The 57,671-nt window shown below is 72.1% G+C and carries 48 protein-coding genes, 1 pseudogene and 1 riboswitch (1 of these 50 cut by a window edge); of the genes and pseudogenes, 32 read left to right on the top strand and 17 right to left on the bottom strand.

Translation table 11 applies throughout. From position 1 onward, the window contains the following. The 13 genes from AB0C26_RS28495 to AB0C26_RS28435 all read left to right on the top strand — a co-directional run. On the top strand, positions 1–1,321 hold the 3' portion of the coding sequence (locus AB0C26_RS28495; RefSeq protein WP_360253692.1) for a carbamoyltransferase C-terminal domain-containing protein. Its footprint begins 308 nt before the window's first position; only the last 1,321 of its 1,629 coding nucleotides appear in the window; its start codon lies beyond the left edge, outside the window; the stop codon is at positions 1,319–1,321. Beyond that, positions 1,318–2,337 (top strand): glycosyltransferase family 2 protein, encoded by a 1,020-nt coding sequence (locus AB0C26_RS28490; RefSeq protein ID WP_360253690.1) that lies wholly within the window; start codon positions 1,318–1,320, stop codon positions 2,335–2,337. Before AB0C26_RS28495 ends, AB0C26_RS28490 begins: the two co-directional genes overlap by 4 nt. Further along, a complete protein-coding gene (locus AB0C26_RS28485; RefSeq protein WP_360253688.1) occupies positions 2,334–3,905 on the top strand; it encodes an HAD-IIIA family hydrolase in 1,572 nt (523 codons plus the stop codon). Before AB0C26_RS28490 ends, AB0C26_RS28485 begins: the two co-directional genes overlap by 4 nt. Next, entirely contained in the window at positions 3,902–4,828 is a 927-nt protein-coding gene (locus AB0C26_RS28480; protein WP_360253686.1) for a glycosyltransferase family 1 protein, read from the top strand. The genes AB0C26_RS28485 and AB0C26_RS28480 overlap by 4 nt, the downstream gene beginning before the upstream one ends. Next, complete coding sequence (locus tag AB0C26_RS28475) at positions 4,813–6,030, top strand: glycosyltransferase (RefSeq protein ID WP_360253684.1); 1,218 nt, start codon at positions 4,813–4,815, stop codon at positions 6,028–6,030. Before AB0C26_RS28480 ends, AB0C26_RS28475 begins: the two co-directional genes overlap by 16 nt. Then, entirely contained in the window at positions 6,030–6,665 is a 636-nt protein-coding gene (locus AB0C26_RS28470; protein WP_360253682.1) for an SIS domain-containing protein, read from the top strand. The genes AB0C26_RS28475 and AB0C26_RS28470 overlap by 1 nt, the downstream gene beginning before the upstream one ends. After that, a complete protein-coding gene (locus AB0C26_RS28465) occupies positions 6,662–8,068 on the top strand; it encodes a PfkB family carbohydrate kinase (protein ID WP_360253680.1) in 1,407 nt (468 codons plus the stop codon). Before AB0C26_RS28470 ends, AB0C26_RS28465 begins: the two co-directional genes overlap by 4 nt. Before the next feature lie 8 nt (positions 8,069–8,076). Continuing rightward, positions 8,077–8,757, top strand: a complete 681-nt coding sequence (locus AB0C26_RS28460; RefSeq protein ID WP_360253678.1) for an SDR family oxidoreductase — start codon at positions 8,077–8,079, stop codon at positions 8,755–8,757. Continuing rightward, positions 8,754–9,662: a glycosyltransferase family 9 protein gene (locus AB0C26_RS28455; protein WP_360253676.1), complete on the top strand. Its 909-nt coding sequence runs from the start codon at positions 8,754–8,756 to the stop codon at positions 9,660–9,662. The genes AB0C26_RS28460 and AB0C26_RS28455 overlap by 4 nt, the downstream gene beginning before the upstream one ends. Continuing rightward, the gene (locus AB0C26_RS28450) at positions 9,643–10,605 is read left to right on the top strand and encodes a DNA topoisomerase IB (protein WP_360253674.1); all 963 of its coding nucleotides are present in this window, start codon (positions 9,643–9,645) and stop codon (positions 10,603–10,605) included. Before AB0C26_RS28455 ends, AB0C26_RS28450 begins: the two co-directional genes overlap by 20 nt. 127 nt (positions 10,606–10,732) lie before the next feature. Continuing rightward, positions 10,733–11,029, top strand: a complete 297-nt coding sequence (locus AB0C26_RS28445; protein WP_360253672.1) for a hypothetical protein — start codon at positions 10,733–10,735, stop codon at positions 11,027–11,029. A 74-nt stretch (positions 11,030–11,103) separates the two neighbouring features. Beyond that, complete coding sequence (locus tag AB0C26_RS28440) at positions 11,104–12,771, top strand: bifunctional diguanylate cyclase/phosphodiesterase (protein ID WP_360253670.1); 1,668 nt, start codon at positions 11,104–11,106, stop codon at positions 12,769–12,771. 28 nt (positions 12,772–12,799) lie between these two features. Continuing rightward, positions 12,800–13,615 carry a 5'/3'-nucleotidase SurE gene (locus AB0C26_RS28435; protein ID WP_360253668.1) on the top strand — a complete coding sequence of 272 codons (816 nt, stop codon included), beginning with the start codon at positions 12,800–12,802 and terminating at the stop codon, positions 13,613–13,615. Here AB0C26_RS28435 and AB0C26_RS28430 read toward each other — a convergent pair. Then, positions 13,572–14,150 carry a TetR/AcrR family transcriptional regulator gene (locus AB0C26_RS28430; RefSeq protein ID WP_360253666.1) on the bottom strand — a complete coding sequence of 193 codons (579 nt, stop codon included), beginning with the start codon at positions 14,148–14,150 and terminating at the stop codon, positions 13,572–13,574. The two genes, AB0C26_RS28435 and AB0C26_RS28430, sit on opposite strands and share 44 nt — an antisense overlap. 123 nt (positions 14,151–14,273) lie before the next feature. Here AB0C26_RS28430 and AB0C26_RS28425 point away from each other — a divergent pair. Both AB0C26_RS28425 and AB0C26_RS28420 read left to right on the top strand, forming a co-directional pair. Continuing rightward, positions 14,274–14,474: pseudogene (locus AB0C26_RS28425) on the top strand (steroid 3-ketoacyl-CoA thiolase); the annotation flags it as partial. Positions 14,475–14,662: 188 nt separating this feature from the next. After that, entirely contained in the window at positions 14,663–16,687 is a 2,025-nt protein-coding gene (locus AB0C26_RS28420) for a prolyl oligopeptidase family serine peptidase (RefSeq protein ID WP_360253664.1), read from the top strand. Here AB0C26_RS28420 and AB0C26_RS28415 read toward each other — a convergent pair. Continuing rightward, positions 16,644–17,801, bottom strand: coding sequence for an MFS transporter (locus tag AB0C26_RS28415; RefSeq protein WP_360253662.1), 1,158 nt, complete (start codon positions 17,799–17,801; stop codon positions 16,644–16,646). The genes AB0C26_RS28420 and AB0C26_RS28415 overlap by 44 nt on opposite strands. Before the next feature lie 74 nt (positions 17,802–17,875). Between AB0C26_RS28415 and AB0C26_RS28410 the strand changes: the two genes are divergently transcribed. Further along, a complete protein-coding gene (locus AB0C26_RS28410) occupies positions 17,876–18,379 on the top strand; it encodes a hypothetical protein (RefSeq protein ID WP_360253660.1) in 504 nt (167 codons plus the stop codon). Here AB0C26_RS28410 and cydC read toward each other — a convergent pair. Genes cydC through AB0C26_RS28395 form a run of 3 tightly spaced genes read right to left on the bottom strand, consistent with a single transcriptional unit; the run spans position 18,316 to position 24,194 of the window. Next, positions 18,316–21,843, bottom strand: a complete 3,528-nt coding sequence (gene cydC / locus AB0C26_RS28405) for a thiol reductant ABC exporter subunit CydC (RefSeq protein WP_360253658.1) — start codon at positions 21,841–21,843, stop codon at positions 18,316–18,318. The genes AB0C26_RS28410 and cydC overlap by 64 nt on opposite strands. Further along, the gene (gene cydB, locus AB0C26_RS28400) at positions 21,840–22,820 is read right to left on the bottom strand and encodes a cytochrome d ubiquinol oxidase subunit II (RefSeq protein ID WP_360253656.1); all 981 of its coding nucleotides are present in this window, start codon (positions 22,818–22,820) and stop codon (positions 21,840–21,842) included. The genes cydC and cydB overlap by 4 nt, the downstream gene beginning before the upstream one ends. Before the next feature lie 9 nt (positions 22,821–22,829). After that, positions 22,830–24,194 (bottom strand): cytochrome ubiquinol oxidase subunit I, encoded by a 1,365-nt coding sequence (locus AB0C26_RS28395; RefSeq protein ID WP_360253654.1) that lies wholly within the window; start codon positions 24,192–24,194, stop codon positions 22,830–22,832. Positions 24,195–24,280: 86 nt separating this feature from the next. On the opposite strand from AB0C26_RS28395, the gene AB0C26_RS28390 reads away from it, so the two are divergent. The 5 genes from AB0C26_RS28390 to AB0C26_RS28370 all read left to right on the top strand — a co-directional run bounded on the left by AB0C26_RS28390 (position 24,281) and on the right by AB0C26_RS28370 (position 29,562). Beyond that, positions 24,281–24,628 (top strand): BlaI/MecI/CopY family transcriptional regulator, encoded by a 348-nt coding sequence (locus AB0C26_RS28390; protein ID WP_360253652.1) that lies wholly within the window; start codon positions 24,281–24,283, stop codon positions 24,626–24,628. A gap of 4 nt (positions 24,629–24,632) precedes the next feature. After that, positions 24,633–25,583 (top strand): M56 family metallopeptidase, encoded by a 951-nt coding sequence (locus AB0C26_RS28385; protein ID WP_360253651.1) that lies wholly within the window; start codon positions 24,633–24,635, stop codon positions 25,581–25,583. A 122-nt stretch (positions 25,584–25,705) separates the two neighbouring features. Next, a riboswitch (cyclic di-AMP (ydaO/yuaA leader) is annotated at positions 25,706–25,843 on the top strand. A 15-nt stretch (positions 25,844–25,858) separates the two neighbouring features. After that, complete coding sequence (locus AB0C26_RS28380) at positions 25,859–26,854, top strand: NlpC/P60 family protein (RefSeq protein ID WP_360253649.1); 996 nt, start codon at positions 25,859–25,861, stop codon at positions 26,852–26,854. Between the two features lie 109 nt (positions 26,855–26,963). Continuing rightward, the gene (locus AB0C26_RS28375; protein WP_360253647.1) at positions 26,964–28,169 is read left to right on the top strand and encodes an AAA family ATPase; all 1,206 of its coding nucleotides are present in this window, start codon (positions 26,964–26,966) and stop codon (positions 28,167–28,169) included. A gap of 25 nt (positions 28,170–28,194) precedes the next feature. After that, positions 28,195–29,562: a tetratricopeptide repeat protein gene (locus AB0C26_RS28370; protein ID WP_360253645.1), complete on the top strand. Its 1,368-nt coding sequence runs from the start codon at positions 28,195–28,197 to the stop codon at positions 29,560–29,562. Positions 29,563–29,566: 4 nt separating this feature from the next. Here AB0C26_RS28370 and AB0C26_RS28365 read toward each other — a convergent pair whose 3' ends face one another. The 4 genes from AB0C26_RS28365 to AB0C26_RS28350 form a co-directional block, all read right to left on the bottom strand. Next, on the bottom strand, positions 29,567–30,247 hold the full coding sequence (locus tag AB0C26_RS28365; RefSeq protein ID WP_360253643.1) for a Pr6Pr family membrane protein: 681 nt from the start codon (positions 30,245–30,247) through the stop codon (positions 29,567–29,569). A 79-nt stretch (positions 30,248–30,326) separates the two neighbouring features. After that, positions 30,327–31,067: a YcnI family protein gene (locus AB0C26_RS28360; RefSeq protein WP_360253641.1), complete on the bottom strand. Its 741-nt coding sequence runs from the start codon at positions 31,065–31,067 to the stop codon at positions 30,327–30,329. Between the two features lie 100 nt (positions 31,068–31,167). Next, on the bottom strand, positions 31,168–32,523 hold the full coding sequence (locus AB0C26_RS28355) for an ATP-binding protein (protein WP_360253639.1): 1,356 nt from the start codon (positions 32,521–32,523) through the stop codon (positions 31,168–31,170). Continuing rightward, on the bottom strand, positions 32,523–33,191 hold the full coding sequence (locus tag AB0C26_RS28350) for a response regulator transcription factor (protein ID WP_360253637.1): 669 nt from the start codon (positions 33,189–33,191) through the stop codon (positions 32,523–32,525). Before AB0C26_RS28350 ends, AB0C26_RS28355 begins: the two co-directional genes overlap by 1 nt. A 103-nt stretch (positions 33,192–33,294) precedes the next feature. On the opposite strand from AB0C26_RS28350, the gene AB0C26_RS28345 reads away from it, so the two are divergent. From AB0C26_RS28345 to AB0C26_RS28325, 5 genes are all read left to right on the top strand, one after another. Next, positions 33,295–34,419, top strand: coding sequence for a sigma-E factor regulatory protein RseB domain-containing protein (locus AB0C26_RS28345; RefSeq protein ID WP_360253635.1), 1,125 nt, complete (start codon positions 33,295–33,297; stop codon positions 34,417–34,419). A gap of 93 nt (positions 34,420–34,512) precedes the next feature. After that, a complete protein-coding gene (gene trpB / locus AB0C26_RS28340; RefSeq protein WP_360253633.1) occupies positions 34,513–35,655 on the top strand; it encodes a tryptophan synthase subunit beta in 1,143 nt (380 codons plus the stop codon). After that, positions 35,652–36,428 carry a tryptophan synthase subunit alpha gene (gene trpA / locus AB0C26_RS28335; protein ID WP_360253631.1) on the top strand — a complete coding sequence of 259 codons (777 nt, stop codon included), beginning with the start codon at positions 35,652–35,654 and terminating at the stop codon, positions 36,426–36,428. Before trpB ends, trpA begins: the two co-directional genes overlap by 4 nt. Then, complete coding sequence (locus AB0C26_RS28330; protein WP_360253629.1) at positions 36,400–37,122, top strand: GntR family transcriptional regulator; 723 nt, start codon at positions 36,400–36,402, stop codon at positions 37,120–37,122. The genes trpA and AB0C26_RS28330 overlap by 29 nt, the downstream gene beginning before the upstream one ends. Positions 37,123–37,145: 23 nt before the next feature. Then, positions 37,146–38,015 (top strand): class I SAM-dependent methyltransferase, encoded by an 870-nt coding sequence (locus AB0C26_RS28325; RefSeq protein ID WP_360253627.1) that lies wholly within the window; start codon positions 37,146–37,148, stop codon positions 38,013–38,015. Positions 38,016–38,323: 308 nt separating this feature from the next. Here AB0C26_RS28325 and AB0C26_RS28320 read toward each other — a convergent pair whose 3' ends face one another. After that, positions 38,324–38,593: a DUF2277 domain-containing protein gene (locus AB0C26_RS28320; protein ID WP_360253624.1), complete on the bottom strand. Its 270-nt coding sequence runs from the start codon at positions 38,591–38,593 to the stop codon at positions 38,324–38,326. Positions 38,594–38,888: 295 nt separating this feature from the next. Between AB0C26_RS28320 and AB0C26_RS28315 the strand changes: the two genes are divergently transcribed. Continuing rightward, on the top strand, positions 38,889–39,623 hold the full coding sequence (locus AB0C26_RS28315) for an isocitrate lyase/phosphoenolpyruvate mutase family protein (RefSeq protein WP_360253622.1): 735 nt from the start codon (positions 38,889–38,891) through the stop codon (positions 39,621–39,623). Between the two features lie 17 nt (positions 39,624–39,640). Continuing rightward, a complete protein-coding gene (locus tag AB0C26_RS28310) occupies positions 39,641–40,033 on the top strand; it encodes a DUF1992 domain-containing protein (RefSeq protein WP_360253620.1) in 393 nt (130 codons plus the stop codon). Here the strand turns inward: AB0C26_RS28310 and AB0C26_RS28305 are convergent. Next, positions 40,030–41,685 (bottom strand): DUF6114 domain-containing protein, encoded by a 1,656-nt coding sequence (locus AB0C26_RS28305; protein ID WP_360253618.1) that lies wholly within the window; start codon positions 41,683–41,685, stop codon positions 40,030–40,032. The genes AB0C26_RS28310 and AB0C26_RS28305 overlap by 4 nt on opposite strands. Positions 41,686–41,773: 88 nt before the next feature. Continuing rightward, a complete protein-coding gene (locus AB0C26_RS28300; protein ID WP_360253613.1) occupies positions 41,774–42,418 on the bottom strand; it encodes a DUF6230 family protein in 645 nt (214 codons plus the stop codon). Between the two features lie 357 nt (positions 42,419–42,775). Here AB0C26_RS28300 and AB0C26_RS28295 point away from each other — a divergent pair, with 357 nt between their 5' ends. The 3 genes from AB0C26_RS28295 to AB0C26_RS28285 are packed head-to-tail and all read left to right on the top strand — an operon-like array spanning position 42,776 to position 48,109. After that, positions 42,776–44,845, top strand: coding sequence for a transglycosylase domain-containing protein (locus tag AB0C26_RS28295; protein WP_360253611.1), 2,070 nt, complete (start codon positions 42,776–42,778; stop codon positions 44,843–44,845). 58 nt (positions 44,846–44,903) lie between these two features. Further along, entirely contained in the window at positions 44,904–46,145 is a 1,242-nt protein-coding gene (locus AB0C26_RS28290; RefSeq protein WP_360253609.1) for a HAMP domain-containing sensor histidine kinase, read from the top strand. Then, entirely contained in the window at positions 46,142–48,109 is a 1,968-nt protein-coding gene (locus AB0C26_RS28285; RefSeq protein ID WP_360253607.1) for an ATP-binding protein, read from the top strand. The genes AB0C26_RS28290 and AB0C26_RS28285 overlap by 4 nt, the downstream gene beginning before the upstream one ends. Here the strand turns inward: AB0C26_RS28285 and AB0C26_RS28280 are convergent. Genes AB0C26_RS28280 through AB0C26_RS28270 form a run of 3 tightly spaced genes read right to left on the bottom strand, consistent with a single transcriptional unit; the run spans position 48,051 to position 53,675 of the window. Next, a complete protein-coding gene (locus AB0C26_RS28280; protein ID WP_360253605.1) occupies positions 48,051–51,353 on the bottom strand; it encodes a molybdopterin cofactor-binding domain-containing protein in 3,303 nt (1,100 codons plus the stop codon). The two genes, AB0C26_RS28285 and AB0C26_RS28280, sit on opposite strands and share 59 nt — an antisense overlap. After that, positions 51,350–52,132 carry an FAD binding domain-containing protein gene (locus AB0C26_RS28275; RefSeq protein ID WP_360253603.1) on the bottom strand — a complete coding sequence of 261 codons (783 nt, stop codon included), beginning with the start codon at positions 52,130–52,132 and terminating at the stop codon, positions 51,350–51,352. Before AB0C26_RS28275 ends, AB0C26_RS28280 begins: the two co-directional genes overlap by 4 nt. Before the next feature lie 40 nt (positions 52,133–52,172). Then, complete coding sequence (locus AB0C26_RS28270) at positions 52,173–53,675, bottom strand: hypothetical protein (protein ID WP_360253601.1); 1,503 nt, start codon at positions 53,673–53,675, stop codon at positions 52,173–52,175. Between the two features lie 98 nt (positions 53,676–53,773). Here AB0C26_RS28270 and AB0C26_RS28265 point away from each other — a divergent pair, with 98 nt between their 5' ends. Beyond that, positions 53,774–54,262 carry a DinB family protein gene (locus tag AB0C26_RS28265; protein WP_360253599.1) on the top strand — a complete coding sequence of 163 codons (489 nt, stop codon included), beginning with the start codon at positions 53,774–53,776 and terminating at the stop codon, positions 54,260–54,262. A gap of 6 nt (positions 54,263–54,268) precedes the next feature. Here AB0C26_RS28265 and AB0C26_RS28260 read toward each other — a convergent pair whose 3' ends face one another. Beyond that, positions 54,269–56,431: an RICIN domain-containing protein gene (locus AB0C26_RS28260; protein ID WP_360253597.1), complete on the bottom strand. Its 2,163-nt coding sequence runs from the start codon at positions 56,429–56,431 to the stop codon at positions 54,269–54,271. A 9-nt stretch (positions 56,432–56,440) separates the two neighbouring features. After that, positions 56,441–57,616, bottom strand: a complete 1,176-nt coding sequence (locus tag AB0C26_RS28255; protein WP_360253595.1) for an alginate lyase family protein — start codon at positions 57,614–57,616, stop codon at positions 56,441–56,443. Between the last annotated feature and the right edge of the window lie 55 nt (positions 57,617–57,671).

The following is a 57,671-nucleotide window of genomic DNA, read 5'->3' as shown; positions in this document are numbered from 1 at the left end:
GCCGCAGTTCCTCGCCACCGCGCTGCCCGGCCTCGACCCCTCGCAGGTGACCTTCGTCGCGCACCACGTGGCCCACGCCGCCTCGGCCGGGCTGTCCGTGCCCGAGGACAGCGCGGTGCTCGTGCTCGACGGCCGCGGCGAGGTCGCCAGCCACCTGGCCGGCGCCTATCGCGGCGGCGAGCTGGAAATCCTCAAGAGCCAGGAGTTGCCCCACTCGCTCGGCCTGCTCTATGAGGACCTGACCCGCCACCTCGGGTTCCTGCACTCCAGCGACGAGTACAAGGTGATGGCGCTCGCCTCGTACGGGCGCCCCAAGTTCCTCGGTCTGCTCCGCGACCTCGTGCACGCCAACGACGACGGGGGCTTCACCGTCGAGCGCATCGACTGGGACGCGCTGGCCAAGGCGCGCACCGCCGACGGCGAGATGACCGAGGCCCACGCCGACCTGGCCTCCAGCGTCCAGACCAGGCTCGAGGAGGTCATGCTCGACCTGGCCAGATGGACGTACGAGGCGGCGGGCGGCCCGAAAACCCTGACCATGGCCGGCGGCACGGCGCTGAACTGCGTCGCGAACGCCCGGATCGCCGCCGAGGGCCCGTACGAGCGGGTGTGGGTGCAGCCGGCCGCCGGCGACTCCGGCACGGCGCTGGGCGCGGCTCTCGCCGTCGGCAAGAAGAACATCCCGTTCGGCTCGGCCGCGCTGGGCCGGGGCTGGAGCGACGAGGAGCTGGAGGCGGAGCTCAAGCGGGCCGCCCTGCCGTACACCCGGCCCGACTCGATCGCCGCCGAGGCCGCCCGCGTGCTGGCCGGCAACGGCATCGTCGCCTGGTACCAGGGTCGCAGCGAGTACGGCCCGCGCGCGCTCGGCCACCGCTCGCTGATCGCCCACCCCGGCGACAAGGACACCCAGACCCGGATGAACGACGTCAAGGGCCGCGAGCAGTTCCGGCCGATCGCGCCGATGGTCCGGGCCGAACGCTTCGCCGAGATCTTCGAGGGCGTCTACCCGAGCCCGTACATGCTCTTCGTCCACAAGGTGAAGCCGGAGTGGAAGGACCGCATCCCCGCGGTCACCCACGTCGACGGCACGGCCCGCGTGCAGACCGTCCACACCGACACCGAGCCGCTGGTGGCGTCGCTGCTGGCGGAGTTCGAAGAGCTCACGGGCCTGCCCGTGGTGGTGAACACGTCGCTCAACACGGCCGGCCGCCCGATGGTCGACACGCCGCGCGAGGCGATGGAGCTGTTCGGCTCGGCCCCGGTCGACCTGCTCGCGCTGGGCCCGTTCGCCGTGCACCGGGCGAAGGCGTTCGGCGCGTGATCTCCATAGTCGTGCCCACACTGGGCCGCCCCAGCCTGGCCGCCCTGCTCGCGGCCCTCGGGCCACTGCCGCCGGAGGTGGAGCTGGTCGTCGTCGACGACCGGCCCGCACCGCATCCGCCGCTGGCCGTGGACTTCCTGGACGCGAAGGTGGTGGCCGGACCCGCGCGCGGCCCGGCGGCCGCCCGCAACGCGGGTGTCCGCGCCGCCCACGGCGACTGGATCGCCTTCCTCGATGACGACGTATTGCCCGATTCGGACTGGATTATTCGCCTGCGTGAGGATCTGGAGGCGGCCGGCTCGGAGGTCGGGGGAGTGCAGGGCACGCTGCGCGTGCCGCTGCCGCCCGACCGCCGCCCGACGGACTGGGAGCGGGTCACGGCGGGCCTGGCCGACGGCGCCTGGATCACGGCCGACATGGCTTACCGGCGCGCCGCGCTGGCCGGGGCCGGCGGATTCGACGAGCGTCTGCCGCGAGCTTTCCGGGAGGACGCGGACCTCGCTTTCCGCGTACGCCGTGACGGCTGGACCCTGACCCGCGGCAACCGCCGGGTGACCCATCCGGTACGCCCGGAGAGCCCCTGGGTGAGCATCCGCACCCAGCGCGGTAACGCCGACGACGCCCTGCTTCGCCGCCTCTACGGCCCGGAGTGGCGCTCGCTGCTGGAGATCCCGCCGGGCCGCCGCTCCCGCCACGCCGCGGTGACCCTCGCGGGCACGGTCGCCCTGTCCGCCGCCGCGGCGGCCCTGCTCGGTTCCGGCCGCCCGTCGTGGGGGCGGGGAGTCTGGACCGCTGCCGCGATCGGGGCGGGGCTGGGCTGGGCGGCGGGGACCGCGGAGTTCGCCGCCGCGCGGATCGCGCCGGGGCCGCGGACGCCGCGTGAGGTGGGGACGATGCTGGTGACCAGCGTGGTCATCCCGCCGGTGGCCGTCGTGCACTGGCTGCGCGGGGCGTGGCGGTGGCGGAAGGCGGAGCCACTTGTGCCGGCCGCGGCGCCTGTGGGGGCGAGCCGGTGACCGAGCTGTTCGACGCTGTGCTGTTCGACCGGGACGGCACGCTCGTCGTGGACGTGCCCTACAACGGCGATCCGTCACTGGTGGAGCCCATGCCGGGCGCCCGGGAGGCGGTCGACCGGCTGCGCGCGGCGGGCCTGCGCCTGGGCGTGGTCACCAACCAGTCGGGCCTGGCCCGGGGCCGGTTCACCGCCGGCCAGCTGGCCGCCGTGAACCGGCGGATCGACGAGCTCTTCGGTGGCTTCGACACCTGGCAGATCTGCCCGCACGACGACACCGCCGGCTGCGACTGCCGCAAGCCCGCTCCCGGCCTGGTCGTCGCGGCCGCCGAGGCGCTGGGCACGACCCCGGCCCGCTGCGTGGTCGTCGGCGACATCGGCCGGGACATGGGCGCCGCCCTGGCCGCCGGCGCCGCCGGCGTCCTGGTGCCGACCCCGGTCACCCTGCCGCCCGAGGTGGCCGCCGCTCCCATGGTCGCCTCGACCCTTGGGGAAGCGGCCGAGCTGATCCTGAGCCGCGAAGCTCTGGTCACCCCGGCTCCGCGTTCCACGCCGGCCGGGACCGTGCTGGTCGTTCGCTCCGACTCCGCTGGGGATGTGCTGGTCACCGGGCCCGCGGTTCGGGCCGTGGCGCACGGGGCGCGGCGGGTCGTGATGCTCTGTGGGCCGCGGGGGCGGGCGGCCGCTGAACTGCTCCCGGGCGTGGATGAGATCGTCGAGTGGCGGCTGCCGTGGATCGACGCCGAGCCGCCGGCGGTCGAGGCCGAACAGATGGCCGCGCTCACCGCGCGGCTGCGGGACATCGGTGCGGACGAGGCGGTCGTCTTCACGTCGTTCCATCAGTCGGCGCTGCCGCTCGCGCTGTTGTTGCGGGTCGCCGGGGTCGGGCGGATCACGGCGATCAGCGACGACTACCCGGGATCCCTGCTCGACGTCCGGCACCGCGTGCCGCCGGGGATCCCCGAGGCCGAGCGGGCCCGCAGCGTCGCCGCGGCGGCCGGCTTCGGGCTGCCGCCGGGCGACGACGGCCGTCTGCGGGTGACCGGGGCCCGTCACCAGGACGGCGGCGAGTACGTCGTGGTCCACCCGGGAGCGAGCTGCGAGGCCCGGTCCGGCCCGCCCGAGACCCTGCGGCGGATCGTGGCCGCGCTGGCCGCCGACGGGCACCGCGTGCTGGTGACCGGTGGCTCCGGCGAGCGCGTGCTGGCCTCGTACGTCAGTGGGGGTGTGGGGGTCGAGGTAGGGCGGACCACCTTCCGGGAGATGGCCGATCTGCTGGCCCGGGCGAGCTGCCTGGTCGTCGGCAACACCGGGCCGGCGCATCTCGCGGCCGCGGTCGGTACGCCGGTGGTCAGCCTCTACGCGCCGACCGTCCCCTACGGACAGTGGGGGCCCTACCGGGTTCCGAACGTGCGGCTCGGCGACGCCGGTGCGCCCTGCCGCGACTCCCGGGCCACCGTCTGCCCGGTCGCCGGCCATCCCTGCCTGTCCGACATCGAGCCTCAGCAGGTGGTGGCGGCCGTCCGGCTGCTCGCCTCCGGGGCTCACGAGCGCACCGAGGTAGCAGCGTGAACATTCTGCTCTGGCACGTGCACGGATCCTGGACGACCTCGTTCGTCCACGGCAAACACCGCTACCTGATCCCGGTCAACGAGGCCCGCGACGCGATGGGCCGTGGCCGGGCACAGACCTTCGACTGGCCGGCCACCGTTCAGGAGCTGCCGCTGGAGGAGATCCGCGACGTCGACGTGGCGATCGTGCAGCGGCCCGAGGAACTCCAGTTCGTTCCGCGCGGGGTGCCGGTGATCTACGTGGAGCACAACACGCCCAAGGGCGACGTGCCGAACAGCCGGCATCCGATGGCCGACCGGGACGACCTCGTCGTCGCCCACGTCACCGACTTCAACGAGCTGTTCTGGGACACCGGGGGTACCCGGACCACGGTGATCGAGCACGGCATCGTCGAGCCGTCACCACGCTGGTCGGGCGAGGTCGAGCACCTGGCGATCGTGACCAACGAGCCGATCCGGCGGAACCGGGTCACCGGCACCGACCTGTTCCCGCGGTTCGCCGCGGTGGCGCCGCTGGACGTGTTCGGGATGGGCGTCGAGGGCCTGCGCGGGCCCCGGATCACCCCCTACGACGATCCGCCGCAGCACGTCATGCACGCGGAAGTCGCCCGACGGCGGATTTATCTGCATCTCACTCGCTGGACGTCGCTGGGGCTCAGCCTCATCGAGGCAATGCAGATGGGCATGCCGGTCGTCGGGCTGGCCACCACCGAGGCGGTCGCCGCGGTGCCACCCGACGCCGGGGTGCTCGACACCCGCGTCAGCACGCTCGTCGAGGCCACGCACTGGCTGCTCGAGGACGCCGAGGCCGCCCGAAGCCTCGGAGCCCGGGCCCGCCAGGTCGCGCTGGCCCGCTACGGCCTGGACCGGTTCCTCGCGGACTGGGACCGGCTGCTGGAGGAGGAAACATGCGCATCGCGATGATCTCGGAGCACGCCAGTCCGCTCGCCGCCCTCGGCGGCATCGACGCCGGCGGGCAGAACGCGCACGTGGCCGAGCTCGCCGGCGCGCTCGCGGCCGACGGGCACGAGGTACGCGTCTACACCCGGCGCGACAGTCCCGACCTGCCCGCCGTGGTGCCGGTGGGCTCGCTGTTCGAGGTCGTGCACGTGCCGGCCGGCCCGGCCACCGCGCTGCCCAAGGACGAGCTGCTGCCGTACATGGGACAGTTCGCCGAACGGCTCGCCGCCGACTGGCGCGACGAGTGGCGGCCCGACGTGGCCCACGCGCACTTCTGGATGAGCGGGCTGGCCGCCGTCACCGCAGGGCGGGCCACCGATGTGCCGGTCGTGCAGACGTACCACGCGCTCGGCTCGGTCAAGCGGCGCCACCAGGGCGCGGCCGACACCAGCCCGCCCCGGCGGATCGCCTACGAGCGGGAGCTCGGCCGCGCGGTCGACCGGGTGATCGTGCAGTGCCAGGACGAGGTGCGGGAACTGATCAGGCTCGGCGTGCCGCGGGCACGGATGTCGCTCGTGCCCTCGGGCGTCAACACCGACCGGTTCCGCCCGAACGGGCCGGCGATGCCGCGCGGCAAACGGCCGCGCATCCTCACCGTGGCCCGGCTGGTCGAGCGCAAGGGCGTCGAGGACCTGATCCGCGCGCTGCCCGGCGTGCCGCGGGCCGAACTCGTCGTGGTGGGCGGGCCCGCGCTGGACGAGCTCGACGCCGACCCGTACGCCCAAAAGCTGTTGACCCTGGCCGAGGACTGCCGGGTCGGTGACCGCGTGCGGCTGGCCGGCGCGGTCGCCGCCCACGAGATGCCGGCCTGGTACCGCTCGGCCGACGTGGTCGCGGCGACGCCCTGGTACGAGCCGTTCGGGCTGACCGTGCTGGAGGCGATGGCCTGCGGCGTGCCGGTGGTCGGCTCGGCCGTCGGCGGGCTCACCGACACCGTGGTCGACGGCGTCACCGGCGACCTGGTGCCGCCCCGCGACCCGGCCGGCCTCGCGGTCGCGCTGCGCAAACTGCTCGCCGACGACGTCCGGCGCATCTCCTACGCGGCGGCCTCGGTCGACCGCGCCGTGCACTCCTACGCCTGGCCCCGGATCGCCGGACGGCTCGCCGCCGTCTACGCGGACGCGGCCGGTGTCACCCCCGAAACCACCCGTGAGGCGGTTGCCTGATGACCCACGATCTCTCCCCGATCGACGCTCACCTGACCGCGCTGGCCACCTCGATCGTGCCCTTCCGGGCGGTCGCGGGCCGCCTGGCGCGGTGGGGCGGCCAGCTCGCCTGGCACCTCGGCCAGGGCGGCCGCCTGCTGGTCGCCGGCAACGGCGGCAGCGCGGCCGAGGCCCAGCACCTCGCGGCCGAACTGGTCGGCCGGCTCCGCGACGAGCGGATGCCGCTGTCGGCGATCGCCCTGACCCCGGACTCGTCGGCGGTCACCGCGATCGGCAACGACTACGGCTTCGAGGAGGTCTTCGCCCGGCAGGTCCGCGCCCACGGCCGCCCCGGCGACGTGCTGATCGCGATGTCGACCAGCGGCCGCAGCCCGAATCTGATCGCGGCGGTGCGGGCGGCCAAGGAATGCGGCATGCGGACCTGGGCGATGACCGGCGAGGGCCCGAACCCGCTCGCCGACGCCAGCGACGAGGCGCTGCGCTGCCCGTCGCCGGACAGCCAGGTGGTCCAGGAGCTGCACCTGCTCTCGGTCCACCTGATGTGCGAGTACATCGACGCGACTCTGCCGGCGGTGGTACGCCCTTTCGCCGACACCCCGGAGATCATCGGCGAGCAGATGCGGGTGGGCGTATGAGCCCGCTGCTGGTCATCATCGGCGACACCCTGCTCGACAAGGACGTCGAGGGCAGCGTGAACCGGATCGCGCCGGACGCGCCGGCTCCCGTCCTGGACGAGCGCGAGGTCAGCGACCGCCCGGGCGGGGCGGGCCTGGCGGCTCTGCTGGCGGCCCGGCAGGGGCACGAGGTCGCGCTGGTCACGGCCCTCGCGGACGACGAGGGCGGCGCGCGGTTGAGCCGCCTTCTGACCGAGGCCGGGGTACGGGTGTACGCGCTGCCACTGCCCGGCGCGACACCGGAGAAGGTACGGCTGAGGGCCGACGGGCAGGTGCTGCTGCGCCTCGACCGGGGCGGCTCGCCGCAGGAGCCGGGGGACGCGCCGGCGGCGGCGCTGGAGGTGCTCGGCTCGGCGGCGGCGATCCTGGTCAGCGACTACGGCCGCGGCATGGCCCGGCACCCGGCGATCCGGCGCGCCCTCGGCGAGGTGAAGGCGCCGATCGTGTGGGATCCGCATCCGAACGGCCCGGCCCCGGTGCCCAACGTCCGCCTGGTCACCCCCAATGCTTCCGAGGTACGCCGGATGAGCGGCGACGCCGGAGGCGGTTCCACCCTGACCGTCGCCCAGCGCGGCGGCCACCACCTGCGGCAGCTCTGGCGGGCCGGCGCGGTAGTGGTCACCTGCGGCGGCGACGGCGCCGTCCTCTGCCACTCGGGTCCGACACCGCTGGTCGTCCCGGCCCCGGAGGTGTCCGACGGCGACACGTGCGGCGCCGGCGACCGCTTCGCCGCCACCGCCGCCCTGGCCCTGGCCTCGGGCGCCCTGGTATCGGAGGCGGTACAGGAGGCGGTGGCCGCTGCTTCCTCGTATGTAGCCGGTGGAGGGGTCACCGCAGCGCTCGCGCCTACCCCCGAGTTGGTCGACAAGTCGGAAATGCCGGATAGGGTGGGCGCGGCGGAAGCGGGAAAGCTCATCGCCGCGGTGCGCGAACGAGGGGGCACGGTCGTGGCGACCGGGGGCTGCTTCGATCTGCTGCACATCGGTCACCTGGCCACGCTTCAGGCCGCGCGCAAGCTCGGTGACTGCCTGATCGTCTGCCTGAACAGCGACGACTCGGTACGGCGGCTCAAGGGGCCGGAGCGTCCGCTGACCAACGAGCGCGACCGCGGCCGGCTGCTCGCCGCCCTGGACTGTGTGGACGCCGTCGTCGTGTTCGACGAGCCGACGCCCGAGTCCGTGCTGTCGTGGCTGCGGCCCGACGTCTGGGTCAAGGGCGGCGACTACGCCGACGGCGGACCCGAGCTTCCCGAGGCCGAACTGGTCAAGCGGTGGGGCGGCCAGACCGTCATCGTCCCCTATCTGGACGGTCGTTCCACCACCCGAACCATCGCCGCGGCCCGGTCCGCGACGTCACAGAGATGAGGAGACACATGGACGCCGTAATCGTCACGGGTGGATCGAGTGGGCTCGGCGCGGCGGTGGTCGACGCCGTGCTGAAGGCGGGCGGCCGCCCGTACGTCATCGACCGGCAGAAGCCCGCGGTGGACGTGCCGTGGATCGACTGCGACCTGGCCGACACCCGCGCCGCCGAGGCCGCCACCCGGCAGGCGATCGCCGAGGCCGGCGGGTCGCTCGACGGCGTGGTGACAGCGGCCGGGATGGACGTGCCGGGCGCCCTGGCCGACATCCCGGGCGAGGTGTGGGACCGGATCGTCACCATCGACCTGCTGTCCACGGCCGCCGTGATCCGGGCCGCGATCCCGGCGCTGAAGCAGTCGCACGGCGGCGTCGTCACCGTCTCGTCCACGCTGGGCGTCAAGGCGGTGAGCGACGCGACCGCGTACTGTGCCGCGAAGTTCGGCGTCGTCGGCTTCACCCGTGCCCTCTCGGCCGAACTGGCCGGGCAGGTGAACGTCACCCTGGTCATTCCGGGCGGCATGCGGACCAAGTTCTTCGACGAGCGCGACGAGCAGTACAAGCCCGGCCCGGACGCGATCCTGAACGACCCGGCCAACGTCGCCAACGCGATCTTGTTCGCCCTGTCGCAGCCGGCCGGGTGCGCGGTGCGGGAACTGGTCATCGCCGCCGAGCAGGAGAGCTCGTACCCGTGATCCTCGCCCTGCGCGCCCTCGGCGTCGGCGACCTGGCGACCGCGGTGCCCGCCCTGCGCGGGCTCCGCGGCGCCTTCGGCGGGCGTCCGCTGGCGCTCGCCGCCCCCACCTGGCTGACCCCGTTGATCGAGCTGACCGGGGTGGTGGACGAGGTGATCCCGGCCGACGGCCTGGCCCCGTGGCGGTGGGAGCGCGACGCGCCCGAGGTCGCGGTCAACCTGCACGGCAGCGGCCCGGAATCGCACCGGCTGCTGCACATGACACAACCGGCCAAGCTGTGGGCGTTTGCCAGCGCCCCGGCCGGGCATCTCGACGGTCCCACCTGGAACGAGGAGGACCACGAGGTGCATCGCTGGTGCCGGCTGCTGCGCCACTACGGCGTGCCCGCCGACGAGTCCGACCTGTCGCTCCGCGTGCCCGGCGCCGGCGTGGCCGGCGGCGCGACGATCATCCATCCGGGCGCGAAGTCGCCGTCCCGGCGCTGGCCGGCCGAGCGGTTCGCGGCGGTCGCGTCGGCGCTGACCGCGGCCGGTCACCGGGTGGTCGTCACCGGCTCCGAGTCCGAGCGTCCCCTGTGCGAACAGGTGGCGGAACGGGCCGGGCTCGGCGCGGCGGCGGTGCCGCGGACCGGGCTGGCCGAGCTGGCCGGGCTCGTGGCCAAAGCCCGGCTGCTGATCAGCGGCGACACCGGGATCGCGCATCTGGCGTCGGCCTACCGGACGCCGTCGGTGGTGCTGTTCGGGCCGATGTCGCCGAAACGCTGGGGGCCGCCCGACCGCCCGTACCACCGAAGCATCTGGCACGGTACGAGGAGCGAACCGGGCGACAGCATGAAACCGGGCGTGCATCCCGCCCTGCTCGCGGTGACACCGGCCGAGGTGCTCGATGCGGCTGCGGCGTTCTGACCTGAGCCGGCCCGGCTACGGGCGGCGGCGTGCGGGCAAGGGCTTCACGTACCTCGACACCGAGGGCGCGGTCCTGAAGGACGAGGACGAGATCGCGCGGATCAAGGCGCTGGTCATCCCGCCGGCCTGGAAGGACGTGTGGATCTCGCCGGACGCGCGCGGGCACATCCAGGCGACCGGGGTCGACGCGGCCGGGCGCAAGCAGTACCGGTACCACGACGACTGGCGCACGGCCCGGGACGAGAAGAAGTTCGACCACGCGCTCGAGGTCGCGGCCCGGCTCCCGAAGATCAGGGACCGGCTGCGGTCCGACCTGACCGCGGGGCGCGGGCTGTGCCGGTCGCGGGTGCTGGCGACGATCGTGCGGCTGCTCGACATGAACATGTTCCGGATCGGGAGCGACCAGTACGCCGTACGGGAAGAGGATCCGTCCTTCGGGTTGTCCACCCTGAGGCCGGAGCACATCCGGACGAGCGGTGGCTGTGTGCTGATGGAGTTCACCGGCAAGTCGGGGGTCGAACACTCGGGCTCGGTGGACGACGGTGAAGTCTGCACGGTGCTGAAGGACCTCAAGCGCCGCCGCCGCGGTTCCGATCGCCTTTTCGCCTATTGGGAGGGCCGCAAGTGGCACGAGGTGCACGCTGACGAGATCAACGAGTACCTCCGCGAGATCAGTGGCGACCAGATGTCGGCGAAGGATTTCCGTACGTGGCACGGCACGGTCAAGGCGGCGGCCGAGCTGGCCGAGGTGGGGCCGCAGCCGACCGAGGCCAAGCGCAAGAAGGCCGTCTCGCACGCCATGAAGGAGGTGGCCGAGCTGCTGGGCAACACCCCCGCCGTGGCCCGCGCCTCCTACGTCGACCCGCGCGTGATCGAGGCCTACGAGGAGGGCGAGGTCGTCGACGCCCCCACCGAGGGCGAGGTCCGCAAGCTGCTCAGCTGAGCTTCGCCGTTTCCTCGGCGCCGGCCTCGGCCGTCCGGCGCAGGAAATCGGCGACGACTTCGAGCTGCTCCGGGCTGTAGGACCGGCAGATCTGCGGGGAAGCGCCTTCGGTGGGAGCATCGACGCTATGACCGTTATCGCCACGTTGACTGTGGAGCGGCCCGCCGGGGCGTGGCTCGACCGGGCCCGGGCCTTTCAGATCGTCGTCGACGGGGAGGTCAAGGGGGCCGTGCGCTGCGGGCGGGAGATCTCCCTGGCCCTGCCGCCGGGGACGCACACCGTGCGGGCACAGCTCGACTGGACCGGCAGTCCGGACTTTCCGGTCCATCTCGGACCGGGTGCGACCGTGCGGCTGCGGGTCGAGCCCCGTGGTGCTCGTCACGCCGTGGGGCGGAACTACCTGCGTCTGACCCGGGTGGCTTGATGAACTTTCGATGACCGTGTCGGAGTTCGGGCGCCGCCCGGCGTACGCTCGCCGTCGGGTTGGGGAGGGTGCCGATGACGGACGCGCCGGTGGTCGGCGATCTTGCCACGCCGGTGACGGTTGTCGACGCGGACGCCGAGGTCGGGGTGATCGAGGCGCTGCTGCGCGCCGACCCGGACTCCCTCGGTGTCGTCGCCTCCGACGCGGGGCGGCTGTACGTCCTCGAGCGGGCCTATCTCGAGACCGTCCTGGCCGGGCGGCTCGGCTACGGCCGTGCCCTGCTGTTCCGCCGCCGGGTGCGCCGGCTGCTCAAGGAGCCCGCCCTCGTCGTTCCCGCCGCCACCGCTCTGGACGACGCCGCCCGCGCCTGCCTGGCCCGGCCCGGCGCCGAGAAGGCCGGGCCGGTCGTCGTCGGCCTCCCGGACGGCGGCGTCGGCCTCGCCCCGGCCGGGCCGCTCATCGAGCATCTGAGCCGGCGCTACGAGACGCTGGCCCTGTACGACGCGCTCACCGGGCTCGGCAACCGCCGCCTGCTGGGCGAGGTCGCCGGCGCGCTGCTGGCCGCGCGGAAACCGATCGCGCTGCTGCTGATCGACCTCGACCGGTTCAAGGAGATCAACGACTCCCTCGGACACGCCCGCGGCGACCAGCTGCTGCGTCAGGTGGCCGACGAGCTGAGCGCCTTCCCGGGGCACGCCGGCGCGTTCCGGCTCGGCGGCGACGAGTTCGTCCTGCTCCTCGACGATCTGGGGGACGGCTCCGGCACGTACCTGGAAGAAGTCGGCCGTCGTCTCCTGCGCGACATCCAGGGTCCCTTCCCGGTGGCCGGGGTGCCGATCACCGCCGAGGCGTCGCTGGGCATCGCGGCCGGCTGCCTCGACCTCGGTGACCTGCTGGCCGGCGCCGACTCCGCCATGTACGCGGCCAAGCGTCACCGCACGACCGTGGAGCACTGGCGTCCCGAGCTGGCCGCCGAGAGCGTCACCGACCTGCGGCTGCTGTCCGAGCTGCGCACGGCGATCGACCAGGGTCAGCTCGAGCTGCACTACCAGCCGCTGGTCGACGCCCGTACCGGCGCCGTCCGCTCGCTCGAGGCCCTGGTCCGCTGGCGTCATCCGCGGCAGGGGCTGCTGCTGCCGGGCCGGTTCGTGCCGGCCGCCGAACGTTCCGACGTCATCACCCCGCTGACCGACCGGATCCTCAGCGACGCGATCCGGCAGGCCGCCGGCTGGCACCGGGCCGGCTGGCGGGTGCCGGTGGCGGTGAACCTGCCCGCGCCCGTGCTCGCCCAGGACCGGATCGTCGAGGTGATCGCGGGCCTGCTCGCCCAGCACGGCCTGCCCTCGCACGCGCTGATCGTCGAGGTCACCGAGAGCGCGGTGATGACCCGGCCCGAGCGCGGCGCCGAGCGGCTGCGCCTGATCCGCGAGCTCGGCGTCCGGGTCGCCATGGACGATTTCGGTACGGGATACACGTCGCTGGCGCTGCTGACCCGGTTGCCGCTCGACGAGCTGAAACTGGACCAGTCGTTCGTGCACCGGATCCACGACCCGCGCGACCGGGCCATCGTGGACGCGGTGGCCCGGATGGCCCGCGGCCTCGACCTGACGCTGGTGGCCGAGGGCGTCGAGGACCAGCCGACCGCCGACATCCTCGCCGAGGCCGGCTTCGACCTCTTGCAGGGCTACCACTTCGGCCGCCCGGTACCCCCGGAGAGGCTGGCCCCGGCCGCCGCCGCTTGACCCGCTCGCGGCTGGGTAGAAAACGGCCATGACGCCCCGGATCCTGGTCACCAACGACGACGGCGTCGAGGCGCCCGGCCTGCGCGCGCTGGCCCTGGCCGCCCGCGACGCCGGCTACGAGGTGGTGGTGGCCGCCCCGCGCGAGGAGGCCAGCGGGATGAGCGCGGCGCTGACCGCTGTCACCTCCGGCGGCCGGATCGTCCTGGAGAGACACGACTTCCAAGGGCTTGCGGTGTACGGGGTGACGGCCTCACCGGCGTACATCGTGGTGCTCGCCGATCTGGGGGTTTTCGGCGAACCGCCGGACCTGGTCCTGTCCGGCCCGAACCGGGGCGCGAACGCGGGCCGCGCCGTGCTGCACTCGGGCACGGTCGGCGCGGCCCTGACCGCGGCCAACGACCGGGTCCGCGCCATGGCGGTCTCGCTGGACGTGCTGAACCCGTCCGCCGTCGACGCCACGGCCAGCGGCGGCGCGGCCGTGGTGGTGCCGGACGACTCGGTGCTGCACTGGGACACCGCCGCCCGCGTGGCGGCCGGCCTGCTCGCCTGGCTGTCCGCCGCGCCACCCGGCACGGTCCTCAACCTGAACGTGCCCGACCGCCCGTTCGACGAGGTCCGCGGCCTGCGGGAGGCGACGCTGGCGCCGTTCGGGCAGGCACAGATGGCGCTGGCGGAGAACGGCGAGGGCTTCGTCCGTACGGCCGTCGAGAAGACCGGCGAGCCGCTGGTTCCCGGCTCGGACCTCGCGCTGCTGGCCGAGGGCTACGCGACGGTGACCGCGATCCGTCCCCCCAGCGAGGTCACCGGTGTCCGTCTGCCGGCGCAACGGCCGGCGTCGCGCTGAGTTCGCGAGCCCATGCGACGGCGACCGAGGGGTCGGGGCCGGTGCCGCTGTAGAGGCTGTCGATCAGCAGCCACAGGCGGTCGCCCAGCAGCGGTGCGGCCCCGGCGGCGGCGACCAGGTCGTCGACCTGCGCTCGGGTGTCGCGCAGGTAGCTGCGGGCGATCGCGGTCGCCTCGTCGCCGGCCTCGTCGTCCCGGGCGGGGAACTCGGCGAGATATCTGCGGAAGGCGCAGCCGCGGTACGCGTTCCCGCGTACCCAATCAGCCACCTCGCTCACCAGCGCGACCAGCCGCTCCCGAGGCTCGCCCGTCAGGGCGGCCGAGGTCGCCGCCTCGCGCTCCTTACGCGCCCGCACGAGGTAGGCCGCCACCAGCGCCGATTTGCCGGGGAAGTGGCGGTAGAGCATGTTTTTCCCGCAACCGGCCGCCTGAATCACCTCGGCCAGGCCGACCGCGCGCACCCCGCGCACATAGAAGAGCTCGGCCGCCACCGCCAAGATCCGTTGACGCCCCGAGGGGTCTTCCGTCCGTGCCATCAGTGACGAGCTTATCCACACCGATGTGCTCCGGGCGCTGCTCGAACGCGCCGACGGCCTCGACCCGGCCGGCCTCGACGACGTCATCGGCGGGAGCAGCGGTTCGGCACCATCGACTGGAAGGTCACCGCCGGCAACTCCAGCCCCGTCAACGACGGCGCCGCCGCCCTCCTGCTGACCGGCATCATCCCCGCCACCGCGAAGGTCCTGGCCCGGGCCGGCCTGACGATGAAGGACATCGACGCGTACGAGGTGAACGAGGCCTTCGCCCCGGTCGTGCTGGCCGGGCAGGCCGAAACCGGCGCCGACCCGGCAAAGGTCAATGTGGACGGATTGCCTGGATTGGCGCATTCGCGCACTCGCTGTTGCCCGTTCCGCTTCGCGGCCCGGACTGCGCTAAATGGACTCGGCGCGACGAAAGGGTCAACCGGGCCGACGCGATGATGGCGGCCGATCGGTAGTGGTCGTGTCGGGGCGCGCGCCCACGGGTGTGGTGCGGTAAGACTGGCGGCATGCTTGTCTCTTTTCCGCGGCTGGTGGGGCGGACGCAAGGGTTCGGCCTCGGGCGGCCGCGGCGGTTCACCATCGGGCCCGACGGGAAGCGGGTGCTCTTTCTGCGCAGCCTCGGCGGGGAGGATCCGGTGCTGCGGCTGTGGAGCCTCGAGCTCGACGGCGAGCGGGAGCTGCTTCTCGCCGATCCGGTCGCGCCGGCCGGGCAGGCTCCGTCGGCGCGGGAGCGGGCGCGGCGGGAGCGGGCCCGGGACCGGTCGGCGGGGATCTCGGACTACAGCGCCGATCGGGCCGTACGGCGGGTGGCGTTCACCGCGGATCAGAAACTGTTCGTGGTGGACGTGGAAACCGGCGCGGTCACGGCGTTGCCGGCGCGGGCGCCGGTGGAGGACGCGACGATCAGCCCGGACGGTACGGCGGTGGCGTACGTGCACGAGGGCGAGCTGCGGCTCGTCGGCACCGACGGTGCCGGGGACCACGCGGTGGCGACGCCGGAGAAGGCCGAGGTGACGTACGGGCTGGCCGAACACGTGGCCGGCGAGTCGATGGAGCGGACGCGCGGCTTCTGGTGGGCGCCGGACAGCGGCCGGCTCGCCGTGGCGCGGGTCGACAACGAGCCGGTCGAGGTCTGGTATCTGAGCGACCCCAGCCATCCGCGGGAACCGCCGACCGCGCACCGCTATCCGCGCGCCGGCACCGACAACGCCGTGGTGACGCTGCACGTCTACGACACGTCGGGCGGCCGTACCAACGTCACCGCCGAGTACGAATACCTCGTCGACGTCGTCTGGGACGAGCACGGGCTGCTCGCGGTCACCCAGAACAGGCCGCAGACCGTCATGCGCGTGCTCGAGGTCGACCCGGCGACCGGCGCCACCAGCACGATCGCCGAGGAGCAGGACGACGCCTGGACGCAGATCGTGCCGGGGGTGCCCCGGCGCACGGCCGCCGGGGAACTGGTCTGGACCTCCGACCGCGACGACACCCGGCACCTGACCGTCGCCGGTGAACCGGTCACGCCGCCGGGGCTGCAGGTGGCCGAGCTGCTGTCCGTCGACGGGGACACGCTGCTGTTCGCCGCGACCGAGGAGCCCACCGAGCAACACCTCTGGACCTGGTCCCGGGCCGGCGGTCTCGACCAGATCACCGCGGGCAAGGGCGTGCACACCGGCTGCCGGTCCGGCGGCAGCACGGTGATCCGGTCGTACCGGCTCGACGGGGAGGACACCCGCTTCGGCCCCCGGACCATCACCGATCTGGCGGCGAGCTCACCCGTCGTACCCAAAGTGTCTCTGCTCCGCTGCGGAAAGCGTGAGTTGCGGACGGCCGTCCTGTTTCCCGCCGTGTGGCAGCGCGGTGAGCGGCTGCCGGTCCTGATGGACCCGTACGGCGGCACGGCCATGCAGCGCGCCGTCGCCCACCGGGGCAGCTTCTACGTCTCGCAGTGGTTCGCCGACCAGGGGTTCGCGGTGATCGTCGCCGACGGCCGGGGCACGCCGGGGCGCGGGCCGCGCTGGGAGAAGGAGGCCCACGGCGACAACTCCGGCAAGCTGGTCGAGGACCAGGTCGACGCGCTGCACACGGTGGCCGCGCTCTACCCGGAACTCGACCTCGGGCGGGTCGGCATCCGCGGCTGGTCGGCCGGCGGCACCCTGGCCGCGCTGGCCGTGCTGCGCCGGCCGGACGTCTTCCACGCGGCGGTCGCGGGGGCGCCGGTCACCGACGAGTTCCTGTACGACACCCACTGGCAGGAGCGGTACCTGGGCGACCCGCGGGTCGACCCCGGCCCGTACACAAGCGCCTCGGTCCTGACCGACGCGGCGAAACTCGAACGGCCGCTGATGCTGATCCACGGCCTGGCCGACGACAACGTCTACCCGGTGCACACGATGCGCTTCTCCGCGGCGCTGCTGGCCGCCGGGAAGCCGCACACCGTGCTTCCGCTTCCCGGCGCCGGCCACATGGCGTCCGGCGCCGACCTGCTCACACCACAACTGCGCTTCTTGCAGGAGGCACTGCGACGCTGACCAGCACGCCGGTGGCCAGCGCCACGACCGCGTTGACGGTGATCGCCCACGTGGTGCCGCCCTGGGCGAGCACCGCGGCCATGACGGGCGTGCCGACGGTGATGCCGATCTGCTGGCTCATCGTGGCCAGCCCCGTCGCCAGCCCCTGATCGGCGGCGGGCAGCGCGTTCGTCACGGTCACCAGGAACGCGACGATCGCGACCAGGTTCGCGACGCCGCCGGCGAAGGTGAGCGCCAGCAGCCACGACCGGCCGGGGCCGAGCAGCACCAGAGGCAGGGTGGCGGCCGCCTGCACGAGAAGGCCGCCGGTGAGCGCGCCGCGCGCCCCGAACCGGGCGATGAGGCGCGGGGCGACGACGCCGCCCAGGACGGTGCCCGCGCCGAGCACGGCGAACGTCAGCCCGGCCCGCAACGGCGAATACCCGAGCACATCCTGCAGGTAGAGCGTCAGCACGAAGACCAGGGACGTCTCGGTCGCGAAGGCCAGCAGGCCGGCCAGGTTCCCCCAGCCGGCACCCCGCGACCGCAGCACCCGCACGGGCACGAGCGGTTCCGCCACGCGCCTTTCGATCAACCAGAAAACGCCGAGGAGGAGTACGCCGACGAGCACCCACCCGTACACGAGCGCGAGCAGCCCGCCGGTGACGGCGACGGCGCCCGGCACGTCGACGCGGCGGCGCCGCTCACGGCGTACATCCGCATCAAGCAGGACCGGCGCGGTCGCCAGGACCACCGCGGCGACCGCGACGTTCAGGAAGAAAGCCCACCGCCAGCTCAGCAGCCCGGTGAGAACGCCGCCCAGCACGGCGCCGGTGGTGAAACCGGCGGCCATCAGCGCGCCGTTGAGGCCGAGCGCCTTGTCCCGCGCCGGGCCGGCCGGGAAGAGCGTGGTCAGCAGCGCGAGCGCGGCCGGGGTGACGGCGGCGGTGGCCAGACCCTGCACGGCCCGGGCGGCGAGCAGCACCTCGGCCGACTGGGCGAGCCCGCCGGCGAGCGACGAGACGCCGAGGGCGGCCATGCCGATCAGGAACATCCGCCGCCGCCCGACCAGATCGGCGACCCGGCCGAACAGCAGGGTGAACCCGGCCGCGCCGAGCGCGAACGCCGTCGTCACCCACTGAAGGTCACCGGCAACGCGCCCGCCTCACCCCGTCCGAGGCCGGGCTGATCTCGTACGGGGCCAGACGGGTGCCCGGGCTCAGACGGGAGGAACTGGCCCAGCTGGCCGGCGTGCCGGCCGTCCTGCTCGACCGCCGCACATCCGTCCTGGCCTGGAACCCGCTGGGCCGTGCCCTGCTGGCCTTCCATGAGCCGGCGCCCGCGGTGAACCTGGCGCGGCTGCTCTTTCTCGACCCGCGCTCCCGTGACCTGTACCGCGACTGGCACACCGAGGCGTGCCGGGCCGTCGCCGCCCTCCGCCTGGTCGCCGGCCGCAACTCCGGCGACCGCGCCCTGGCCGAGCTGATCGGCGACCTCTGCATCCGCAGCGCCGACTTCGCCGGCATCTGGGCCCACCACCCGATCGCCGAGTGCGTGACCGGCCGCAAGTTCCTGCACCACCCCCTGGTCGGCGACCTGGACCTGGACTTCGAGGTCCTGCAGTCGGCCGACGGCCAGCGCCTGATCACCTACATGGCCGCCCCCGAAAGCTCCACCGCCGCCGCACTGCGCCGCCTGGCCGCGGCCGCCTGATCCGCCAGCCGGCCGTTCTCCAGCGTCATCACCCGGTCGACCCGGTCGAGCCCTTCGGTGCGGTGGGTGAGCACCAGCACGGTCCGCCCCCGCCCGGCGTCGAGCAGGTCGGCCATCACGGCCTCGGCCACGTCGACATCCAGCCCTTCGGTGGGCTCGTCCAGGATCAGCAGCCCCGGCTCGGCCAGCAGCGCCCGCGCCGTGGCGAACCGCCGCACCTGCCCACCCGACATGGTGCTGCCCCCACTGCCGAGCCAGGTGTCGAGCCCGTCGGCCAGCCCGTCGAGCCACGCCCCGAGCCGAACCCGCTCGAGAACGGCCCGCAGCTCCTCATCAGTGGCGCCGGGCTTGGCCAGCCGCAGATTCTCCCGAACGCTGGACGCGAACACATGGTCGGTCTCATCCCCGACGAGCACGATCCGCCCCCGCACGTCCGCTTCCGCCAGCTCCCGCAGATCACCGCCGCCCTCAAGAGCGATCACCCCCGCCCGCGGATCGAGAAGCCGCCCCACAACCGCCGCCAGCGTCGACTTCCCCGACCCGGACCGCCCGAGCACGGCAACCTTCGCCCCGGCCGCCAGTTCGAGATCGAGCCCATCGAGCACAGCTTCCCGCTCCGGATCCCACCCGGCCACAATCCCTTGCAGCCGTACGCCGAACGCCCCGCCCCCCAGCGACCCAGTCTCGGCACCCCGGGCGTCGCGCCCGGGGAACGTGGCCGCGGGCGGTTCAGCCACCAGCGCGGCAAGCCGTCCCTCAGCGCCGGCAGCGCGACGGCGCGCCACGGCGGCGTCGGGCAGGGTCATGACCTGTTCGCCAAGGACGACCATGCCCAGCAACAGGACTGCGGCCCACTCGTGGCTGAGACCCCCGAGCGCGAACGCGGTGCCCACCACCGCGACACCCCACCCGAGATGCCCAAGCGCGGCCGCCCACCCAGCGGCACGCGCCGCCTGCTCCTCAAGCCGCGCAAGCTCCCGGCTGCGCCGCTCAGGAACGCCGTACGATCCGGTCAGTTCCTCGACTCCCTCCACGGTCTCCACCACCGCGTCGCGAAGCCGGGCCCGGGCCTCCCCGGTGGCCGCTTCGCTGCGGGCCGCCTGCCGGGCCGCCACCATCGGCGCCACGACACCGGCGATCACCAGCCCGGCCGCGAGCGGCACCGCGACGCCCGGCGACAGAAGCAGCGCCGCCAGCGACGCGACAGCGATCGTCACCGCGGCCGCCCAGGCCGGCAGGCGCCCCCGGAGCAGCCCGTCGACTCGAGCGTCCACGTCGTCGACAACCTTGGTGAGCAGATCGCCACGCCGCCGAAGCCGCGCCCCGGGAACCCGCGGAACCAACGCCGCGTACACCCGAGACCGCCACACCCCCAGCCGAGCGAACGCGACATCATGCGCGACAAGCCGCTCAAGATACCGAAGAAGCGGCCGGGCAACCGCACTCCCGCGCACCAGCACCACAGCCGTCGAAAGCGACAACACCGGCGGCAACGACGAGGCCCGCACCAGCAGCCAGGCCGCCGCCCCGGTAAGCACGATCCCGGCCAGCGAAGACCCACTCCCGAGCACAACGGCCACCCACGACCGCCGCCAAACCGCCCAGCCCTCCCGTGGCGCGCCGTCGACCCCAACTCGCGGCGCGCCGTCGACCCCAACTCGCGGCGCGCCGTCGACCCCAACTCGCGGCGCGCCGTCGGCCCCGGCCCCGGGCGAGCCACTGAGCGGGGACCGTGGCGAGTCGCCGGCGCCTGACTGTGGCGCGCCGTCGGCCCCGGGCTCCGGCGAGCCATTTGCTCCGGACTGCGGCGGTCTGCTGCTCTCGGTGAGAGCCGGGGAGTCTGTGACTGGGGGCGTCACGGTGGTGATGCGGTCGGCGGCGGCTAGCAGGGCCGGGCGGTGGGCTACCACGAGGACGGCGCTGCCTCGGTGGGCGGCGGTGCGGAGCTGTTCGATGACCAGTTGTTCGGTGGTGGTGTCGAGGTGGGCGGTGGGCTCGTCGAGGAGCAGCGTGACCGGCTCCGCGCCGGCGCGGTGCAGCAGGGCGGCCAGTGCCAGCCGGTGCCGCTGGCCGGCCGAGACGCCCGCGCCCCGCTCGCCCAGGGCGGTGGCCGGGGACAGGTCCAGGCCCACCGTCCGGAGGGCGCCGGTGATGTCGGCGGCGGGGGTGCCGGCCGGGAACAGGTCGGCCACCGTGCGGGCGTGCGGCAGCGTCACGCGTTGCGGAAGGTAGAGCGCGTTGTCCGCGACCGCCACCCCCGCGTGGGGTGTCTGCAGGCCGGCGAGCACTCGCAGGGCCGTCGTCTTGCCCGCGCCCGACGGGCCCCGCAGCGCGACGATCTCGCCCGCGCGGACGGTCAGCTCGTCGAGTGTCAGCGCGTCCCGGGTCGCGCCGGGGTAGCGGACCCGCAAGCCGAAAGCGCCCACGCCGGGGGAGTGCGGTTTCGGCGCGTGTGGCGGCGTGGGGCTGTCCGTGGTGGACGTCAGGATCTCGTCGACGTCGGTGATGACGGCTGTGGCGTCGGTGGCGGCGTGGTACTTGGCGGCCATCTCGCGCAGCGGGCGGTACGCCTCGGGGGCCAGCAGGATGACCAGCAGGGCCGGGCCCAGGGGCAGGTTGCCGGCGGCGACGCGGAGGCCGGCCTCGACGGCGATCAGGCCGACCGAGAGGGTGCCGACCAGGTCGAGGGCCGTCGAGGAGAGGAAGGCGACTCGGAGGACGCGCAGGGTGGCCGAGCGGTGTTTGTCGGTGAGGTCGGCGACCACCGCGGTCTGGCGTTCGGCGCGGCCGAAGACGCGCAGGGCCGGTAGGCCGCGCACCACGTCGAGGAAGTGGCCGGCCAGGCGGGCGTCGGCCTGCCAGCGCTGGCGGGCGCGGGCCTGGGTGGCCCAGCCGATCAGGGCGCCCAGGACGGGGATCAGCGGGAGGGTGACCAGGGCGACGATCGCCGACGCGGGGTCGACCAGGGCCATGGTGACGATGACCAGCGGGGGCAGCGCGACGCCGAGAACCAGGGACGGCAGGTAGCCGCCGAACCACGGGCGCAGCGCGTCGAGGCCGGTGCTCAGCACCGCGGTGAGCCGGCCCGCGCCGAACGACGCCACCCAGGCCGGGCCGCGGCGCAGGACCGCGGTGAGCATCGAGCGGCGCAGTTCGTCGGTGACCCGGGCGGCGGTTCGCTGGGCCACCACCTGCTCGCCCCAGGAGAAGGCGGCCCGGGCGGCGAACGCGCCGGCCAGCAGCCCGGTGGCCCACCGGTGGTCGCCCGCCACCAGCAGGGTGAGCGCCACGGCGACGGCCAGCGTCGCCGCGGCCTGGCCGGCGCCGAGCAGCGCGAGCAGGGCGATGCCGGCCCGGCTGGTGCGGGCGTGGCGCACCAGCCGGGGGTCCAGCGGGCCGCGGGCTGACGCGGACCGCTTCGGCGCGGCGGGAACAAGAACCGGAGGCTGTGGGGCGGTGGTCATGAGGGAACCCGTTCGCTGGCGACGCGGCGGCGGAAGACCACATAGGAGAAGGCCTGGTACGCGAGGACGCCCGGCAGGATGAGCACACCGGCCCAGGTGATCAGCTCCAGGGCCTGCGGGGTGGCGGCGGCCGCGTCCCGGGTCAGGGACCACTGCGGGTCGAGGGTGCTGCGCAGCACGACGTCGCCGTGGGTGGTGAAGACGGCGACCACGGCGCCGGCCACCGACAGCGCGGTGGTGGTGAAGGCCAGGGCCTCGCGGCCGGAGCGGGCCAGCATGCCGGCGAGCAGGCTGAGGGCCGCGGCGGCCAGGGCCAGGCGGGACCCCGTACCGAAACCGGCGACGAGAAGCGCGACCGCGCCGCCCGTGCCCAGCCACCGGGCCAGCGTGCGCGCCCGATGGCGCACCGGGCCGCTGGTGCGCAGGCCGAGGAAGGTGGCGCCCAGCATCAGCGCCGCGAACAGGGCGGCCAGCGCGCCGAGCCCGGCCTCGGGCGACCAGATCGGGCCGAGGGTGCGGGAGAGGCCGCCGCCCGTGACCGAGCCGTCGGCGCCGACGGCCAGGCCCCTGACGAACGTGGCCAGCAGCGCTCCCCACACCAGCACGATGCCGAGCGAGCTGAGCGCCAGCGCGATGTCGGCCCGAAGGCGGTACGCCGGTCCGTCGCCCTTGCCGCGGAACTCGAGGGCGACGCCGCGGACCGCGAGCAGGAGCAACAGGACGACCATCGGCAGGTAGAGGCCGGAGAGCAGGGCCGAGTACCAGGCGGGGAACGCGGCGAACGTGACACCGATCGCCGCGACCAGCCAGACCTCGTTGCCGTCCCAGAACGGGCCGATCGTGCGGACCGCGGCGCCGCGCTCGTGGTCGTCGCGGCCGAGCAGCGGGCCGAGCAGGCCCACGCCGAAGTCGAAGCCCTCCAGCACGAAGAAGAGCACCCAGGCGAGCACGACGACGGCGAACCAGAAGGTGATCATGTCAGTCCCTCAGTAGACGGGTGCGGGTTCGGCGGTCTCGGCGACGGCGGCCGGTCCGGCGGCGAGGGGCTGCCGCGCGAGGTGGCGTACCAGGCGGAACCAGACGACCGCGAGGATCCCGTAGACGACGGTGAACCCGGCCAGCGAGGCGATCACCTCCGAGCTGGTCAGCCCGGGGGAGATGCCGTCGGCGACCTTCGAGATGCCGAAGGCGATCCACGGCTGCCGCGCGGTCTCGGTGAAGATCCAGCCGAAGGTGTTGGCGACGGCGGGCAGAATCGGGATCAACGGCAGCCATCGGGTCAGCCAGCGTGGGGCGTCGCGGTGCTTGCGGGTACGCCACAGGTAGAACGCGGCCACGGCCGCGGCCAGCATGCCGGCGCCGATCATCACGCGGAACGACCAGAACGCCACCGGGATCATGGGCACGTACGAGCCGGGGCCGTACTGGGCCGCGTACTGGGCCTGAAGGTCGTTGATGCCCTGCACCGTCGCGTTCGGGTTGCCCTTGGCCAGGATGGAGAGCAGCCAGGGGATGTCGAGCGAGAAGTTCGGGAACGGCGAGCCCAGCGTGAAGATCGAGAACGGCGCGCCCTTGGTGGTCTCGTACAGCGCCTCGGCCGCGGCCATCTTCATCGGCTGCACCTCGGTCATGACCTTGCCGAGGTGGTCGCCGGTCAGCGCGGTCAGCGCCCCGCCGGCCAGCGTCATCCAGGCGCCGAGGCGAGCCATGATCCGGAATGTGCCGTCGGCCGCGAGCCGCCAGACGCCCAGGGCCAGCAGCAGCGCCCCGCCCACCATGATCGCGCCGGCCAGGGTGTGCGGGAAGGCGGCCAGGTTGACCTTGTTGAGCAGCAGGTCGCTGAACGATGTCAGACGCGCCCGCCCGGTCACCGGGTCCAGCGCGTACGCCACCGGGTGTTGCATGAAGGAGTTGGCGGCCAGAATGATGAACGCCGACAGCACGGTGCCGATCGCGACGACGACGATGGTGGCCGTGTGCACGAGGCGGGGCAGGCGGTCCCACCCGAAATACCAGAGCGCGAGGAACGTCGCCTCCAGGAAGAACGCGAGCATCCCCTCGATGGCCAGGGTCGGCCCGAAGACGTCGCCGTAGAACTTGGCGAAGCTGCTCCAGCCCAGGCCGAACTGGAATTCCTGCACGAGGCCGGTGACCACGCCGACCGCGAACGTGACGATCAGGATCTTGCCGACGAACTTGGTGAGATGCAGATAGTCCTCGCGCTTGGTGCGCAGCCAGGCGATCTGCAGGCCGGCGGCGGCCGCGGCCAGGCTGATCGACAGCGGCACGAAGAAGTAGTGATAGATCGTCACCACCGCGAACTGGAGCCGGGTCAGGTCCAGTACGTCCATGGGAATGCCCCCTCTACGACGTCTCGTAGTAGATACTACGTCGCGTAGTACGACACTGCGCAGTAGGCCTGTGTAAGATGGCATACATGGCTCTCGGGGACCTGGAACGCGAGGTCATGCGGCAGTTGTGGGACGCGGGTGAGCCGCTCACCGTGCGGCAGGTGCACGAGCGCCTCCATCGGGAGCGCGACCTCGCCTACACGACCGTGATGACCGTGCTCAACCGTCTGACGAAAAAGCGCGTCGTCGTTCAGCAGAACGACGACCGGGCCTACAAGTACGCGCCCGCGCAGTCCCGCGAGGAGATGACGGCCGGCCTCATGCTCGACGCGCTCACCGCCAGCGGCGACCAGGACGCCGCGCTGGCCTATTTCATGGGTCAGTTGTCACCCGATGCCCTCAAGGCGGCAATCGAAGCAGTCACGAAGAAATGACGGCTTGCCGTTCTCGGTCCGGGCGGTGGGTGGGGCGGTCGGCGGGGTGACGGCGCTTCTGCTCGGCGCGCTCGGCCTGACCCTGTCGCTGGTCGTCCCGGGTGCGCTGGCCCGCGCGCGCTGGCCCGACCGGGCCCCGGTGGCGGCCGTCCTGCTCTGGCAGTCGATCACCCTGAGCGCCGTGCTGTCCGCCCTCGGCGTGGTCCTCTCGGCGCCGTACGAGGTGACCCGGGCCGCCGGCTCCGGCAAGCCGGTCGCCGCCACCGCGCTGATCGGCGCCCTGGTCGTGGCCGGCGTCATCATCCTGCGGCTCATCGTCTCGCTGGTCCGGGTCACCCGGCGCTCGCGGGTGCGCCGGGCCCGCCACCGCGAGCTCGTCGACCTGCTCGACCGGGCCGAACAGCATCGCGAGCTGGGCCCCGACAACCTGCGCGTGCTCGACGGGGCGCTGCCGCTGGCCTACTGCGTGCCCGGCCGCGAGCCGCGGGTCGTGCTGAGCAACGGCGTGCTCCAGGTGCTCGACCGGGAACAGGTCGACGCGGTCCTCGCCCACGAGCAGACCCATCTGCGCCACCGGCACGAGGTGGTGATGGAGTCGTTCACCGCCTTCTACCGCGCCGTGCCGCGGCCGTTGCGCAGCCGGGCGCCCCTCGACGCCGTACATCTGCTGCTGGAAATGATCTCGGACGACGTGGCCCGGCGGAAGGCCGGCGCCGAGCCGTTGCGGGCCGCCCTCGAGCGGTTGACCGACGCCGTCCCCCTGGCGGAGGACGCGCGGGCCGACCCGACGGGTGACGCGAGGCGCCGGAGGCTGGCCCGGCTGGCCAAGCCGCACACCGTGTCCGTCGGCCTGAACGTGGCCGCCGCGCTCGCCGCCGCTGGTCTGCTGGTATTACCCACCGTGATTCTCGTGGTGCCCTGGCTTGACCGTGCGCTGGACCACTGGCCCCTCTAGTTACTCTGTGTATGCCTTTCGGAGCAAACAGTTTCCCGTACGCGGCGGCTTCAGTTCTCCACATGATCCGGAGTACGGTGGTCCCCGGTTCGGCAGCCCCCCATCGTCCACCCGGCCGATCTGACGGACCACCGCCTAATCGTCGTGTGGGCGAACCGGGGACCCGAGTGGTTGGGGTGAAGCCGCGATGCCTCGCGGCCGGACGCGTCTTCCCGTCCGAACCCGTCAGCTAACCCGGTCGGCGGCTCGAGGGAAGAAAGGACGTCACACCCAACGTGAAACGGATTGGGGCGCGCGGCCGCGCCGCAGTTCTGCGTGGACTCGTCTGCGCACTCGCGACGGTCGGGGTCGTTGTCACCGGACCAGCCGTCGCGCACGCCACACCCTCGCCCTCCACGGTCGAGGCCCAGATCGACAAGCAGTGGAACGACCTCGAGCCGGTCATCGAGCAGTACAACGACGTGCACAACCAGCTGCTCAAGAACCGCGCTCAGCAGAAAAAGCTCGCCGCCCAGCTCAACCCGCTCCAGGTGCAGGTCGACCTGGCGATGGCCCAGGTGCAAGGCCTGGCCGTCGACGCGTACAAGCAGGGTGCGCCGAACGCCCTCGATGCCATGATCATCAGTGGCTCGCCGACCGGGCTGACCGACAAGCTGACCTATCTCGATCAGCTGGCTCGTCATCAGCAGGAGCAGATCAAGGGCGTGGCGGCGCTGCGCGACAAGCTCACCGCCACCAAGTCCGACCTGGATATCGTGACCAAGTCCGTCGCCGCGCGCGACAAGGACCTGTCCACCCGCAAGAAGGCGATCGAAACCAAGATCACCGCGCTGCAGAAACTGCGGATCCAGGCGTACGGCTCGGCGGACGCCTCGGACGGGCCCCTGCGGTTGGGCGCCTGTCCGGTCACGTACACCAATGACAAGGGCGGGCGTGCGGCTCAGCGCGCGTGCGACCTGATCGGCAAGCCGTACGTCTTCGGGTCGGCAGGACCGAACACGTACGACTGCTCCGGTCTGACCCAGGAGGCCTGGGGCAGCGTCGGTGTCCACCTCGACCACTACACGAAAGACCAGTGGAACGAGGGCAAGGCGGTGTCGCGGGACGAGTTGCAACCGGGTGACCTGGTCTTCTTCTTCCCCGGAAGCCTCCATCACGTCGGCCTCTACATCGGCGGCGGCAAGATGGTCCACGCTCCGCACACGGGTGACCACGTGCGGATGGCGGAGATCGACCGGATGCCCATCGCGGGCTTCCGGCGGCCAGGCTGATTGCTGATTTCGTCCGGAACGAGGCCGTCGGGGCATATGTCCCGGCGGCCTCGTCTTTTGATGATGGCCACACGCTCGCCCGAGGCAACCACGGGCATAATTCGGTGTCATGAGCGACTCCCCCTTGATCGACAGTCTCACCGCGGCCGTGGAGGCCCGCCCGGACGACCTGCCGTTGCGGCTGCACCTGGCCGAGTTGCTGGTGGCGGCCGGACGTGGGGGAGAGGCGATCGCTCACGCCGCCCAGGTCCTGGCCCGCGAGCCCGGCAACGCGACCGCCCAGAAGCTGATGGGAACGGCCCTGTCGCCGTCCGTGCCCCCGCCCGCCGCCACCTTCGACTGGGATGCCAGGGAGCAGGAGTTCGGTGACGTGGTGCCGCCGCGCTTCACCCGCGCCGACGGCGAACCGGACCCGGTCCAGGGCCACGCCGACCGCGCCTTCGACATCGAGACCTCGAAGGTCACGCTGGCCGACGTCGGCGGCATGGAGGAGGTCAAGAAGCGCCTCGAGATCTCCTTCCTCGGCCCGATGCGCAACCCCAAGCTGCGCAGCCTGTTCGGCAAGAGCCTGCGCGGCGGCCTGCTGCTCTACGGACCGCCCGGCTGCGGCAAGACCTTCCTGGCCCGCGCGGTGGCCGGCGAGATGGGCGCCTCGTTCATCTCCCTGTCGATCACCGACGTGCTCAACATGTGGGTGGGCAGCTCGGAGCGCAACCTGCACGACCTGTTCGACTCGGCCCGCGGCCACGCCCCCTGCGTCCTGTTCCTCGACGAGATCGACGCGCTGGGCCACAAACGCAGCCAGCTCAACTCGTCGTCCATGCGCACCGTCGTCAACCAGCTGCTGACCGAGCTCGACGGGGTCGACGGCAACAACGACGGCGTCTTCGTGCTGGCCGCGACCAACGCGCCCTGGGACATCGATTCGGCCCTGCGACGACCGGGGCGGCTTGACCGTACGGTCCTGGTGCTGCCGCCGGACAGGCCCGCCCGGGCCGCGATCCTCCAGTACCACCTGCGCGACCGCCCGGTGGCCGGCATCGACCTGGGCCGCGTGGCCGACGCCACCGACCACTACTCGGGTGCCGACCTGGCCCACGTGTGCGAGACGGCGGCCGAGTTCGCCATGCGCGACTCCATCGCCACCGGCGAGATCCGCATGATCAATCAGGACGACATGCTCGCCGCCGTCCGCGAGGTCCGCCCGTCGACGGACGGCTGGTTCGCCACGGCCCGCAACGTGGCCATGTTCGCCAACGAATCCGGCGAGTACGACGACCTGGCCGCGTACCTCAAGAAGCGCAAGATCCGTTGATCGGCTCACCGCTGGATGTCGCGCGTTGAGTGAGCGGAACGACGCCTACTGGCGTGCGCATCGGCTGGCCCAGGTGGGCCGCTACGACGAGGCGGAGAAACAGGCGCGGTCCGGCCTTGCCGCGAGCCCGGGCGACGCGCGGCTGCTGACGCTGCTCGCCTCGGTGTTGCGGCTGCGGCGCGACTACGCGGGCGCCCTCGCCACGGCCGACGCCGCGGTGGCCGCGTCGCCGCTGTTCGCCGACGCCCACGCCGAGCGGGCCGAGAACCTCATAGTCATGATCCGGTCCCGGGACGCGGTGTCCGCGGCGGCCGAGGCCGTCCGCCTGGCACCGGCCGAGCCGACCGGCCACTTCGTGCTCGCCCGGGCCCTGGCCTCGGCCAAGGACTACCCGCGGGCCCGGGCCGCCGCCGCCCACGGCCGCTCCCTCGATCCCCACTCCGTCGAGGGCCTGCTGACCGTGGCCGACGTGGAACGCGACGCCGGCAACCGGGACGCCGCCCTGGCCGCCGCCCGAGCCGCCCTGGCCATCGCGCCCGGCAACCCGTACGGCCGCTGGCTCATCGCCATGCTCGACGCCGAACGCCTGCGCGTCCGCCGCTCGATGCGCGCCCTGCGCGACGTGGCCCGCGACAACCCGGCCCGAGCCGACGTCGTCTCGATGACCTGGCCGATCCGCGGCGTCCTGAACGGCCTGCGCCGCGGCCTGGCCGCCAGCGCGGCCCTGGTCTGCGCCCTGCAACTGATCGCCCTCTGGTGGTGGCCCACGGCCGGCCCGTTCGGCCGCGTCATGGCCGGGGTCCTGGCCGCGGTGATGGCCGGTTTCGCGGCCCGCATCCTGATTCCCGCCGGCCGCCTCCCGTGGCGGTGCCTGCGCCTGCTGCCCCGCCTGATGCGCCGCGCCGACCTGACGGCCCTGGCCCTGACGGCGGTCGCGGTGACATTGCTTTTCCTGTACGCGGCGACGTCCTGGTGGCCGCTTCCCCTGCTGGCCTTGGCCGCGACCCCGTTCCTGTGGCTGCTGAGCCTGGCCGAACTGCTCGGGGCCGGCCTGGACGACCCGGGCATGCGCCACGCCCTGACCGACTTGGCAGCCGAGTTCCGCGACTGGTGGCACACCACGAAGAGGGAGCTGCGCGACGCCTGGACCAACCCCACTACTCGGCCCGAACAGCAACCTCCGTCCGGCAACGCCGGCCCCGGGTCTCACCCTCAGCCCTCGTCTCAGCCGTCTCCTCGGCCTTCGTCTCAGCCCTCGTCTCAGCCGTCTCCTCGGCCTTCGCCTCAGCCCTCGCCTCAGCCCGAACGGCGACCTCCGTACGACGCCGGGACCTCGCAGCCCTTCTCGCCTTGGAATGAGCGGCGACCTCCGGACGACGAACCGCCCGGCTGATCGCTTACTTCGGCTCGGTGCTGGTGGCGGCGGTCGCGGGGAGCGGGTCGGGCCCGCTGTCAGTGGTCTGCGGCAGGCGCCGGTCGAGGAACCACAGGATCGCGGCGAACACGGCGGCCATGACAGCGACCATCAGCATGTTCCGGACGGCGGTGGGATAGCCGATCGTCGTGGCGTCGGCGAAGGGGTACGGGAACCAGTCGGTGGTCGCGCCGTGCGCCAGCGTGTAACCGATCCACGCGGCCGGCCACAGGAACGCCCAGGCGATCGTCCGCGGGTCGATCCGCGGACGGGGCCCGAAGACCACCCATCCGGCCAGCGCCGCCCACGGCGCGATGTAGTGGAATCCCAGGTTCGACCACCAGCCGGCGCCGTGCGGGTCCGCCGTGCCGGCCAGGATGGTGGCGTACACGATGCCGGTCACGATGATCCCGAGCAGCGCGTCGAGCCGCAGAACCCGCCAGACCCGCCCGTCGCGGCCCGGGTCGATCATCAGGCTGCCGGCGGCGATCAGCACCAGGACGTTGCTCTGGATCGTGAAGTAGCTGAACAGCCGGACGAACCGCGTGACCGCCGGCGCGTCGTCCCCTTGGGCGCTGAGCACGATCTGAATGATCAGGGAGGTCAGCACCACGGCGAAGAGCAGACCGTGCCAGACCCGGGAAGCCGTGCGAACGCGATTCACGTCCGGTAGTAAACCCGTGATCAACACCGGACGAAAGAGGCCGGCCACGGTGATGGCCGGCCTCGTCGTACGCGCAATGTCAGGACTTCGTGGTGGCGCTGGTCTCCTGGCCCGGGCGGCGGCCGGCTTTGGCGTACGCGAGAAGCGCCAGGATCAGGGCGATCACCCCGGCGATGAGGCCCGCGATGCCGAAGGCGTCGGGCCCGTCGGAGCTGTCGTCGGCGTCGGCGGCGGCCACCGGGCTGGCGGTCGCGGTCGGCGCGGCGGCGGCCGTGTCGGTCGCGCCGGCCGCGGCGAGCTTCAGCACGGGCGCCGGGTGTTCCGCCTCGGAGCCGTCGGTGGTGGGCTCGTCGATCCAGCGGACGACCGTGTTGTCGGAGTAGTACTGAAGGGCCTTGAAGACCATCTGGCCGGACTCGGGCAGCGGCCCGAGCGACACGTCGAACTCCTGGAACTGTCCCGGCTTGACCTCCGAGCCCGCCTTGGCGGTCCAGGTGATCTTCGAGATCGACTCGGTGATCTGCGCGCCGTGCGCCTCGAGCGGCTTGGCCAGCTTGGAGACCGTGGTGGCCACATCCCACCCGGTGATCGGCTTGACCGAGACCGAGGCCACCGGGTTGTCGGCAGGCAGGTTCACCTCGACCTTGTTCGTGGAGGCGGTGTCGGACTCGTTCGGCACCCGGAAGGTCACCTTGGTGTATCCACCCGCGGTCGCCGTGTCGGGGTTCACCGTGACGTGGGCGGAGGCCGGCGCGGCGAGCGCCAGGGTGAGGCCGGCGACCGTGGCGGCCACCAGGGCCGAGCGCTTGAGCAGGGACATCGAAGTCGTCAACCTTCCGCATGGGGGACAGCCCGTTGCCGGGCATCGCGCGTTGGTCGTCCCTCCGTCCCCGATAGTTCCCGCTGTTCCTAAAATTTCTTCACCGAACGGCGGGCAGCCGTACGTCCACCCGCAGCCCCGGTGAGGCGTCACTCAAGGTCACCGTGCCGCCGTGGCGGCGGGCCAGTTCGCGCACGATGGCCAGGCCGAGACCGGAACCGCCCGCGTCACGGGCGCGGGCGTCGTCGAGCCGGGTGAACCGGTCGAACACCCGCTCCCGGTCGGCTTCGGGAATGCCCGGTCCGTCGTCGGTCACGGTGATCCAGCGGTACGCGGCGTCCGCGCGCACCTCGACGCAGATCCGCGATTTCGCGTGCCGCACGGCATTGTCCAGCAGGTTCGCCACCACACGGCCGAGCGCGTCGGGCTCCCCGGCGATCGTGACCGGCGCCGAGGGACGCACGTAACCCACTGTGGGGTAGCGAGCCGCCACGTCACCGACCACCGCGCCCAGGTCGACCTCGCGGAACGGGGCCGCCACGACCCGCCCCGGCGCCGCGTCGTCCGCCCGGGCGAGCAGCAGCATGTCGTCGACGAGCCGGCTGAGCCGGTCGACGTCGGTGAGCAGGTCCTCCGACAGCGCGTGCCAGTCGGTGTCGGGCAGACGTTGCGAGACCTCCAATTCCGTACGCATGTTGGTCAGCGGGCTGCGAAGCTCGTGAGCCGCGTCGGCCACGAACGCCCGCTGCCGGGCCTGTGCCGCGTCGAGCCGGTGCAGCATGCCGTTCAGCGTCACCGCGAGCCGGTGGATCTCGTCGCGGGACTCGGGCACCGGCAGCCGGCCGGCCCGCGTACCCCCGGTGATCTCCTCGGCGCCCGAGCGCAGCGCGTCGACCGGGCTGAGCGCCGCCCCGAGCACCCGCCACAGCACCAGCCAGAGGGCGCCCACCAGCAACGGGAACATGATGAGCAGGGTCACGCGCAGGATGTGCACGCCCTGCGTCAGGTCGTTCGTGGACCGCGCGACCAGCACGCGCACCGGATCGGTGGGCGGCCCGGCGGTGACCATCACGACCCGGGCGTCGCCCTCCAGGCCGATCCGGCTCCCGGGAATCTCCCGCACGCTGCCGTCGCCCATGCCGCGCAGCTCGTCGGAATGCAGCATGGGTATGAGCCGGTCGGCGCCGGCCGAGATCGACAGGACCCGGCCGTCCGCGTCGATGACCTGTACCTGCATGGCCGCGTTGACCGGGATCGGCTCGGTCAGCTGCCCCTGGTCGACCAGCTTGGCCACGCCCCGCGCCGTCTCGAGCGCCTCGCCGTTCACCGCCCGCAGCAGCCCGAAGTTCAGCACGAAGACGAGCAGCACGCCGCCCGCGGCCAGACCGGCGGTCAGCGCCAGGACGGAGGTGAGCACCAGCCGGGCGCGCAGGCTGAGCTCGCGCGGCCGGCGCATCAGTCCCCCGTCACGGCCGCGAGCCGGTAGCCCGCCCCGCGCACGGTCTCGAGCCGGTCGCGCCCGATCTTGCGGCGCAGGTAGCCGACGTAGACCTCGACCGCGTTGGGAGCGGTCTCCACGGCGGCGTCCCAGACGTGGTCGAGCAGCTCGATCTTGCTGACCACCTCGCCCGGGCGGCGCATGAGGTACTCCAGCAGGGCGAACTCGCGGGCCGTCAGCGTCACCTCGGCACCGGCGACCATGACCCGGCGCTCGGCCGGATCGAGCTCGACGTCGCCGTGGGCGAGCACCGTCGGCCGCTCGTGGACACCACGCCGCAGCAGCGCGCGCAACCGCGCGAGCAGCACGACGTAGGAGAAGGGCTTGGTCAGGTAGTCGTCCGCGCCGCAGTCGAGCCCGTCGGCCTGGTCGTACTCCCCGTCCTTGGCCGACAGCATCAACACCGGCACCCAGTTGCCCTCGGCCCGCAGTTGACGGACGACCCGATAGCCGCTGAGCCGCGGCAGCATCACGTCGAGGATCATCGCGTCGTACCCGCCATGACGCGCCATCTCGAGCCCGTCCTGCCCGTCACCGGACACGTCCACCGCGAAGCCCTCGGCCTGCAGCCCGCGCTGTAACGCGGCCGCGAGCCGCGCCTCATCTTCCACCACCAGCAACCGCACCCCCTTACCTTGGCATGGGAGGGGCAACCCCTAGGGGCGGCTCTCAGCCCGGTCACAGCGGCCACGGCGCACTCTTGTGGCAGATCAACGGGAGGTGGACATCGTGTCCGTGTTCAGATCGAGGCCGGCTCTTCGCTGGCTCGTACCATCCGCCGCGGCGGTGGTCGTGATCGGGGGCGGCGCAGCGGCGGGAACGATCGTCGCGAGCGCGGACCCCTCGCTGCCCGACCGCAGCGCGGCCGAACTGCTCGTCGACCTGCAGAACGCCAAGGTCGACGGCCTGTCCGGCACCATCGTGCAGAGCGCCGACCTGGGGCTGCCCAAGATTGCCGGGCTCACCGCCGACTCGGGCGGCGCCGACCTGGTCAACCTGGTCGCGGGCAGCAACACCGCCCGCGTCTGGTACGCCGGTGAGGACAAGGCTCGCTTGGCCGTGATGAGCACGCTCGGCGAGACCGACGTCATCCGCAACGGCACCGACGTCTGGCTCTGGCAGAGCAAGGCCAAGACGGCCACGCACCTCACCCTGCCCGCGGGCGAGGACAAGAAGCCCGCTTCGCTGCCGACGGGGATCCCCTCGACGCCGCAGGACGCGGCCGAGGCGGCGCTCGACGCGATCGACCCGACCACAGCGGTCTCGACCACCGGCGCGGCCAAGGTGGCCGGCCGCGACGCCTACGAGCTGGTGCTCAGCCCGAAGGCGACCGAGTCGCTGATCGGGCAGGTGCGCCTGGCGATCGACGCGGAGAAGAAGATCCCGCTGCGGGTCGACGTCTACGCCAAGGACGCGGTCAACCCGGCCGTTCGGGTGGCGTTCCAGCAGATCAGTTTCGACACGCCCGACAACCAGCAGTTCGCCTTCAACCCGCCGCCGGGCACGAAGGTCAACGACACGGACGCGGGCAAGCTCGAGACCGAGCTGGAGAAGGAGCACAAGGCCGCCGAGGCCCGGAAGCCGGGCGGGATGAAGCCGCCGGCCGGGGCCGAGCAGCCGAGGGTGATCGGTGAGGGCTGGGCGTCGGTGGTGACGGCGAAGCTGCCGAAGTCCGCCGGTGACGAGGCCAAGCAGCTCGACAGCGTGATCGACATGCTGCCGAAGGTGAGCGGGAGCTGGGGCAGTGGTCATCTCTTCTCCGGTTCTCTCTTCAGCGTGCTGGTGACCGACGACGGCCGGGTCTTCGCCGGCGCGGTGGCCCCGGAGACGCTGTACAAGGCCGCTGCCAAATAGTTCTAGAACTCTCCGCCGAGTTATGCAACACTTCGGCGGAGAGTTCTACAACTTTTGGAGGCGTGCCCCATGACAAGCACGACGTCTACCTTGATGACGGAACCGGCTGCCGGTCGCTTCGGCGACTTCGGCGGCCGGTTCGTCCCCGAGTCGCTGGTGCCGGCGTGCGCCGCGCTGGCCGGCGCCTTTCGGGAAGCCTGGGCCGACCCGGCCTTCCGGGCCGAGCTCGACGAGCTGCTCGCCGTCTACGCCGGCCGGCCCACCCCGCTCACCCCGGCCCGTAACCTCTCGAGCCAGCTCGGCATCGAGCTGCTGCTCAAGCGCGAAGACCTGGCGCACACCGGCTCTCACAAAATCAACAACGTGCTGGGCCAGGCGCTGCTCGCCCGCCGGATGGGCAAGACCCGTCTGATCGCCGAGACGGGCGCCGGTCAGCACGGCGTCGCCACCGCCACGGCGGCCGCGCTGCTCGGCCTCGACGCGACCGTGTACATGGGTGAGCGCGACATCGAGCGCCAGCAGCTCAACGTCCTGCGGATGACGACCCTCGGAGCCGAGGTCGTCCCGGTCACCAGCGGCAGCCGCACCCTCAAGGACGCGACGAACGAGGCCATGCGCGCGTGGGTGTCCGACGTGGACCGCGCGCACTTCCTTCTGGGCTCGGTCGGTGGCCCCCACCCGTACCCGTGGATGGTTCGTGAGCTGCAGCGCGTGATCGGGGCCGAGGCCCGGCAGCAGAGCGGCACAGTCCCCGACGTGGTGGTGGCCTGCGTCGGCGGCGGTTCGAACGCGGCCGGCACGTTCGCCGGGTTCGTCGACACGAGTGCGCGGCTGATCGGCGTGGAGGCGGCCGGCGGCGCGGCGATGACCGGCGGCTCGCCCGGCGTCGTGCACGGCGCCCGCTCGATGGTGCTCCAGGACGGTGACGGTCAGGTCGCCGAGGCGAAATCGATAGCGGCCGGTCTCGACTATCCCGGCATCGGGCCCGAGCACGCGCATCTCGGCGCGATCGGCCGCGCGGAGTACCGGACGGTCACCGATGCCGAGGTGGTCGACGCGGTCCGCCGCCTGGCCCGCTCCGAGGGCATCATCTGCGCGCTCGAGTCGGCCCACGCGGTCGCCTGGGTGCTGCGCTCGGCGGGCACGCCCGACCTGCCGACCGGCTCGCGGGTGGTTCTCACGCTGTCCGGCCGTGGTGACAAAGACATGACGACCCTGCTCGGGGGTGTGGCATGACAGCCCTGGTTCCGTACGTCACCGGCGGCATCACCGAGGACTGGACCGACTACGTGGTGGCCTACCAGGAAGCGGGCGCGACGGCCATCGAGATCGGCCTGCCCTTCTCCGACCCCATGCTCGACGGCGTCACCATCCAGCAGGCCTCCGACCGGGCCCTCTCGCGCGGCACGACAGTGACGTCGATCCTCGACGACCTCAAGCGTGTACGAGGCCGGGTGCGCGTGCCGCTGATCGTCATGACGTACGCGAACCTGGTGTTCCACCGCTCCGCGACCGGCTTCTGCCGCGAGCTCGCCGAGGCCGGCGTGAGCGGGCTGATCGTTCCCGACCTGCCCGTGGACGAGGCGGCGCCGGTGGCCCGGGCCGCCGCCGACGCCGGCATCGACCTGATTCCGCTGGTCGCGCCGGTCACCCCCGACGACCGGCTGGCCGAGATCGTGGCGCTCGGCGACAGCTACATCTACGCGGTCAGCGTGATGGGCACTACCGGCGAGCGGACCACCCTCGGCGACTCCGCCGGCCGGCTCGCGGCGCGGGTCAAGGCGGTCACCGATCGGCCGGTGCTCATCGGATTCGGCGTCTCGTCGCCAGCCCAGGCCGCCGAGGCGGGGCGCGCCGGGGACGGGGTGGTGGTGGCGTCCGCGCTGATGCGTAGGGTTCTTGACGGGGCCACGGCGGCGGAACTAAGGGAGACCGTCGCCAGCCTCGCCGCAGCTCTGGAGGACTCCACTGACTACGCGCATGCCGAAGTATCAGGTGATCGCCGATGACCTGACCACGAAGATCCGCGACGGCGAGCTGCCGCCGGGCGCCGCGCTGCCTCCGCAGCGTGAGCTCAGCGCCTCGTACGGGGTGACGCTCGCGACGCTGCGCCAGGCTCTGCAGCGCCTGGAGAACGACGGGTTGCTGTCGCAGCAGGCCGGCCGGGGGACGTTCGTGACGGAGCAGCGTCCGACGTACCTGCTTCATTCGATGCGGGGCTTCGAGGAGGACCTGCGCGAGCAGGGCCAGACGGTGGCCACGTACGTGCTGAATCAGGACACCGCACACCCGCCGGTCTGGGCCGAGACGCTGCTGGACTACGGCTTCCCCGTGGTGCGCCTGGAACGCCTGCGGCTACTGGCCGGCCGGCCGGTCGTCCACCAGCTGTCCTACGTCCGCAACCTGGAACTGGCCGGCGCTGATCTGAGCGAGAAGTCCCTGTACGCCGTGCTGGCCGCCTACGGCGTCACCGTCTCCAGAGCGAGCGAGGTGATCCGGCCTGGCGTTCTCGACGACGAGACGGCCGAACTTCTGCACCAGCCGCCCGGCACCCCGGTGTTCCTCTCGGAGCGCGTGACCTACGACCCCGACGGCGTCGCCGTCGTGGTCGACCGGGCGACCATCCTCGGTACGGCCCTGGAGATCCGAACCGATCGAGCCCTGACCGGCTTCTCCATGCAGTGGACCCGCCCGCCCACTTGATCGATGCCCTTAGGTTAGGGGAGGTGAGGAAACCGTCTGATGACGCTGTCCAGCAGTATGCGGCAACGACCGACAACCTGACCTCCCGGATAGCCATTCACGCGTACGGAACCAACCCGCAGGGCTGGTTCGCGTGGCTGGGAGAGCGGCTGCCGACCGGCGGCGACGTGCTGGAGGTGGGCGCGGGGACCGGAGAGCTGTGGCGGCATCTCGATCCACGGCGTCCGGGGTTGCGGCTGACGCTCACTGACTTCTCGGCGACGATGTGCGAGCGACTGCGCGACCTGGCCCGAGCAGAGACGGCTCCGGCAGAGGCGGCTCCGGCAGAGACGGCTCCGGCAGAGGTGGCCCAGGTGGAGGCGGCCCGGGTGGAGGCAGCCCGGGTGGAGGCGGCCCGGATCGAGGTGCGGCAGTGCGATGCGACGGATCTGCCGTTCGCGGACGGGCGGTTCGACGCGGTCATCGCCAACCACATGCTGTATCACGTCGACGACCCGGATGCGGCGCTGCGCGAGTTCGCGCGAGTGCTGCGCCCGGGCGGACGGCTCTTCGTGGCCACCAACGGCCGGGAGCACATGGTGGAGCTGTTCGCTGTCGCGGCGGCGGTGGGCAAGCCGGACGTGAACGGCTCCGCGGCGCGCAGCAACTTCCCGGCCGAGGACGCGCCGGAGGCTGTGGGGCGGCACTTCCACGACGTCGCCAGTGAGGCGTATCCGAGCGACCTGGTCGTTCCGGTTGCCGAGCCGGTGGTCGCCTACCTGGCCAGCCTCTCCGGCGAGTCGGTCACCGCTGAACAGTTGGCGGCGGCCCGTGCCCTCGTCCAGGAGCGGATCGACGCGGAGGGCCACTTCCGCGTTCACAAGCACACCGAGCTGATCACCGCGACCCGCTGAGCCACGCCGCCCGCAGACTGCGCCGCGACTGGCCGGCCGACCAGGGCGCGGCGGAACGGGCAGGCCGGCCACGGCGCCGGTCGGGTGTGGGGCCGGACGGCTACGGCGCCGGTCGGGCGTGGGGCCGGACGGCTACGGCGCCGGTCGGGTGTGGGGCCGGTCGGGTGTGGGGATGGCCGGATGCGGCGGTGGTTGGCCGACGCGGGGCTGGCCGGGTGCGGCGGTGAACGGGTCGGGGGTGGCTTGGCTGCGAGGGGGGAGGAGGCGCGGGGGTGGCCGGGTGCGGGGGTCGAGGTTGAGGGCTGGGGCTAGGAGGCGTAGCGGCGTTCGGCTCGGGCTCGGGCCTTGGCGGCCTCTTCCTCGCGGTTCTTGGGTGGGGCGGTGGTGACCAGTTCGCCCAGCAGTTCGGCGGTGGCTGATGTCACGGCGGCGACGGCGCGGTCGAAAGCGGCCTGGTTCGCCTGGGACGGGCGGGTGGAGCCGGCTACCTTGCGCACGTACTGCAGGGCGGCGGCATGGATCTCGTCGGGGGTGGCGGGCGGGTCGAAGTTGTGCAGCTGGTGGATGTTGCGGCACATCTGCGGGGTCCTTCCGGGAAGCGACGGGCGGCCACTGGTCAACCTACGCCGGGGGTCCGACAGGAATGGTCCGGACCGGGCCGATGGTCTTCGTGCGCCAGGACCTGACAGCAGTGTGGGCTGGGCCGATGGTCGGTCTGCGCCGAGGGTGTGGCAGCGATGGTTCCGGCTCATGGTCGGCTTGCGCCGAGGGCGTGACAGGGGATGGTGCCCTCTGGGTCGGTGGACGGCCCACGACGGGGGCGGCGGGAACGGTTCGGGGTGGGCCGAAGTGTGCGGGGCCTAGCGTCGAAGCATGACGGATTTTCACGGGCTGCATCGGGTCGGGCGGCCGCTTCTGTTGCCTAACGCGTGGGACGCGGCTTCGGTTTTTGCGCTGGCCGAGGTGGGGTTTGAGGCGGTGGGCACGACCAGCCTGGGTGTCGCGGCGGCGCAGGGGGTGCCGGATGGAGCCGGGCTGGCCCGGGAGCGGACGCTTGAGCTCGTGCGGCGGGTTCGGGGGCTGCGGGTGCCGTTGACCGTTGACGTGGAGAGTGCGGGGGTGGACTTCGCGGCGGAACTCTACGAAGCGGGGGCGGCCGGGATCAACGTCGAGGATGGGCGGGGCGAGGTGGGGCTGGCCGCCGTCGCGGAGCAGGCGGAGCTCATCGCGGCCATCAAGGAGCGGGTTCCCCGGCTCTTCGTGAACGCCCGGATCGACACCTACTGGCTCGGGACGGGGCAGGCGGACACCCGGGAGCGGGCCGAGGCCTATCTGGAGGCCGGGGCGGACGGGATCTTCGTGCCGGGGATCCGGGCCGACGACGAGATTCGGGCGCTGCCAGGGCCGCTCAATGTGCTGCTGCTTCCGGGAATGACGGTGGGGGGCCTCGCGCGGCTGAACGTGGCGCGGATCAGCATGGGGTCGCTGCTGTACCGGGCCGCGCTCGACGCGGCACTTGTCACGGCCGCCGCCATTCAGGCCGGGGCGCCGGCGCCGGACGGCGTGCGGTCCTACGCGGAGACGGACCGCCTGGCGACGTACCCCTAGGAAAGTAAAATCGGACCATGGCGCACTGGTACGAGTCGTCGATCGACCGGCAGCTTCGGGAGGCGGCCGAGCGGGGCGAGTTCGACAACCTCGCCGGCAGCGGCAAACCGTTCGCCGACAAGGGACAGGAGTATGACGACGACTGGTGGGTCAAGGACTGGCTGCGGCGTGAGGGGGCCGGCGCGGGTGTCGTACCGCCGACCCTGGCCCTTCGCCGTGAGACCGAGGACCTTGAGACGATCGTCGACCGGCTCCGGACCGAGCGGGAGGTTCGTGAGCGCGTGGACGGGCTGAACGAGCGGATCCGCAAGGCGAACGTGGGCCTGATGGACGGGCCGCCGGTGATCCTGAGGCCCTTCGACCCCGATGCCGTGGTGGCGGGCTGGCGGCAGCGGCGGGCGGACCGCTAGGCCGTCTCCCTGATGTCCAGCGGGGCCGCGGTCAGCGTGTCGCAGCGGACGTACGCCAGCTGGATCGTCACGTCCGTGAACCACAGCACCGGCAGCGTCAGCGGCGGCGGCTGCTCCGGCGTGAACGTCACCGGGATCAGGCCGAACAGTTTGCCCTGGAACTTCGGGGTGTAGAAGCGCACGTTCTTGTCGGTGACCAGCTCGTTGCTCTTGATCACCGTCTTGGCCGTGCCGGTCTCGTCGATGGTCAGGGTGAAGGGCTTGTTCACCGCCTTGTCCATGCTGAACTTCAGCGCCTTGAAGCTTCCTTTCCTGGTGGGGATGTCGACCACCCCGTCGTACGTCGAGTCGTACATGGTCAGGGAGCCGACCTCCATGACGCCGGGCTTCTCCGACACCTGCGGGATGTCGTCGGCGCCGGCCACCTTGCCCATCACGCGCGGGCCGAGGCAGGGGATCTCCTCGACGCTGGGTGACGCCGCCGGCTTGGTGGTCGCGGCGGCCGACGAGGCGGCGGCGGTGGTCGCGGGCGGGGTGGTGGCCGCGGCCGGCGGTGCCGTCGTGGTGGGCGCGGCAGTGGCCGGCGGCGTGGTGGCCGCGGGCGGCGGCGTGGTGGTGGTGGCGGCGGGCGTGGTGGGCGCGATGCTCGACCCCGACGGCTCCGGCGACGTGCTCGGGGTGGAGTCGTCGCCGATCCCGAGCAGGTTGCCGAGGCCGTCGAAGAAGCCCTCGACGCCGTCCGCGACCGGGTTGCTGTCGGCCGGCGGGGAGGTGGTGGCCGGCGGCAGGGCGGGACTCTCGGGGGCACTGGTCCCGCCCGCCGCCGGCTGGCTGGTGACCGTCGGGGTGACGGTTGGGCTGGCGCCGCCCGGGGCGGCCGGCGCCGAGGTGGCCGGATCGGGGGAGGCCGTCGTGGGGGTGACCGTGGCCGACGAGGCCGGCGCCGATGAGAACGACCGTGAGGGGAGGCCTTCCGGGCAGGTCACCGCCTTGGCCGGCGCGTTGCCGCCGGCGATCAGGACGCCGGCGGTCACGGCCACGACCAGCAGGATCACGCTCAGCGCGCGCGGGTGCATGCCGCCGCGCGGCTCCTCCGGCGGCATCCCGGGGATGATCGCGGTGTCGCCGCTGTCGGCGGGCCGCAGGATCGGACGCGTCGGCCGGTCGTCATGCCCGGCGATCTCATCGTCAAAAGAGGGCGGGTCATCGAAGGCGGAGGTGTCCAACGCGGAGGTGTCCGACGCGGAGGTGGCCGACGCGGAGGGCTCGGGGGAGTCGGACACCACCGGCTTGACCCGCGGCGGGCCCCAGGCGATCACCAGGGCGCCACCGACGATGCCGAGCAGCATGCCGATGAGGAAGCCGCCGAGGTTGAGCCCCAGGAACGAGTAGAGCGCGGTCAGCAAGCCGATGATGCCGTAGAACAGCCGCTGCCCGGGTGTGGCCCAGCTCAGGACGCCGGCCAGCACCAGCATCAGCGGGAGCACGTAGGAGAGGAAGCCCTGCGGGCCGAGGTGGAGCTCGAGGTCACCCAGGCTCATGTTGGCGCTCAGGAACATCTCTATGCCGGACAACAGCAGGAAGAGCCCGCCCCAGAACGGCCGGCTGCGCCGCCACCGCCGGAACCCGCCCCGAACGTCGTCTGTTGCCACCGTATGCAGCCCTCTCCAGAAAAAAGGTCGAAGCATGACCGGGGGCCCGCGGACAGTGCCTTCCGCGAGCCCCCGGCTCAGATCACTGTCAGAAACATTCCTTGCCGGACTGAGCGAAGAACAGCTTGAGGCTCATGCCGGTCAGGCGGAAGGTCGACGCCGAGGTCATGTACGCCTGCTGGCGCAGACCGTCGATCTCGACCCGCTGGGCCTGCTGGCCGAAACCGCCGACGTCGCCGTGCTCCTTCGTCTCGCCGGGACCCTCGTCGGCGTCGAGCGTCGAGGCGTCCTGGCCGATGTCGATGTTCGTGAACTTGGCGTCGCCGCTCAGCTCCGACATACCGATGAGCAGGTCGTCCGCCACCACCGGCCGCTGGGCGTCCTTGCCGGCCTCGATCCGGAGCACCACGGGACCGGCCGCCACCGACTGGCAGAGGTTGGTGATCTTCGCGGAGTCGATGCCCGACATGGCCGCGACGACGAACTTCTGCCCGGTCTGCTGCTGCACCGTCTCGGTCGGCAGCTTGCTGCTGTATTGGGTGAAGCCCGTCCCGTCGAGCCGGTCGGCCGAGAGCTTGAACTGCGGGCCCGCCACCGAGAAGCTGGCGGCCAGCGCACCCTGAGCGAGGGCGACGACCAGACCACCGGCGACCACGGTGGGCACGCCCACCGCTACGGCGAAGCGGCGCCAGTTGGTGCGTCCGTACGCCGGATCGCCTTGCGCATCCTTCACGGATCCTCCTTGTGGATTCCAGACGGCACAAGCGGGGCGCACCGACGGGTTGTCCAGCGCTGCGCAGAGAGGTCCGTCGATGCCGTCGGTTAACGTGCGGGAAATGTTGCCGCTGAGGTCAGCGAGTTACAAGAGGCTTGGCTACTAGTCAGTAACCAAGCTCACTGGATCGTGATAACTCTGCGTGACAAGATTGAGAACGACGCGCATCAATTCGGGCGAATCTCCGGCGGAAAAGCCTTGTGACCGTAACCACACGTATATGACGTGCCGAAAATTACGGATCGGTAACAAAACCCAGGTTGTTCTCAGGAATCGGTGTTACCGGTTGATCGACAGACCAGGAGGAGACCGCCGATGACCGAGAAGAAACGCGCCTTGGGCCGACTGGGGGGCGTTCTTGTGCTCATCGGCGCCCTCGTCGGGGTGGCCGCCATCCCGCTCGGCGTGGTGCTGGGCGCGGGCGCGCACTGGCAGAACAGTCAGGCCGACGAACTGCCGGCCCAGCTGCTCAGCCCGTCCGCGTCGCAGGTGACCCGCATCTACGCCAACGACGGCAAGACGCTGATCACCACCTTCTACGACGAGGACCGGCACGACGTCACGCTGGCCCAGATCGCCCCGGTGATGCAGAACGCGATCGTCGCGGCCGAGGACACCCGCTTCTACGAGCACGGCGGCGTCGACCCCAAGGGCCTCGCCCGCGCCTTCGTCAAGGACGCGAGCAGCGGTGAGGCCGCGCAGGGCGCCTCGACGCTGACCATGCAGCTCGTGCGCAACGTCCTCAAGGAGGACCCGACGCTGACCCCGTCCGAGCGCGCGTCGGCGACCGAGGACACCCCGGCCCGCAAGCTGCGCGAGATCGAGTACGCGATCCAGCTCGAGACCAAGCTCAGCAAGAAGCAGATCCTGCAGAACTACCTGAACCTGGTCTATTTCGGCAACGGGGCGTACGGGATCGAGGCGGCCTCCCGCCGCATCTTCAACACCACCCCGGCCAAGCTCGACCTGGCCCGGTCGGCGCTGATCGCCGGCATCGTGCAGTCGCCGGACGCCGACAACCCGGTCGGCGGCTCCAAGGCCAAGGCCCGCGAGCGGCAGCTGTACGTCCTGGCCGCCATGGTGAAGGCCGGCATGATCACCCAGGCCCAGAGCGACGCGGCGGCCAGGGAGAAGCTGACCTACTCGGGCACGACCCCGCCCAACGGCTGCGTCGACGCCGGCGGCGAGACCGACGGCTGGGGCTTCTTCTGTGACTACGTGCAGCGCTGGTGGGACGAGCAGCCACAGTTCGGCCGGACCGTCGCCGAGCGCGACGACGCCCTGCGCCGCGGTGGCTACAGCATCGTGACCACGCTCGACCCGGACATTCAGAAGAAGGCGGCCGCCGAGTCGCGCTCGGTCTACGGGCTGAAGAACTCCAAGACGCTGCCGATCGCCGTGGTCCAGCCCGGCACCGGCAAGGTGCTCGCGCTGGCCGTCAACCGGCACTACGGCAGCGCGGTGGCCACCACCGACACCGTGAACCCACTGGTCAGCGGGGGTAAGAGCCTGTACGGATATCCGTCCGGCTCGACCTTCAAGCTGTTCACCATGCTGGCCGCCCTGGAGAAGGGCCTGCCGCTGAACACCGGCTACGAGACGAAGTCGCCACTGGTCACCGAGTGGATCGACTACGGGCCGGGCAACTGCGACGGCAAGTACTGCCCGGGCAACGACAACCCGGCCTGGATGGACGGCTACCGCACCATGTGGGACGGGTTCGGCCGCTCGGTCAACACGTACTTCGTGCGTCTCGAGGAGCAGGTCGGCCCGGCCGCCGTGGTCGAGATGGCCCAGCGCCTGGGCATCAGCTTCGCCAACCCGGCCGACAAGAAGCAGGCCCAGAGCAGCGCCGACTCGTGGGGCTCGTTCACCCTGGGCGTCGTCGACACCACCCCGCTCGAACTCGCCGCGGCCTATGCGACAGTGGCGGCCGAGGGAACGTACTGCTCCCCGGTCCCGGTCTCCTCGATCACCAACTCGGACGGTACGAAGGTGGCGGTCCCGGCCGGCTGCAAGAAGGTTCTGGACCCCGAGGTGGCCCGGGCGGCGACCGACGCCGCGCGCTGCCCGGTCGGGCAGCAGAGCTCGTACGGCAAATGCGACGGCGGCACCGGCAAGCAGGTCGCCGGCATTTTCGATGGCATTCAGGTGGCCGGCAAGACGGGCAGCACCGAGGACAACCGCACCGAGACCTTCGTCGGGTTCACGCCCACGGTGGCCGCCGCCGGCATCGCCAACGACCCGGTCAACCCTTCCGACCACGTCGGCTCGGGCGTCGAGGCCGAGGTGGTCACCGCCGTCGCGAAGACGCTGAAGTACGCCGTGGGGGATGAGTCCCGGGACTTCACCCCGCCCAGCAGCGCCATCGCCTTCGGGGGATAGACCCTCATAAAGCGGACAATGACTCAGGTAAGGGCGGTTGCCTGCCGACAAGAACCAAGTGAGGACCGCCCACGAGCAGCGGCGCCTGGCGGCGCTGCACGAGTACGGCCTGCTCGACGCGCCGGCCGGCGACGAGCTCGAGGCCGTCGTCCGGGTGGCCGCCACGCTGGCCGGGGTTCCCACCGCCACCCTCAACCTGATCGACGAGAACCGGCAGTGCCAGCTCACCACCACCGGTTTCGAGGGCAGTGACACCGCCCGTGCCGACTCGATGTGCGCCATCCGGTTCGAGACGGGCGAGTTCACCTATCTGCCCGACGCCCGGGCCGACCCGGCGTACGCGGAAAACCCGTGGGTGACCGGGAAGCTGGCCGACGTCCGGTTCTACGTGTCGGTTCCGCTGATGACCCCGCAGGGGTACGCGCTGGGCTCGCTCTGCGTCTTCCACAACGAGGTGCACGAGCTGAACCCCGGGCAGATGGACCGGCTGCGCGACCTGGCCCAGGTGATCCTGGCCCTGTTCGAGCGCCGCCGGCAGGCCCGGGTGGTGCTGGCCCAGCACGCCGAGCTGGAACGCGCCCACGCCGAACGGGCCGCCACGATCGCCGAGCTGAGCCGCTCCAACACCGAGCTGGAGCAGTTCGCCGGGGTGGTCAGCCACGACCTGGCCGCCCCGCTCAGCGTGGTCAGCGGCTATCTGGAGCTGCTGGGGGAGCGAATCCGCGGCACCGATCCGCAGTCGGAGAAATGGATCGCCGCGGGCACCCGGGCCGTCGGCCGCATGCAACGGCTGATCACGTCGCTGCTCACGTACGCCCGGGCCGGCAACGCGCCCTACCAGCCCGAGCCGGTTCCCCTCGGCGACCTGGTCGAGCTGGCCCTGACCGACCTGCGGGGCAGCATCGCGGGCGCGACGGTGGCGGTCCGCGACGACCTTCCGGTGATCGAGGGCGACCCCCTTCTCGTACGTCAGTTGTTGCAGAACCTCATTAGCAACGCCCTGAAGTACCGCCGTCCCGACCGGCCGTGCCGCATCGAGATCACCGCGGTGCCGCTGGAGCACAACTGCTGGCGGGTCGACTTGGCCGACAACGGCCGCGGCATCCCCCCGGCGCAGCGCGACCGGGTCTTCGAGATGTTCGCCCAGGTCGACCCGTCGGCCGGTACCGGCTACGGCGTCGGGCTCTCCACCTGTCAGCGGATCGTCGACCGGCACGGCGGCGAGATCCACGCCGAACAGACTCCGGGTGGCGGCACCACGGTCTGGTTCACCCTGCCCGCGCCGGGACGGCCGGCGTGAGGGTCGACCGGGGGATGTTCTCGTCGCTGCGCATCCGCGTGGCGGGCGGCTTCGCGGGCCTGCTCGCCCTCTTCCTGCTGCTGATCAGCGGGCAGTTCGTGGTCGGTGAGCGGCTGCGGGTCGAGCACATCGCCCACGCCGAGCAGCTGGACCTGCTCCACGACACCAACCAGGCCGTGATGCAGCAGATGACCAATGCCGAGACCGGCGTACGCGGTTTCCAGCTGACCGGCGACGGTGCTTTCCTTCAGCCGTACGACAGTGGGCGCTCGGCCGCGTTCGAAGCGCTGGGGGACCTCGCCGCCATCGTCGACGACCCCGAGGTCAGCCGGCTGCTGCAGAGCGAACGCGAGGCCGCCGAGAACTGGCTGTACGGGTACGCGATCCCGATCGTCAACGCGGGGGAGGCCGACACCGACGCCGACCGGCTGGCCCGGGGCAAGGAGCTGTTCGACCGGCTGCGGACGGCCAACTCCGACGTCACGGCCGCGATCGACGCGTACGGCGACTCCCTGGCCCGCGACGAGCGCGCCGACACCCGGGCCGCCACCCTGCTGTTCGGCTCGCTGGCCGTGGTCGTCGTGCTGGCCGGGATGGGCCTGGCCCTGCTGCACCAGCGACACCTGCTGGGCCCGCTCGAGGACATCCGGAACACCCTGCGCCGGCTCGCCGGCGGCGACCTCACGGCCCGGGCCAGGCCGGTCGGGCCGGGCGAGCTCAAGGCCGTGGCCGGCTCGGTGAACGACCTGGCCGCCGAGACCGAGCGGCTGATCAACGCCGAACGGGCCCGGGCCGCCCGCAGCGAGCTGCGCCAGGCCGTCGCGGCCGAACTGCGCTCGGAGGGCGACCCCAAGGAGACCGCCTGGCGGATGGCGATGCTGGTCGGCAACGCGATGGGGGCCGACGCCGTGCACGGCCGGGTGACGCTACAGCCCGGCGAGCACTTCGAGGTGCACTGGCCGCCGAACGCGGCCACCCTCGACCCGATGGTGGCCGACGAGCTGAAGAACACCCCGCCCGGGCAGACGATCACCCCGGCCACGCTGCCCGGCGGGCTCGCGGTGCCGCTCAGCGGCGACTCCGGCTGCCCGCCCGGCATGATGTGCGTGGTCCGGCCGGGCGGACCGGAGTGGACCCCGGAGGAGCGGCGGCTGCTGGCCGCGCTCGCCCGGGAGATCGACCACAACGTGCACCAGTTCCGGCTCCAGCTGCGCCAGGCCCGGCTGATCAGCGAGCTGCGGGTGCTCGACGAGCAGAAGGACGTCTTCGTCTCGACCGTCACCCACGAGCTGCGCACGCCGCTGACCAGCATCCTCGGCTACACCGAGATGCTGGTGGAGGACGAGGACGACAGTTTCAGCCCGATCCAGAAGCGGGGGCTGGACGCGATCCTGCGCAACGCCAACCGCCTCCAGGAGACCGTGACCGACCTGCTGCTGCTGGACCGCTCGAACGAGCGGGTGGGCGCCCAGGCGGTGCCGGTCGACGTGGCCGGCGTGGTCGACGGCCTCTACGACAGCCTGGGGACGGCGGCCCGGGCCAAGGACCTGCGCTGGGACGTGACCACCGAGCCGGCCTGGGTGCTCGGCGACGCCGGCCAGCTCGAGCGGGCGCTGCGCAACCTCCTGGAAAATTCGATCAAGTTCACCGACCCGGGCGGTCGCCTCGAATGCCGGGTGGGCACCGCCGGTGACCGCGTCGTCATCGAGATCACCGACACCGGCATCGGCATTCCGGCCGACGACCTGCCGGGCCTGTTCACCCCGTTCCACCGGGCGTCGAACGCCATGCACCAGGCGGTGCAGGGCTCCGGTCTGGGCCTGGCCATCGTGCGCAACATCGTCAGCGAGCACGGGGGGACGGTCACCGCCCGCTCCGAGCTGGGTCAGGGCAGCACGTTCACGATCACACTGCCGTTGAGTCAGCAGCCTCTCGCAGAGCCGACCAGATCCGGTCGCGGGTGAAAGGCAATTGCGTCAGCCGTACGCCGGTGGCGTCGCGAAGCGCGTTGGCCAGCGCCGGGGCGACCGGGTTGAACGGGCTTTCACTCATCGACTTGGCGCCCAGCGGCCCGATGGCGTCGTCGGTGCCGGCGAAGAGAACTTCGGTGCGCGGCACATCGGCGTACGTCGGAAGGTGATATTGCCGGAACCCGGCGGTGGTGACCCGCCCGTCACCGTCGATGTCGACATGCTCGGCGAGGGCGGCCCCCAGCGCCTGGGCGACGCCACCCTCGATCTGCCCGCGCAGCTGAAGCGGGTTCATCACGGTCCCGGCATCAGCACTGTGTACGCTGCGCAGGATCCGCAGCTCCCCGGTGGCGGGATCGACGGCGACCCGGAACCAGTGCGCGTTGAAAGCCACCGACCGGGGGCTGCCACCCCAATGCCCCTCGGCGCGGGTGACCCCGGACCCGGCATCCAGCTCGGCCCGCAGAGCCCGCGCCGCGCGCAACACGGCCTTTCCGGCCACCACGACCCCGGTCGACCCGAAGGCCCCGGTGTCATGCCGCACCACATCGGTATCGGCCTGCCGCAACACGATCCGCTCCGGCGTCACCCCGAGCGCGTCAGCCGCGATCTGGCAGTGCACAGTCGAACTGCCGTTACCGAACTCGGCCGTACCCACCCCAACCTCGAACCGCCCATCCTCAAGCAGCGCCACGGTCGCGTCGGCGTAGTGCCCACCGGGCGGCCCAGCCGCGATCATCGCAATGGCCATGCCCTCCCCAACCAGCCACCCTTCCGGCACACCCTCCACACCAAGCCGTCCGTGCGCGCCTCCCTCCCCACCAAGCCGCCCCTGTGCGGCTCCCTCCACACCAAGCCGGCCCTGTGCGGCTCCCTCCACACCAAGCCGGCCCTGTGCGGCTCCCTCCACACCAAGCCGGCCCTGTGCGGCTCCCTCCCCACCGACTCTTCCGTCCGAGGCTTCCTCCGCGCCGATTCGTCGGTCCGCGGCGCCTTCCGCGCTGAGCGGCCTGTTCGGCACGCCCTCCGCGCCGAGCCGTACCGCATCCTCGGCCGCGAGCCGACCGCGCGCCGCGTCCTCCACTGCAAGCGGCTCGCGCGCTGCGTCCTCCACTGCAAGCGGCTCGCGCGCCGCGTCCTCTACTGCAAGCGGCTCGCGCGCCGCGTCCTCTACTGCAAGCGGCTCGCGCGCCGCGTCCTCTACTGCAAGCGGCTCGCGCGCCGCGTCCTCTACTGCAAGCGGCTCGCGCGCCGCGTCCTCCACCGCGAGCAGCCCGAGCGCCGCGTCCTCCACCGCGAGCAGCCCGAGCGCCGCATCGTTCACCGCAAGCCGCCCGGCAGGCGAAATGTCGGGAAAATCGGACGGATCTGCGAGGGTGAGGCCTGGGTCGTCCGAGCTGGGGTCGTGCGGGCTGGGCTGCTGCGAGTTGGGGTCGTGCGGGCTGGGGTCGTGCGGGCCGGGTTCTTGCGAAATCAGGCCGTCTGAGCCTGGGCCGTCCGAGTGCACGTCGGTCGGGTGGGGGCCGCCGGGTGGGGTGGGGCGGCTGGCGTCGCGCATGTGCTGGAGGCACTGGTCCAGGCCGTAGCTGGCGATCGTCAAGTCGTCGGCGTGGTCGCCGGGGGCGGTGAGGTCGTCTCCCGGGCGGACGACGTTCAGGGCTCGCATCTCGATCGGGTCGATGGTCAGGCGGCGGGCCAGTTCGTCCAGGGCCGACTCCACCGCGAACGACACCTGGCCCAGGCCGTAGCCGCGGAACGCGCCCGCCGGGACCGTGTTCGTGTAGACCGACCAGGCGTCGGTGCGCATGTTCGGGCAGCGGTAGACCGCTATCGACTCGTGGCAGCCGTGGTACATGACCGAGGGGCCGTGGTTTCCGTACGCGCCGGTGTTCGTGACGACCTCGAGCTGCAGCGCCGTGAGGGTGCCGTCCGCTCGGGCCCCGGCCCTGACCTTGACCTCGAAGGGGTGGCGGGTGGTCGCGCTCGTGAACTGCTCGGCGCGCGTGAACTCCAGTTTCACCGGGCGTTCCAGCCGCAGCACGGCCAGCGCCACCAGGTCTTCGGCCAGCATCTCCTGTTTGCCGCCGAAGCCGCCGCCGACCCGGCCCGCGATCACCCGGACCTTGTCGGGTGGCAGGTCGAACAGATCGGCCACCGCTCGGCGGGTCAGGAACGGGGTCTGCGTGCTCGAGCGGATCACCAGACGGCCGTCGTCGTCGAGCCAGCCGACCGCCCCGTGCGTCTCCAGGCTGGCGTGCTGCACCCGCGGCGTACGGAAAGTCTCCTCGTAGATCTCGTCGGCCTCGGCGAACCCGGCCTCCACGTCGCCGAGCGCGGCGTGCAGTTCGCCCACGACGTTGCCGCCCGGGTGGATGAGCGGGGCGCCGGGCGCCATCGCCTCCGCCGGGGTGAGCACGTGGGGGAGCACCTCGTAGTCCACCGCCAGGGCCCGGCACCCCTGTTCCGCCGCCGCCTCCGAGGTGGCCACGACCGCGGCGACCCGCTGGCCGGCGAAACGCACCACGTCGTCCAGCACCCGCGTGTCGGCCGGGTCCTCGGTGACGTTCTCGTGCCGGGCCGTCGAGAACAGCTTTCCGGGGTCGTCGGCCGATGTCAGCACCAGCTCGACCCCCGGCACGGCCAGTGCCGCCTCGGTGCGCACCGCCAGCACGCGGGCGTGCGCGTGCGGCGAGCGCACCACCTTCAGGTGCAGCACCCCGGGCACGTCCAGGTCGAAGGTGTACCGGGCCCGGCCGGTCACCACCTCGGGGCCGGCCGGTGCGCCCAGGTTCGCGCCGACCGCCTTGCCCTCGGCCGGCTCGCACGTGTTCACCACGCCGGTCATCGCGTCGGCGATCGCGCGATAGCCCGTACACCGGCAGAGGTTGCCTTTGAGAGCTCTCGGCAGGTCGTCGCGCTGGTCGCCGGTGAGGGCGGCCGCGGTCATGATGTAACCGGCCGTGCAGAACCCGCACTGGAATCCCTGCGCGTCCAGGAAGGCCCGCTGGGCCGGGTGATCGTCGAGGCCCTCGATGGTGGTGACGTCGCGGCCCACGGCCCGGAAGGCCGGGTAGACGCAGGAGTGCACCGGCCGGCCGTCGACGTGGACCGTGCAGGCGCCGCAGTCGCCGGTGTCGCAGCCCTTCTTGACGCCGAAGCAGCCTTGTTCGCGAAGGTACGTGCGCAAGCACTGACCCGGGCGTGGCGTCCCGTCGTGGTCGGCACCGTTGATTCTCATGGCCGCAGCTCCCGGCGGATCTGCTCGGCGTAGAGCCGGGTCATGTGGCGCCGCCAGGCCGGCAGACCGTGCACGTCGTCGAGGTAGGCGTCGTCCGGGATCCGCTCGGCGAGGGCCACCTGCATCTGCTCGTCGCTCGGCGCCTGCGGGAAGACCAGGACGAACGGGCGCCGGGTGGCGGCGGTCACGGTCAGCGTGAGGCCGCCGCCGGCGTCCCCGCGCCCGATCAGCAACACTCCGGACCGTCCGTGTGCGTACAAGGAGCCTTGGCGGTACGCGGTCTCGCCCGCGAGCGCTTGGGCGGGCAGGTGGACCGACCGGAGGAGCTCGCCGTCGCGCAGCACGGTGGTTCCCTCGCCGGTGACGAAGTCTTTGACCGCGATCGTCCGCTCGCCGTCGGGGCCCTGCACCAGGCAGGTCCCGTCGAGCGCGGCCCCCATCGCGATCATCGGCCCGGCCGGCAGCGCGGCGCAGAGGTTGCCACCGACCGTCGCCACGTTCCAGATCTTGAAGGAGGCCAGGAACGCGTGGCAGCACTTCTCGACGATGTCGCGCCCGCTCGCCGCGAGCTCGGCGATCGTGCAGGTGGCCGCGATGTCGAGGCCGTCGGGGGTCTCGGTGAGCGCGGGCCAGCCGGCGGCGGTCAGGTCGAGCAGCCGGGTCAGGTGCGGGCGCGGCTCGGCGAACAGGGCCGTCCCGCCGCCGAGCCAGGCGTCACCCGGGCGCCACTGGCCCACCTCGGCGGGGCTGATCACTTCGGCGACAGTGTTCAGATCCACGTTCGTACGCTACGCGCATCCTGTTTCCGTTCCGGACCTCTCACGTCAACATCAATGTCGTTCCCACGGAGGCCAGCAGCCACGCCGCGTACAGCAGAAGCGGGCGTCGCGGCACCTCGATCTCGGGCGGCGGGGGCAGCGGGCTCAACGCCAGCGACCTGGTCCGCGAGTCCCGCAGGGCGGCCACGAGCTGGTCCGCCGTCCGCTGCGGCGCCGTCGGGGCCGGCTTCCGGCGGGCCTTCACGTCCGGCCGGACCAGGGTCTTCGTGGGCGCCGGGCCGGTTTTCGGGCGCGGCCACGGCGGCGGGACCGGCACGGTCATCACCGATTCGCCGGCCGTCAGCACGATGCTGTTGCCGTCGTCGTAGACGATCGCGCTGTCGGTGGCCCACGGCTGACGGTCGCGGCCGCGGAAACCCACCGCCGCGATCCCGCCCGCGTGCCAGCGCAACCGGGGCCGCAGCTGGGAGCGCCAGCCGAACTCGAAGCCGGCCCCAGCCGCGACCGCGACCAGCGCCGCGGTCGCCGCGTGCGGGAAGCCGGCCAGGTAGCCCAGCTCGCCCACGGTCAGGGCGGAACCGAGCCCGATCATGACGGTGGTGGTCCACGCGCGGGCCGGGGCGATCCGGTGTTCCCGCGGCTGGAAGGCGTCGGCGTCCCGGTCGGCCGGTCGCAGCGCCTCCGGGTCGACGAGCTGTTCCTCGTCGTCCTCGATCTCCCGCGGCAGCCCGTGCACCACGTCGTAGGGCACGGTGATGACGTCGCCGACCGGGCCGACCGGCACGTGCAGCCGGTCGCCCACCTCGAGCGCGCACCATTCGCCGGGGCGCGGATGCCCGTAGAGCACCCCGGCCACCGTGTGCACGTCCTCGTCGGGGTCCCACGGTTCCGGCTCGGCCACGTCGAAGGCGAGTTCGAGGGCCGTCTGGTCGTCCTCGGCGGGCACCAGGACGTGTACGTAGCCCTCCTGTTCGACGGCCCGCACGGCGTGCACCGGCTGCGGATGGTTGAACAGGTTGCGCAGCGCGCCCTGATGCCGGACCGCCCGGCCGAGCAGGGCGCAGCCCAGTCCGAAGGCGGCGATCGTCCCGGCCAGCCACGGCACCGCCGTCTCGTCGGCCGACACCCACACCACGCCGGCGGCCGACACGATCAGCAGCGCGAACCCGGCGACCTCGGCCGGCGCCGCGACGTGCGGCAGCTCGTAGGGCGCGGGCGGCCGGCGGTGCGGCACCGGCAGCGGCGCCGGGGGCCGGTCGCGCTGGGCGACGGCCACGCCGATGAGGGCGTACGCCCAGACGATCAGAACCGCGCCGAATCCCGTGGCCAGGGGCGTCCACAGCACCGCACCCAGCAGGGCCGCCCACGCGGCGGCGGGCCGATGGGCGTACACCATGAGAGCCGGCGCCAGAAGCACCCCGAGTCCCAGCCACCTCGCCGCCGGCGCGGGGTCGGAGACCCCGCCGAACACTCCGAAGAGCAGCAGAAAAGCCAGGAGCCCGGCGGCCGGTACGAAGCTCTCCACGCGCAGCAGCACACGCATGTCCCCATGGTCGGCGACGCCGTGCCCCGACCAGGCCCGTTTGCGGATCCGGCAACTTTTCTTGGGGCCGCGGACCCCACCCGGCGATGCTGGCCGCCATGAGGACGCGCCGAGCGAAGGACGCCGGACCCGGCTGGACCGGCACCGACGAGAACAGCACTCTGCGGGGATTCCTGGACTACTTACGGAGCTCGATCGTCGCCAAGGTCGCCGACGCGCCCGAGCCGCAGGCCCGCACCGCGGGGGTGCCCTCCGGCACCAGTCTTCTGGGTCTGATCAAGCATTTGACGTACGTCGAGCGGTTCTACTTCCTCGGCGAGCCGATCACGAACCTGCGCCGCACCATGAAGCCGGGCCGCGACGAGACGGCCGACAGCCTGCTCGACGGCTACCGGCGGGCGGTCGAGGAGGCGAACGACGTCATCGCCACCTGGGACGACCTCACGCTCGACGCTCCCCGGCCGCCCGGGCGGGGACTGCCGCCTTCACGCCGGTGGGTGCTGACCCACATGATCGAGGAGACGGCCCGGCACGCCGGTCACGCCGACATCCTGCGCGAGCAGATCGACGGCGCGACCGGGCGATGACCGGACTTACGGGCCGCTGACCAGGCTGGTGACCTGGTGGCCGCTGTTGACGGCGGCGCCCGTGGTGTTGATGACGTTGGTGATGGTGCCGGTGCCGCCGAGGGAGACCGTCACCATGTCGCGGAACTTCACTCCGGACTTGACGGGCACCTCGAAGGCGCGGGCGTTGACCACCGACGGGTTGACGTTGAAATAGCAGTAACTGCCCAGGCCGTACGCCTCGTGGGTGTTCACCGAGTCGGCCACCTTGTAGGCGGCCCAGCCGCGGGTCGAGCCGTTCATGTAGGCCGCCTGGTTCGGCGGGTCGTACGGCATCTCGTTCTGGTAGAAGTACGTGCGGCCGGCCTCGCCGTTCCAGATCGTCTGATACTGCTGGTAGTGCTCGACGAAGAGGCCGTAGAACGTCACGTTGTCGCCGTCGACGATCAGGCCGTTGCGGCCGGTGTTGACGGTCCAGCCGACGGTGCCGCCGTTGCCGTGGTCGGCCCGCCAGATCCAGGCGTGGTCGCCGATCACGTTGTTGCTGTTGATCTGCATGCTGACGTTCGCCTTGCCGGCGATCGAGCCGCCGACCCGGATGAAGACGTCGGACAGCACCGTCGGGTTTCCCGCGTGCGAGGCCGACGAGCCGGCCGGGCCGACCTCGAGCAGCGTGTTCGAGCTAGTGGTGCCGGCGTCGAAGAGCACACCGGCCAGCCGTACGCCGTCGACGTCGGCCACGTGCATCGCGTCCACGCCGCCGACCGGCACGAACGTGGCCAGGCCGAGACCGAGCACCACCGTTCCCGCGCGGGTCACGTTCAGCGTCTGGCTGAGGTTGTAGACGCCCGGCGTGACCAGCAGGTTCTTGCCGGCCGCGAGGGCCGCGTTGATGGTGGCCGCGGTGTCACCGGACTTGACCACGTAGAACGTGCCGATCGGCAGCGACGTGCCCGCCGGGGTGCCGTTGGCCCAGGTGGTGCCGCTCGCGTTGGTTCGCACGGCGGGGACGAAGACCTGGTACGCGCCGGCGCTGTCCACGTACAGATAAGGCTTCTCCGCGATCGTCGGCGACGAGCCGATCGTGGTGTACGGCGGTGACGGGAAGCTCTGCGCGGGCGCCCCCGGGCTGCCGACGAAGACCTGGTTCCAGTTGGAGCCGTTCCAGCTGCCCATCTGCGAGTTGCGGGTCAGGAACTGCTGCTGCGAGCCCGACTGGATCTGGCCGTCGATCTTCGAGTCGGCGATGAAGCCGCCCGACGACCAGCCACCGTCGGAAAGGGCCAGGTTCCCGCGTACGTGCATGCGGCGGTACGGGGCGGCCTGCGACACCGCCCAGCGGTCGAGCCCGTCCGGCGGGGTCACCGACAGGCCCTCGGCCGAGCGCCAGAAGTTCTGGGTGGCGTTCTGCGAGCCGTCCGGCCACCAGTCGGCCTCGGCGTGCACGTGGCCGTTGATGGTCACCTGGTCCGGGTTGAGGCCGAGGCCGGCGACCTGGGTGAAGAAGCCGACGTTGGCGTCGACGTTGTAGCTGCCCGGCTTGAACAGCAGGGCGTAGCGCGCGTTGCCGAACTGGTTGCTCACCTGGCTGGTGAAGACGCTGTTCAGCTTGTTCTGGATGGTGGCCTGCGACATCGACGGGTCGAAGATCGTCACGTTGGGGCCGAGGTCGGGGTTGTTCGGGTTCGGCGGCACGGTCGTCGGGGGAGTGGTCGGGGTGCCGGAGTAGTTCCACTTCTGGTTGGCGCCGCCGCCGCACGTCCACAGTTGGAGCTTGGCGCCGTCGGCCAGGTTGTTGTCCTTGATGTCGAGGCACTTGCCGGCCTTGACGTTCACCAGGTCCTTGGCCGCGTTCAGCGTCCACTGCTGGCTGGTCAGCCCGGCGTAGCAGTCCCACAGGTGCACGACCGCACCGTCGGTGACGGCGCCGTTGGCCACGTCGAGGCACTTGCCGAGGCCGCGCACCGAGCCGTCGTCGCCGAACGTCCACGTCTGGTTGGCGCCGGGGGAGCAGGACCACATCTGCGGCTGGTTGCCGTTGGCGGTGCTGCCGTTCGTCACGTCCAGGCATTTGCCGTTGGCCGCGCTGACCACGGTGCCCGTCGACGCCGCGAAGGCGGTGGTCACACCGGCCACGCCGATGCCGGCCACGACGACGCCCAGGGTGGCGCCGATAAGTATTTTGCGCATTCTGTCCCCTTAGGCCGGGTTGTTGGCGTGCGTCAGCGTCTCCCAGGCCACGAACAGGTTGTTCGTGCCCTGCGGCCGCTTGGACTCGGTGTACGTCTGGGTGTTCGCCATGGCGTACCCCAAGCGGTTGGAGAGAGCGTTGAAGGCGACCTCCGTGACCGGGCCGAGTCCCTTGACCACTGACCCGCCGCAGATGGCCGACGGCACCGCGGTGCCGTTCTCGAACTTGGTATGGAGACCGAGGGCGTGCCGCTCCCGGTCGGCCAGCGACGGCCAGAGGTCCTCGCCCTGAACGCGGCTGGTCTCGGCGATGTGGCTGATCGCGGACAGGCCGTAGCCGGTGTGCGTGAAGTCGCGGCACGTCTCCTGCGACAGCCCGTCGACGAAGGTGCTCTGCCCCTGCCAGAAGCTGATCAGCTCGGACCGGGTGTCGACGCCGCCGACCGGCGGGTACTTGGGCTGGCTGCCGTCGGCGGCGACGTAGACGTACGCCTCGGCCCGGGCCTTGAAGCGGGTGATCGCGCGGTCGTAGCTCGCCTTGTCGTCGAGGTGGACGGCGATGCCGACGGCCGCCTCCATCATGGACAGCTCCCAGTTGCCGTTGCTGGAGCTGCCCTGGATGACCACGGGCAGGTACACGGTGCGCAGCATGGTGGCGAACCGGGCCTGGTTGGGCCAGCTCGAGTACGTGTACTTGATGATCTCGGCGGCGCGCGGCCAGACCGAGCCGGCCCAGCCGGTCTGCAGCGGGGCGTTGCTGTTGGTGTGCGACTTGATCGTGGCCGACCAGGCGTCCATCAGGGCGATGGACTTCTGGGCGTACGCCGCGTTGCCCGTGATGTACCAGGCCAGGGCGTCGGTGTACGCGGCGATGGCGTCCTCGCGCTCGTCAGTGCACCCGTTGTTGGGGTTGGAGTAGGAGCCGCACTCGACAGTCGCCCGCGGCGCGGGGGTACGCGAGAGCGAGGCGTAGCGGCTGGCCATCATCTGGTTGTAGGCGCTCAGCCAAGGCTGGGCGCCGGCGGTGACCTTGCCCTTGACGAAGTCGAGCTGGGCCCGGCTGACCAGGACGCCCGGATGGGCGAAGGTGATCGGGGCGGCGTCGGCGGTCACGAGGCGGACGCCGAAGGTCGCTGTCGCGGCGACCAGAGCCGTGAACGCGGCTAACAGGGCGCGTCTGCGCATAGGGGATCTCCCGGGTGGGGGTGGGGAACCGGAAAGTGACTTAACAGTTCCCACG

This window comes from Actinoplanes sp. NPDC048796, from assembly GCF_040650035.1.
Lineage (GTDB): Bacteria > Actinomycetota > Actinomycetes > Mycobacteriales > Micromonosporaceae > Actinoplanes.
Note: the sequence above shows the minus strand (reverse complement) of the source record. Positions and strands in the feature narration are given on the sequence as shown.

Bases quoted from the DNA above. Each gene is read 5' to 3' on its own strand.
- cydB (WP_360253656.1), bottom strand. From the start codon at position 22,820: ATGATCACCTTCTGGTTCGCCGTCGTCGTGCTCGCCTGGGTGCTCTTC.
- AB0C26_RS28435 (WP_360253668.1), top strand. From the start codon at position 12,800: ATGACGCCCCGGATCCTGGTCACCAACGACGACGGCGTCGAGGCGCCC.
- AB0C26_RS28390 (WP_360253652.1), top strand. From the start codon at position 24,281: ATGGCTCTCGGGGACCTGGAACGCGAGGTCATGCGGCAGTTGTGGGAC.
- AB0C26_RS28440 (WP_360253670.1), top strand. From the start codon at position 11,104: ATGACGGACGCGCCGGTGGTCGGCGATCTTGCCACGCCGGTGACGGTT.
- AB0C26_RS28310 (WP_360253620.1), top strand. From the start codon at position 39,641: ATGGCGCACTGGTACGAGTCGTCGATCGACCGGCAGCTTCGGGAGGCG.
- AB0C26_RS28460 (WP_360253678.1), top strand. From the start codon at position 8,077: ATGGACGCCGTAATCGTCACGGGTGGATCGAGTGGGCTCGGCGCGGCG.
- AB0C26_RS28270 (WP_360253601.1), bottom strand. From the start codon at position 53,675: ATGCGTGTGCTGCTGCGCGTGGAGAGCTTCGTACCGGCCGCCGGGCTC.
- AB0C26_RS28465 (WP_360253680.1), top strand. From the start codon at position 6,662: ATGAGCCCGCTGCTGGTCATCATCGGCGACACCCTGCTCGACAAGGAC.
- trpA (WP_360253631.1), top strand. From the start codon at position 35,652: ATGACAGCCCTGGTTCCGTACGTCACCGGCGGCATCACCGAGGACTGG.
- AB0C26_RS28470 (WP_360253682.1), top strand. From the start codon at position 6,030: ATGACCCACGATCTCTCCCCGATCGACGCTCACCTGACCGCGCTGGCC.
- cydC (WP_360253658.1), bottom strand. From the start codon at position 21,843: ATGACCACCGCCCCACAGCCTCCGGTTCTTGTTCCCGCCGCGCCGAAG.
- AB0C26_RS28330 (WP_360253629.1), top strand. From the start codon at position 36,400: ATGCCGAAGTATCAGGTGATCGCCGATGACCTGACCACGAAGATCCGC.
- AB0C26_RS28320 (WP_360253624.1), bottom strand. From the start codon at position 38,593: ATGTGCCGCAACATCCACCAGCTGCACAACTTCGACCCGCCCGCCACC.
- AB0C26_RS28475 (WP_360253684.1), top strand. From the start codon at position 4,813: ATGCGCATCGCGATGATCTCGGAGCACGCCAGTCCGCTCGCCGCCCTC.
- AB0C26_RS28265 (WP_360253599.1), top strand. From the start codon at position 53,774: ATGAGGACGCGCCGAGCGAAGGACGCCGGACCCGGCTGGACCGGCACC.
- AB0C26_RS28315 (WP_360253622.1), top strand. From the start codon at position 38,889: ATGACGGATTTTCACGGGCTGCATCGGGTCGGGCGGCCGCTTCTGTTG.
- AB0C26_RS28355 (WP_360253639.1), bottom strand. From the start codon at position 32,523: ATGCGCCGGCCGCGCGAGCTCAGCCTGCGCGCCCGGCTGGTGCTCACC.
- AB0C26_RS28420 (WP_360253664.1), top strand. From the start codon at position 14,663: ATGCTTGTCTCTTTTCCGCGGCTGGTGGGGCGGACGCAAGGGTTCGGC.
- AB0C26_RS28280 (WP_360253605.1), bottom strand. From the start codon at position 51,353: ATGAGAATCAACGGTGCCGACCACGACGGGACGCCACGCCCGGGTCAG.
- AB0C26_RS28430 (WP_360253666.1), bottom strand. From the start codon at position 14,150: ATGGCACGGACGGAAGACCCCTCGGGGCGTCAACGGATCTTGGCGGTG.
- trpB (WP_360253633.1), top strand. From the start codon at position 34,513: ATGACGGAACCGGCTGCCGGTCGCTTCGGCGACTTCGGCGGCCGGTTC.
- AB0C26_RS28445 (WP_360253672.1), top strand. From the start codon at position 10,733: ATGACCGTTATCGCCACGTTGACTGTGGAGCGGCCCGCCGGGGCGTGG.
- AB0C26_RS28360 (WP_360253641.1), bottom strand. From the start codon at position 31,067: ATGTCCCTGCTCAAGCGCTCGGCCCTGGTGGCCGCCACGGTCGCCGGC.
- AB0C26_RS28450 (WP_360253674.1), top strand. From the start codon at position 9,643: ATGCGGCTGCGGCGTTCTGACCTGAGCCGGCCCGGCTACGGGCGGCGG.
- AB0C26_RS28295 (WP_360253611.1), top strand. From the start codon at position 42,776: ATGACCGAGAAGAAACGCGCCTTGGGCCGACTGGGGGGCGTTCTTGTG.
- AB0C26_RS28260 (WP_360253597.1), bottom strand. From the start codon at position 56,431: ATGCGCAAAATACTTATCGGCGCCACCCTGGGCGTCGTCGTGGCCGGC.
- AB0C26_RS28395 (WP_360253654.1), bottom strand. From the start codon at position 24,194: ATGGACGTACTGGACCTGACCCGGCTCCAGTTCGCGGTGGTGACGATC.
- AB0C26_RS28375 (WP_360253647.1), top strand. From the start codon at position 26,964: ATGAGCGACTCCCCCTTGATCGACAGTCTCACCGCGGCCGTGGAGGCC.
- AB0C26_RS28255 (WP_360253595.1), bottom strand. From the start codon at position 57,616: ATGCGCAGACGCGCCCTGTTAGCCGCGTTCACGGCTCTGGTCGCCGCG.